This is a genomic window from Streptomyces sp. NPDC087300 (assembly GCF_044744425.1).
Lineage (GTDB): Bacteria > Actinomycetota > Actinomycetes > Streptomycetales > Streptomycetaceae > Streptomyces.
Genome location: NZ_JBIUYI010000021.1, coordinates 1 through 57,671 on the forward strand (window position 1 = coordinate 1; position 57,671 = coordinate 57,671).

Consider the following 57,671-nt stretch of genomic DNA (forward strand, 5'->3'; position numbering starts at 1 on the left):
ACATTCCGAACCCGGAAGCTAAGCCTCACAGCGCCGATGGTACTGCAGGGGGGACCCTGTGGGAGAGTAGGACGCCGCCGAACTAATTTTGAATGAGAAAACCCCCGCACCATTGGTGCGGGGGTTTTCTGCGTTCCAGGGCCATTTCCAGAACGACATCCGGCCCCCTTCCGGCCCCTTTTCTGTTCTCTAGAGGCGGCCGGCGGCTTTGAGGGACAGGTAGGCGTCCGCCAATGCGGGGGCCAGTTCGTTCGGGGTGGCGTCCACGACGGTTACGCCTCGGCGCGTCAGCTGTTCTGCCGTGCGGTGGCGTTCCGACTGGGCCTGGGCCGCGGCCGCCGCGTCGTACACCGCTTCTGTTGTGCCGCGGGACTTGGCCATCCGCTCGATGTGCGGGTCGGCCACGGATGCGACCAGGACCGTGTGGCGTTTGGTGAGGCGCGGGAGTACGGGGAGCAGGCCCTCTTCCACCGGGGCGGTGTCGAGGCTGGTGAGGAGCACGATCAGGGAGCTGCGGGGGGCCGTGCGCAGGGCCGTGGCCGTCAGGCCTCGGGCGTCCGTCTCGATGAGTTCGGGTTCGAGCGTGGCCAGGGCGTTGACCAGGGAGGGCAGGACTTCTCCTGCGGCTCGGCCCTGGACGAGGGCGCGCACTCGGCGGTCGTACGCGAGGAGGTCCACGCGGTCGCCGGCTCGGGATGCCAGGGCGGCGAGGAGAAGTGCCGCGTCCATGGAGGCGTCGAGGCGCGGGGCGTCGCCGACGCGGCCGGCCGAGGTGCGGCCGGTGTCGAGGACCAGGAGGATGTGCCGGTCGCGTTCCGGGCGCCAGGTGCGGACCGCGACGGTGGACTGGCGGGCGGTGGCGCGCCAGTCGATGGAGCGGGTGTCGTCGCCGGGGACGTAGTCGCGGAGGCTGTCGAACTCGGTGCCCTGGCCGCGGGTCAACACGCTGGTACGGCCGTCGAGTTCGCGCAGCCGGGCCAGTTTGGAGGGCAGGTGCTTCCGGCTGGCGAACGGTGGCAGGACGCGGACGGTCCAGGGGACCTGGTGGCTGCCCTGGCGGGTGAACAGGCCGAGGGGGCCGTACGAGCGGATGGTGACGCGGTCGGCGTGATGGTCGCCGCGGCGGGTGGGGCGCAGGCGTGTGGTGAGGCGGCGGCGTTCGCCGGCCGGGATCGTGGACCGGTGGCGGGACGCGGCGACCTCCGTGCCCGGCTGCCAGCTACTGGGTGGCCAGGCGTCGCGGAGTTCGGCGCGCAGCGGGCGGCCGGACGGGTTGGTGACGGTGAGGTCGACGTCGGCGGCCTCGCCGAGGCGGGCTGATGTGTCGCTGGAGCGGGTCAGGCGCAGTCGGCGTACGGGGGCGGCCAGGGCGAAGTCGCAGGCGCAGGCCAGGGCGATGGGGGCGTTGACGGCGAGCATGCCGGTCCAGCCCGGGGCCCAGATGCCCACGGGGAGGGCTCCGAGTGCCGCCAGGAGAGCGGCGCGTCCGGTGAGGGCCATCAGCGGGGGACCGGGACGTGGGCGAGGATCGCGTTGATGACGGAGTCCGCGGTGACGCCCTCCATCTCGGCCTCGGGGCGCAGTTGGATGCGGTGGCGGAGCGTGGGGAGGGCCAGGGCCTTCACGTCGTCGGGGATGACGTAGTCGCGGCCGGTGAGCCAGGCCCAGGCGCGGGCCGTGGAGAGCAGGGCCGTCGCGCCGCGGGGTGAGACGCCGAGGGTGAGGGACGGGGATTCGCGGGTGGCGCGGCAGATGTCCACTACGTAGGCGGTGATCTCGGGGGAGACGGTCGTCTTCGCGACGGCGGCGCGGGCGGCTTCCAGGTCGGCGGGGCCCGCTACGGGGCGTACGCCCGCGGCGTGCAGGTCGCGGGGGTTGAAGCCCTCGGCGTGGCGGGTGAGGACGTCGATCTCGTCCTGGCGGGAAGGGAGAGGGACCGTCAGTTTGAGGAGGAAACGGTCCAGTTGGGCCTCGGGGAGGGGGTACGTGCCTTCGTACTCCACCGGGTTCTGGGTGGCGGCGACGAGGAACGGTTCGGGAAGGGGGCGCGGGGTGCCGTCGACCGTGACCTGGCGTTCCTCCATCGCTTCGAGGAGCGAGGACTGGGTCTTGGGCGGGGTGCGGTTGATCTCGTCGGCCAGCAGGAGGTTGGTGAAGACCGGTCCTGGCTGGAAGGAGAACTCGGTGGTGCGCGCGTCGTAGACGAGGGAGCCGGTGATGTCGCTCGGCATCAGGTCGGGGGTGAACTGGACGCGCTTGGTGTCGAGTTCGAGGCTCGCGGAGAGTGCGCGGACGAGCAACGTCTTCGCTACCCCGGGGACTCCCTCCAGGAGGACGTGACCGCGGCAAAGGAGCGCGACGACGAGGCCTGTGACGGCGGGGTCCTGGCCGACCACGGCCTTGGAGATCTCGGCGCGCAGGGCTTCGAGGGAAGCGCGTGAGCTGCGGGGATCTCCGGTGGGCCCGGCGTTGTCAGTGGTCGGGTCCATCATGAATGGCGTACCTCTCTTTCGAGGGCGTCGAGTTGGTCGGCGAGGGCGATGAGCGCTGCGTCGTTGCCGGGAGGCGGTCCGAAGAGGAGAGGGAGCAGGTCTCGGTCGGGGGAGGGGAATCGGGTGGAGAGCGCGGGGAGCAGGGTCTCGGGTGCGTGCGCCTGGGCGGGGGATACGCCGACGAGCGGGGCGAGTCGGCCGCGGGTGGCGGTGCGCAGAGCCGTGGCCGCGCGGTCGCGGGCGTTCGCCTTGCGGTAGAGACGGGCGCGGCCTTCGACGGTTTCCGAGGCGCGGATGGCCACGGGGAGGCGTTCGGGTACGAGAGGGCCGAGGCGGCGGGCGCGCCACAGGGCGGCGAGCACGGCGGCGACGGTGAGTTGCAGGGTGGCCCAGCGCCAGCCGGAGGGGATCAGGTCGAAGAAGCCGCGGCGTTCGTCGTCGGTGGCGGCGGAGTCGTCGGAGAGGGAGGGGAGGTACCAGACCAGGTGGGGTCGTGAGCCCAGGAGTTGGAGGGCGAGCGAGGCGTTGCCGTGCTGGTCGAGGCGGTCGTTGTAGAGGATGTCGGGGGCGCCGAGGACGACGGTGTCGCCCTTTCCACGGGGGGTGGGGAGTTGCAGGAGGCTGGGCAGGCCGTCGCTGAGGTAGCAGGCTTCGGCGTCCGGGGCGAGGGCGTCGTAGCGGATGCCGCCCATGTCGGCGTCGCCCGCGCGGCGGGCCGCGGGCAGGGAGCAGCGGGGGGAGAGCGTGGAGTCCGTGCTGGGGACGCCGTCCACGGTGACGCCGGGGGCGAGGGTGCCGATCGAGGGGGTGCCGGGGGTGACGAGGACGGTGCGTCCTTCGGCGTCCTCGGTGGCCGCGTGCAGGCGGGACTGCTGGCTCTTGGTGAGGACGTCCGGGTTGGCGACGAGGAGCGTCGTGTCGGGTCCGGTCGCGGCCCTGGCTTCTTCGACGGTGGTGACCACGCGGGTGGACACGCCCCGGTCGGCGAGGAGTTCGGCGACGGCCCGGCTGCCGTAGGGGTCGGTGGCGCGCGGGTCGAGGCGTCCGTGCTGGGTGTCGGAGCGGACCGCGGCCATGGCGACGGCCGCTGCCAGGAGGACGACCAGGGCCAGGGCGATGCCACGGGTGCGGGTCCAGAGCTGGCGGGGGGTCGCGGAGGTCGACGTCGGTGCCGTGGCGGGGCGGAGGTGCGGGGCGGGCTTTTGTGCGGTGTCCGTGCTGGTGCCGCTGTCGGTGCTGGTCCCGCTGGCGCTGGCGGTGCTGGTGCTGGTGGCGCCAGCGGTGGCGGGCGCGGGCGCGGGGGGCCGCGGCGGCTCGGGGGAGTCGGTGGAGCCGGTCATTCGGCGGCTCCCTGGGAGTTGCTGCTCACCGTGGTGTGGGCGGTGCTGATCAGGACCGGTTTGGTGCGTTCGAGGTCGCGGTCGAGATCGGCGATGCGCAGGTATGCCGGTTCGCCGGCGGTCCGGCCGCCGTATGTCACGTCGTCGAACTCCCGGGCGGCGGTGCGCAGTCGGGTGGCGTGCGAGGGCAGGGGGTGGCCGGCTTCGGCGGCTGCCTCGTCGGCGGTGCGGCCGGGGCGGACGTCCAGCAGGGCGCGCTCCTCCAGGGAGCGGACGACGGCGCGCATGCGTTCCTGGACGGCCTGGTTCCAGTGGCCCTGGGCGGCGTGTGCCTCGGCGGCCGCGCGGTGTTCGGCGGCGCTGCGGGGGCGGTCGTCGAAGAGGGGCGGCGCGGAGGTGGGTGTGCGGTGCGGGGTGCCGAGGCGCCACCACAGGGCGAAGGCCAGGAGTACGACGGCGAGCACGATGACCAGGAGGCCGAACCCGCCGCCCGGGGTGGCCCCCGAGGCGGCGGAGAACAGGTCCTCCACCCAGCCCCAGAAGCGGTTCAGGGCCCGCTGGAAGAGGCCGGGGTCGTTCTCGTGGTACATCGGCTTGGACAGTTCGCGCTCGGCGGCCTCCCGCGCGGGGTCACGCGGGATCGTCACCGGTGGGTCGTCGCCGGTGCGCGGCAGGAGCGGTGACGCTCCGAGCCGGGTGAGAACTGCCCCCGCCGCCGTCACCGCATCAGCTCCCCGGGGTGCCGGGCGTGGTGGGCCCGTGGCCGGGGACGCCCGCGGCGCGGGCGAGTTCGAGGTCGAGGGCCTCGCGGCGGATGCGCTGGTCGATGTAGAGCAGCACGGTGACGCCGGCCGTGATGGGGAACGTGAGCATGGAGCCGATCACCGAGCCGATGCCGGTGATGATCAGGAAGGTCCAGCCCAGGTCGCCCGTGTTCTCGAGGAAGCCCGTGACGCCGTCGCCGCTGAACGCGCCCGCGATGAAGGTGAACGGGATGACGATGATCGACGCCACGACGTTCGCGATGATCGCGGCGAGCAGCTGGATGCCGAAGACCCGCCACCAGGAGCCGCGGACCAGCTTGTCCGAGCGGGCCAGGGACTTCTTGATGCCCTGCTTCTCCAGCATCAGCGCGGGCGAGGCGAGCGAGAGGCGGATGACGACCCAGAGGGCGGCGACGCTGGCTGCCAGACCGCCGAGTACGGCGAGGCTGGTGCCGGCTTCGGAGGGTCCCGCCAGCGCGATCAGTACGCCGGGCAGGATGCCGACGGCGACGATCGCGACGCCGATGAGAGGGATGAGCAGGGTCAGGCCGAAGAGCTTCACCAGCTGGGGCCGGGAGTCCTGCCAGGCTTCCGAGAGGGTGACCGACTTACCGAGCACCGCTCGGCTGGTGACCATCGTGAGCAGGGCCGTCGCGATGATCGTGCCGAGCAGGGTGATCACGAGGACCACTCCGGAGCTGAGCATCGTGTCGCCCATGGCGCGGGTCAGTTCGCCGAGGGTCGCGCTCGGGTCGTTCAGGGCGTCCGTGTCGACGGTGTCGTTCAGGACGAGGCCTTGCAGGAGGACGACGACGACCTCGGTGAGGATGGCGACGGTCAGCGAGATGCCGAGGACCGTGCGCCAGTGGGCGCGCATGGTGGAGACCGCGCCGTCCAGGATCTCGCCGACGCCGAGCGGGCGGAGCGGGATGACGCCGGGCTTGGCGGCGGGCGGCGGGCCCTGCCAGGCGCCCCAGCCTCGGTAGCCGCCTCCTCCGGGACCGCCTGGGCCTCCGGGGCCGCCTGGGCGCTGGCCGCCCCAGCCGCCGTTCTGTGCGGGCGGCGGAGGCGGGGGTGGCGGGGTCTGGCCCGGGCCCGGGGTGCTGGGCGGGGACCACTGGGCGGGCGGCGGCTGCTCCTTGGACCACTTCGAGGACGGGCCGCTCTGGGGGCCGGCGTCCGCGGGGTCGGGGGAGTCCGGCTTGCCGGAGTCCGGTCCGTCGGAGGGGGCAGATCCGGGCGAGGCCCAGCCCGGAGTGTCGTTCATCGTCGCTCCTTCACGGTGCCCGTCCGCGGTTGCGGCGGCAGGTTGCCAGCCATCGTGTCACGGTGCACCGACCGGAGGGCCGGGCGCCGTAGGGGCTGTAGACCTTCAATTGTCCGCTGGGTACGGGGCAGACTGGGCGGATGGCTGATCAGTACGCGCAATCCAGCGAGCACACACGGCCGACCGAGCTCCCGGCGATCCCCGCGATCCGTTGGGACGAACCCCCTGAAGGGCCGGTGCTGGTCCTGCTCGACCAGACCAGGCTGCCGGGCGAGGAGAGCGAGCTGGTGTGCACCGACGCACCGGCTCTGGTGGAGGCGATCCGGACGCTGGCGGTGCGCGGGGCACCGCTGCTCGGCATCGCGGGGGCGTACGGCGTCGCGCTGGCCGCCGTCCGCGGGTTCGACGTGGACGAGGCGGCGGACGCGCTGGCGGGGGCGCGGCCCACCGCGGTCAACCTCGCGTACGGCGTGCGCAGGGCGCAGGCGGCGTACCGCACCGCGATATCCGGAGGTGAGGACGTCGGCCGGGCGGCCGGTGCCGCGCTTGCCGCGGCGAGGGCGCTGCACGCGGAGGACGCGCGGGCCAGCGCGGAGATGGCGGCGCGCGGGCTGGCGCTGCTCGACGAGCTGTTGCCCGGTGGTGGGCACCGGATCCTCACGCACTGCAACACGGGGGCGCTGGTCTCCGGCGGTGAGGGCACGGCGTTCGCGGTGGCGCTCAAGGCGCATCGGGAGGGGAGCCTGCGCAGGCTGTGGGTGGACGAGACGCGGCCGCTGTTGCAGGGGGCCCGGCTCACCGCATATGAGGCGGCGCGGAACGGAATGGCGTACACCTTGCTCACGGACAACGCGGCGGGTTCGCTGTTCGCGGCGGGAGAGGTGGATGCCGTGCTGATCGGTGCCGACCGCATCGCGGCCGACGGTTCGGTGGCGAACAAGGTGGGGAGCTATCCGCTCGCGGTGCTGGCCCGATATCACCATGTGCCGTTCATCGTGGTGGCGCCGGTGACGACCGTGGACCCGGCCACCCCGGACGGGGCGTCCATCGAGGTGGAGCTGCGGGGTGGTCATGAAGTGACGGAGGTCACGACGCCGTACGCGCCGATGGCCGGAAGAGAAGCGGGAGGCGGTATTCCGGTGGCACCCCTGGGGACCCAGGCGTACAACCCCGCATTCGACGTGACGCCGCCGGAGTTGGTCACGGCGATCGTCACGGAAGAGGGCGTTCTGTCACCTGTGACGGCAGAGGGCCTTGTCGAGCTGTGTGCCAGGTCACGCCAGGTAACGATTAGCTAATGGGATGATGTCAGGCATGAAGGGACGAGTCCTTGTCGTCGACGACGACACCGCACTGGCCGAGATGCTCGGGATTGTGCTGCGTGGTGAAGGTTTTGAGCCGTCGTTCGTAGCTGATGGCGACAAGGCGCTGGCTGCTTTCCGGGAGGCCAAGCCGGATCTTGTGCTGCTCGACTTGATGCTTCCCGGTCGGGACGGCATCGAGGTGTGCCGCCTGATCAGGGCGGAGTCCGGGGTGCCGATCGTGATGCTCACCGCCAAGAGCGACACCGTGGATGTGGTGGTCGGTCTGGAGTCGGGGGCGGACGACTACATCGTCAAGCCGTTCAAGCCGAAGGAGCTCGTGGCCCGGATCAGGGCGCGGCTCCGTCGGTCGGAGGAGCCCGCGCCGGAGCAGCTGGCCATCGGTGACCTGGTCATCGACGTGGCGGGGCACTCCGTGAAGCGGGACGGGCAGTCGATCGCGCTGACGCCGCTGGAGTTCGACCTCCTGGTCGCGCTGGCCCGCAAGCCGTGGCAGGTGTTCACGCGTGAGGTGCTGCTCGAGCAGGTCTGGGGCTACCGGCACGCGGCGGACACCCGCCTGGTGAACGTGCACGTCCAGCGGTTGCGCTCGAAGGTGGAGCGGGACCCGGAGCGGCCGGAGATCGTGGTGACCGTCCGTGGTGTCGGTTACAAGGCCGGACCGAGCTGACGTGTCCCGGGACAGTTCCTCCTCGGCGCCCGGGGATCCGGGGGCTCGCCAGGGGCGGACTGGACCGGCGCGGCGCGCGTCCCGGTTCGGGCGGCTCGCCGACGGCGGGCTGCTGTTGCAGGGCGGGGTGCAGGGCAGCCCCGTCCTTCGGCTCTTCGCGCGCTGGGTGCGCCGCCCGCTGCTGCCCGCCCTGCGGCTGTGGCGGCGCAACATCCAGCTCAAGGTCGTCGTCACGACGCTGCTGATGTCGCTCGGCGTGGTCCTCATGCTCGGCTTCGCCGTCATGAGCTCGGTCAACAACGGGCTGCTCAAGGCCAAGGTGAAGGCGTCGCAGAGCCAGGCCGACGGAGGTTTCCGGGCGGCTCAGGACAACGTGAACGCGGCCCGTCAGAGCGGTACGGGCCAGGGGCAGGACGGCAGTACGGCGGACGGGCGCAATGCCGCCCTGTGGATGTCCGACCTCGTCGAGCAGCTGTCCAGCGGCGGGCAGAACGCGTTCGCCGTGGTGACGCTGAGCCCGACCTCCGCGGGTGACGCGGGCAGTGTGCGCGGTTCGCGGGCCTCGGGCGGCGTGGAGCCGATCCTGAGCGTGCCCGAGGAGCTGCGGCGCAGGGTCGACGAGGGCACCGAGGTCTACCAGGCCAATACGCGCATCGTCTACGACGACGGGCGTGGGCCGCAGTCGGGTCTGGTGATCGGCAAGCGGCTCAACGACCTCAACGGCGATCCGTACCAGCTCTACTACCTCTTCCCGCTGACGCAGGAGGAGGAGTCGCTCAACCTCGTCAGGACGACGCTCGCGACGGCGGGGCTGTTCGTCGTGGTGCTGCTCGGCGCGATCGCCTGGCTGGTGGTGCGCCAGGTGGTCACGCCCGTCCGGATGGCCGCGGGCATCGCCGAGCGGCTGTCCGCCGGGCGTCTTCAGGAGCGGATGAAGGTCACCGGCGAGGATGACATCGCGCGGCTCGGTGAGGCCTTCAACAAGATGGCGCAGAACCTCCAGTTGAAGATCCAGCAGCTGGAGGAGCTGTCGCGGATGCAGCGGCGGTTCGTGTCGGACGTCTCGCACGAGCTGCGGACGCCGCTGACGACCGTGCGGATGGCCGCCGACGTCATCCATGAGGCTCGGGTGGACTTCGATCCGGTGACGGCTCGGTCGGCCGAGTTGCTCGCCGATCAGCTGGACCGGTTCGAGTCGCTGCTCGCGGATCTCCTTGAGATCAGCCGGTTCGACGCCGGTGCGGCGGCGCTGGAGGCCGAGGCGATAGACCTCAGGGAGGTCGTACGACGGGTCGTCGGCGGCGCGGAGCCGCTCGCCGAGCGCAAGGGCACGCACATACGGATCGTGGGGGACCAGCAGCCGGTGGTCGCCGAGGCCGATGCCCGGCGGGTGGAGCGGGTGCTGCGCAATCTCGTGGTCAACGCCGTGGAGCACGGCGAGGGCAAGGACGTCGTGGTGCGGCTCGCGGCGGCGGGCGGCGCGGTCGCGGTCGCGGTGCGTGACTACGGAGTGGGGCTCAAGCCGGGCGAGGCGACGCGGGTGTTCAGCCGCTTCTGGCGCGCGGACCCGGCACGCGCGCGTACCACCGGTGGTACGGGTCTCGGCCTGTCCATCGCGCTGGAGGACGCGCGGCTGCACGGCGGCTGGTTGCAGGCGTGGGGCGAGCCGGGTGGCGGTTCGCAGTTCCGGCTCACGTTGCCGCGTACGGCGGACGAGCCGCTGCGCGGTTCGCCGATACCGCTGGAGCCGGACGATTCGCGGCGCCACCGTGGCCTGAACGACGCGGGTCTGCCGCTGGGCGGCGCGAGCAAGCTCGCCACGGTGCCCGCGCAGGCGTCGGCGGAGCGCGTGCCGCCGCCCGTACCGGCGAAGGGTCCGATACCGCCCCGGCTCCTGGCCGCGGCCGTGGACGTGGATCCCACGGCGTTGCCGGGCAGCGGCGCGCGGGTCGTGTCGCGGCGGCCGGTGGACGACGAGGCGCTGGGCGATCCCGAGTTGGACGGGCCGGGTTTCGACGGGCCAGATCTCGATGCGCCAGACCTCGATGGGCCAGATCTCGACGGGCCAGATCTCGACGGGCCGGGCCCGGACGGCTCAGGGGCGGGCTCTGACGGGGGCGGGGACGGGGACGACGAGGCGCGTTCCGGCGCCGGGGTGCCCGAGCAGCCGACGCGGGCGCACGGGGACGGGCGCGAGCCGGGGCCGGGGCCGGGGGGCAAGAGGGCGGCCGGAGAAGAGGATTCGGCCAGGGAAGAGGAGAGCACTCGTGGGCGCTGACCCCGATCGGAGCGGGAGCTGGAGCGGGAGCGGCCGCCGGACGGGCCGCGGGCGGCGTCCGCTGCGTACCGGGCTGCTGCTGACCGGCTGTGTGTCGCTGCTGGCCGGCTGCGCCTCGATGCCCGACAGCGGGAACCTGAAGTCCGTCGACGCCTCGCAGCGTCCGGACTCCCAGTCGCAGGTCCGGGTCTACGCGATGCCGCCGCGCGAGGGCGCGCGGGCCGTGGAGATCGTGCAGGGCTTCCTGGAGGCGCTGACCAGTGACGATCCGCAGTTCGCGATGGCGCGCAAGTATCTGACCGACGAGGCGTCGAAGGGCTGGCACCCCGAGCGGTCCACGACGGTGCTCGCCGACGGGCCGAACACGAGCGCGGCGGGGAACGCGGGCAACGACAGCGAAGGACGGACGTTCTCGCTGACCGGCCGCGAGGTCGCGACGGTGGACGAGCAGCACGCGTACCGCCCCCAGGAGGGGCAGTACAAGCAGACCCTCCACCTCAGCCAGCAGGGCGGCCCCGGCGGCCCCTGGCGCATCGACAGGCTTTCGCCGGGCGTGGTGCTCGGCGAGTCCGACTTCCAGCGCATCTACCGGTCCGTCAACAAGTACTACTACGCCACGCCCGCGTCGGGGATGGGTTCGGGCGGTCAGCGGGCGCTCGTCGCCGACCCCATCTACATACGCCAGCGCATCGATCCGCTGACCGAGACGGTGAAGTCGCTCCTGCACGGGCCCACCAACTGGCTGGATCAGGTGGCGGATTCGAGCTTCCGCAGCGGTACGAAGCTCAAGGACCCCGACAAGTCGCTCTCGCCCGACGACCAGAACAAGCTGACCGTGCAGCTGAACGCGCGCGCCGACCGCACGGGGCAGCGCAGGTGCAGCGAGATGGCGGCCCAACTGCTCTTCACGCTCCAGGACTTGACGTCCTCGGGGGTCGAGGAGGTGCAGTTGCAGCGGTCCAACGGCTCGATGCTCTGCGTGCTGAGCGAGGAGCGCGCCGAGTCGATCGCGCCGCACCGCACCGCGGACCGGCCCGACTTCCAGTACTTCATCGACGACAAGAAGCGGCTCGTGCGGATGCCGGCGGCCGCGGGCAGCACCGCGGAGCCGGAGCCGGTCCTCGGCACCATCGGCAGCGGCGAGCAGCCGCTGCGCTCGGCCGCGGTCTCGCGCGACGAGAAGCGCGCGGCGGGGGTGTCGTACGACGGGCGCTCGCTGTACGTCGGTTCGCTGGACGCGAACGGCGAGCTCCACAAGGCGGAGGTGCGCAGCAAGGCCAAGCTGGAGGAGGACCGCCTCTCCACGCCGAGTTGGGACGGCAGGGGTGACCTGTGGGTGGCCGACCGTGATCCGAAGCGGCCGCGGCTGCTCTGGTTCGGCCAGGGCGCGGGCGCGCCGGTCCAGGTCGACGTCTCCGGTCTCGACGGGCACATCGAGGCGGTGCGGGTCTCCGCCGACGGCGTGCGCATCGCGCTGCTCGTGGAGAAGGGCGACAAGAAGTCGCTGTGGATCGGCCGGGTCGAGCGGGCGGGCGGCGGCGAGGGCGAGAAGCCGGAGATCTCGGTGCTCGAACCCACCCAGGCGGCACCGCAGATGGAGGAGGTCACGGCCATGTCGTGGGCGGGCGGAAGCCGGCTCGTGGTGGTCGGACGCGAGTCCGGCGGGGTGCAGCAGATGCGGTACGTCCAGTGCGACGGGTCGGTACGTCCCGCCACCTCGCTGCCCGGTCTGACCGGCGTGAAGGAGATCGCCGCCTCGGAGGACGAGCGGCAGCCGTTGGTGGCGCACTCGGACGACGGGATCGTGCGGCTGCCCACGGGCGCGCAGTGGCAGACGGTGGTGAAGGAAGGGACGGCTCCGGTCTATCCGGGGTGAGGTCCGCCCGAGGTCAGGTCCCGTCCGCGGTGAGGTCTGTCCGGCGGGTGGAGGGCGGCCGGGGCCTCTCCTCCTGGTGAAGTGCGGCCTGTCGTAGGCACGTTCCGAGCCCCACCCGCCTCGCGGCGCTCGAACGGCCGCACAGCGATGTGGAGTTGTCCACAGGGGGTTATCCACAGGGGTGGCCGCCCGGCCCGCCGGTTGGCACAGTGGTGGACATGCGGGGCTGGTGGCAGGACCTGACCGACCTGGTGCTGCCGGCGGAGTGCGCGGGATGCGGGCGACCGCGTGCGGCGCTCTGCGCCGAGTGCCGTGCCGCCCTGTGCGGGACCGCGTCGCGCCGGGTGCGGCCGGTGCCGGAGCCGCCGGGCCTGCCCGTGGTGCACGCGGCGGCGCCGTACGAGGACGCGGTGCGGGCCGTCCTGCTCGCGCACAAGGAGCGCGGCGCCCTGGGGCTCGCGGGGCCGCTCGGTGAAGCGCTGGCGGAAGCCGTGTGCGGCGTTCTGCGGGTCGAATCCGGGGCGACGGGTGATAGGGGGGCGCAATCCTGGGTAGGCGGCTCACACGGCGGTCCACAGGGGCGCACGGTGCCGTTGTCGCTCGTTCCCGTGCCGTCGTCGCGCGCGTCGGTGCGAGCGCGCGGGCATGACCCGGCGCGGCGGATCGCGCTCGCCGCGGCGGGTGAACTGAGGCGTGCGGGTGTCCCGGCGCGGGTGCTCGCCGTGCTGCGTCAACGGCGCGTGGTGGCCGATCAGTCGGGGCTCGGGTCCCGGCAGCGGCAGGCCAATCTGGCGGGCGCCCTGGAGGTGACCGCCGGAGGCGCCGGGCTGCTGGCTCATGGTGGCCGGGTCGTCCTGGTGGACGACCTGATGACCACCGGTGCCTCTTTGGCCGAGGCCGCGCGAGTGATAAGTGAAGTGCGCACGCAAGAGAACACAGGGACCGAGGCTGCCCGGAAACCCGTTTCCCGGGCCGCGCGAGGCCCGGAAATGGGCAGGGAGAACCGGATCAGTGCTGCGGTTGTCGCCGCTTCACCGGAATCCTTCGAAATAAACCGGAACTGATTGAGAACTTGCGTCGTTGCAGGTGATGAGAGGGTCGATACACCTGAATGGAGGTACGGGGCGGTAGAGGGTGACGACATCCGTCCGGGCGAGATATGTTCGGTTGTGAGGAATGGCTGACGCCGTCCCTCGCATATCGGATTGCCGGTAGCCGGGTTTTTGCAATCACCCGCGCCGGTGGGGTGGAGATCTCGTCCACGGGGGAGGAGGAGGTGGAAGTCACCGAGTCCGAGGCTCCGGGAGTCACCGGAGTCTGGTGCAAAAGGGAGTTGCTCCGCCACAGGAGCGGAGCAATCCGGGAACGGAGTTCTGCGTGGACATCGTCGTCAAGGGCCGCAAGACCGAGGTGCCCGAGCGGTTCCGCAAGCACGTGGCCGAGAAGCTGAAGCTGGACAAGATCCAGAAGCTCGACGGCAAGGTGATCAGCCTCGACGTCGAGGTGTCCAAGGAAACCAACCCGCGTCAGGCCGACCGTTCCGACCGCGTGGAGATCACCGTCCGCGGACGTGGGCCCGTGATTCGCGCGGAGGCCTCGGCAGCCGATCCTTACGCGGCGCTCGACCTGGCCACGGCCAAGCTGGATGCCCGGCTGCGCAAGCAGCACGAAAAGCGCCACAACCGGCGCGGCAACGGCAGGCTCTCCGCCGCCGAAGTCGCCGAGCGCGTCCCGGACGCGGCCTACCTCAACGGGGACGGCTCCGTCGCACGCGACGAAGAGCCGGACGGTGTCCCGGTCAAGAAGATCGGTTCGCTGGAGGTCCAGGGGGACGGCCCCCTCGTGGTCCGCGAGAAGACGCACGTCGCGGCACCCATGACGCTCGACCAGGCGCTCTACGAGATGGAACTGGTCGGACACGACTTCTACTTGTTCGTCGACTCCGAGTCCAAGGAGCCCAGCGTCGTCTACCGACGGCACGCCTACGACTACGGCGTCATCCGTCTCAACACCGACCCGATGGTCACCAGGCCCGAGACGGCCGGTGGCGGCGGAGCCCTCGGCGGCTGACGCTGCCCCGTGACCGCCGTCGTGGTGCCCCTGGGAGCGCGTGTGCGCCCCCAGGGGCACCAGCGTGCGACCACTGCGCGCACCGCACCGGCGCCGGGCATGAAATCATGGGCGGGCCGGCCAACCGGTGTGCTGCCGCCCCGGGTTGGCGCAGCAGAGGTACAACCAGGCCACGGCCTTCATGGGGGAGGAACGATGGCGGACAGCTTCGGACCGATGCGTGATGAGGATGCCGGGGACGGCATCGGCATCGGCACGCAAGCGGGCGCCCCGCGCAAGGAGCCCATCCGGGTCCTTGTGGTGGATGACCACGCCCTCTTCCGCCGGGGCCTGGAGATCGTCCTCGCCGCCGAGGAGGACATCCAGGTCGTCGGTGAGGCCGGCGACGGCGCGGAGGCGGTGGACAAGGCCGCGGACCTGCTGCCCGACATCGTGCTCATGGACGTACGCATGCCGAAGCGCGGTGGCATCGAGGCGTGCACCTCCATCAAGGAGGTGGCGCCGAGCGCCAAGATCATCATGCTGACGATCAGCGACGAGGAGGCCGACCTCTACGACGCGATCAAGGCGGGCGCCACCGGCTACCTCCTCAAGGAGATCTCCACGGACGAGGTCGCCACGGCGATCCGCGCGGTGGCCGACGGGCAGTCGCAGATCAGCCCCTCGATGGCGTCGAAGCTGCTCACCGAGTTCAAGTCGATGATCCAGCGCACCGACGAGCGCAGACTGGTGCCCGCGCCGCGGCTGACCGACCGCGAGCTGGAAGTCCTGAAGCTGGTGGCCACGGGGATGAACAACCGCGACATCGCGAAGGAGTTGTTCATCTCCGAGAACACCGTGAAGAACCACGTGCGCAACATCCTGGAGAAGCTGCAGCTGCACTCCAGGATGGAGGCCGTCGTCTACGCGATGCGGGAGAAGATCCTCGAAATCCGGTAGCCGCCCGGTAGCCACCCGCTGGGGCGGGGTCAGGCGAGGGCGCGGGTCAGCTCCGCCGCCAGCCCGGGGCGGTCCACCCGGCCCACGGCCACGGAGTCGCAGCCGACCCAGGACGCCGCCTCGCGCAGCGCCTGGGCCATCGGGGCGACCGCCTTCGGGGAGTCGAGCGAGACCTGCTTGGCGACCAGGACCTTGCCCTCGCGCGCCGGGTCGACCCGGCCGAGCAGCTTGCCGCCCGCGAGCAGCGGCATCGCGAAGTAGCCGTGGATCCGCTTGGGCTTGGGGACGTACGCCTCCAGGCGGTGGGTGAAGCCGAAGATCCGCTCCGTGCGCGCCCGCTCCCAGATCAGTGAGTCGAAGGGCGAGAGCAGTGTCGTGCGGTGGCGGCCGCGGGGCGTGGTCGCCAGGGCCTCGGGGTCGGCCCAGGCGGGCTTGTCCCAGCCCTGGACCGTCACCGGCACCAGACCCGAGTCCGCGACCACCGCGTCGAACTGCTCGCCCTTGAGGCGGTGGTAGTCGGCGATGTCCGCGCGCGTGCCGACGCCCAGGGACTGCCCGGCGAGCCGGACCAGACGGCGCAGGCACTCCGCGTCGTCCAGGTCGTCGTGGAGCAGCGGGGCGGGGACGGCGCGCTCGGCGAGGTCGTAGACCCGCTTCCAGGAGCGGCGGTCGGTGCACACCACCTCGCCGTACATCAGCGCGCGCTCGACGGCGATCTTCGACTCCGACCAGTCCCACCACTCGCCCTTGTTCTTCGCGCCGCCCAACTCCGTGGCCGTCAGGGGGCCTTCGGCGCGGAGCTGCTTGATCACCTGGTCGTACGCGCCGTCGGGCAGGTCGTGGTGCCAGTGCGGCCGTGCACGGTAGGCGCGGCGGCGGAAGGCGAAGTGCGGCCACTCCTCGACGGGGAGGATGCACGCGGCGTGCGACCAGTACTCGAAGGCGTGCGGCCGGGGGGTGGGGGCGCCCGCGGGGGTGGCGCTCCAGTACGCCGACTCGACGGTGTCGCGGCCGACCGCGCCGAGCCGTGCGTACGGAATCAGCTCGTGGGAGCGGGCCAGGACCGAGATCGTGTCGAGCTGGACCGCGCCGAGGTGACGCAGCACGCCCCGCACGCCGGACTTCCGGTCCGGGGCTCCCAGGAAGCCCTGGGCGCGCAGGGCGATGCGGCGGGCCTCGTCGGCGGAGAGTGCGGTGGCGGGGCGCGGCAGGCTCGTCATGGTCCGAACGATAGGGGGCGGCACTGACAACCGGCACGGACAGCTGGCGCGTGCCGGTGGGCGGCCGGGCGGTCGACGCGGTGTCAGTTCTTGGCGGGCAGGTACGGGAGGTACGAGGGCAGGGCGAGGTCCGAGGGGAGCAGGGCGCCGACCCAGCTGTCGCGGAGCGTGCCCTTGTTCAGCATGCCGCCGCGGAGCGTGCCCTCGACGGTGAAGCCCGCCTTCTCGACGACGGCCCGCGAGCCGGTGTTGCCGACCTCGGCGCGCCACTCCAGGCGCGTGCAGCGCAGGTCGGTGAAGGCCCAGCCGGCCAGGCCGAGCACGACCTCCGCCATGTAGCCGCGGCCGCGGTGCTCCTTGGCCGTCCAGAAGCCGACCTCCCAGGCGCCCGAGCGCGGGTGGTGCAGGCTGGCGGCGGCGAGCAGCGGGCCGCCCGCCAGGGGGCGTACGGCGAAGGTGTACTCGGTGTCGTCCCGCCAGCCGTCCGGGACCATGCGCAGGACGAAGCCCTCGGCGTCCGCGCGTGAGTACGGCGAGGGGATCGTGGTCCAGCGCTGGATGTCGGGGTCCTGACAGGCCGCGTACGCCTCGTCGATGTCGGCGGGCGTGAAGGTGCGCAGGCTCAGGCGCTCGGTGGTGAGGGTGACGGGCTCCATCAAGCGATTCTGCGGGCGGCGCCGCCCCGGTGGCCAGCCCTTTTGGTGGTCGATCGCGATCACCGAACGTACTGTCGCGGTCACAACTCATCAGCACTCGTGGGCACAACCCGGCACCTTCGGCGCTCCTCGCCCGTTGACCTCAGGGCAGACCTCCCGGCGCAGCCGGGTCCTCGCATACGATGGCCGTTGCCCAACGAGTAAAACCGACCATGCCAGGCCCGACCGGCAAGGAGACCAACCCCCGTGTCCGTCCTCTCGAAGATCATGCGTGCAGGCGAAGGCAAGATCCTGCGCAAGCTGCACCGCATCGCGGACCAGGTCAACTCCATCGAAGAGGACTTCGTCAGCCTCTCCGACGCCGAGCTGCGCGCGCTGACCGAGGAATACAAAGAGCGGTACGCCGACGGCGAGACCCTCGACGACCTCCTGCCCGAGGCCTTCGCGACGGTCCGTGAGGCCGCCAAGCGCGTCCTGGGCCAGCGCCACTACGACGTCCAGATGATGGGTGGCGCCGCGCTGCACATGGGCTACGTCGCCGAGATGAAGACCGGCGAGGGCAAGACCCTGGTCGGCACGCTGCCCGCGTACCTGAACGCCCTCTCCGGCAAGGGCGTCCACCTGATCACGGTCAACGACTACCTGGCCGAGCGCGACTCCGAAATGATGGGCCGCGTCCACAAGTTCCTGGGTCTGCAGGTCGGCTGCATCCTGGCGAACATGACGCCCGCCCAGCGTCGCGAGCAGTACAGCTGCGACATCACGTACGGCACGAACAACGAGTTCGGCTTCGACTACCTCCGCGACAACATGGCGTGGTCGCAGGACGAGCTGGTCCAGCGCGGCCACAACTTCGCGATCGTCGACGAGGTCGACTCGATCCTCGTGGACGAGGCGCGTACGCCGCTGATCATCTCCGGCCCCGCCGACCAGGCCACCAAGTGGTACGGCGACTTCGCCAAGCTGGTCACCCGCCTCACCAAGGGCGAGCCGGGCAACCAGATGAAGGGCATCGAGGAGACCGGCGACTACGAGGTCGACGAGAAGAAGCGCACCGTCGCCATCCACGAGTCCGGCGTGAGCAAGGTCGAGGACTGGCTGGGCATCGACAATCTCTACGAGTCGGTGAACACGCCCCTGGTCGGCTACCTGAACAACGCCATCAAGGCCAAGGAACTCTTCAAGAAGGACAAGGACTACGTCGTCATCGACGGCGAAGTCATGATCGTCGACGAGCACACCGGCCGTATCCTCGCCGGCCGCCGCTACAACGAGGGCATGCACCAGGCGATCGAGGCGAAGGAAGGGGTGGACATCAAGGACGAGAACCAGACCCTTGCGACCATCACCCTTCAGAACTTCTTCCGCCTCTACAAGCGCGACGGCTACGACAGCGGCCTGTCCGGCATGACCGGTACGGCGATGACCGAGGCCGCCGAGTTCCACCAGATCTACAAGCTGGGCGTCGTGCCGATCCCGACGAACCGGCCGATGGTCCGTGCCGACCAGTCCGACCTGATCTACCGCACCGAGGTCGCCAAGTTCGCGGCCGTGGTGGACGACATCGCGGAGAAGCACGAGAAGGGCCAGCCGATCCTGGTCGGCACCACCTCGGTCGAGAAGTCCGAGTACCTCTCGCAGCAGCTCTCCAAGCGCGGCGTCCAGCACGAGGTGCTGAACGCGAAGCAGCACGACCGTGAGGCGCCGATCATCGCCCAGGCGGGCCGCAAGGGCGCCGTCACCGTCGCCACGAACATGGCCGGACGAGGCACCGACATCAAGCTCGGCGGCAACCCCGACGACCTCGCGGAGGCGGAGCTGCGCCAGCGCGGCCTGGACCCCGTCGAGCACGTCGAGGAGTGGGCCGCCGCGCTGCCCGCCGCCATGGAGAAGGCCGAGCGGTCCGTCAAGGCGGAGTTCGAAGAGGTCAAGGACCTCGGCGGCCTCTACGTCCTCGGTACCGAGCGGCACGAGTCGCGGCGCATCGACAACCAGCTGCGCGGTCGTTCCGGCCGTCAGGGCGACCCGGGCGAGTCCCGCTTCTACCTGTCGCTCGGCGACGACCTGATGCGGCTGTTCAAGGCGCAGATGGTCGAGCGCGTGATGTCCATGGCGAACGTGCCGGACGACGTGCCGATCGAGAACAAGATGGTCACCCGGGCGATCGCCTCCGCGCAGTCGCAGGTGGAGCAGCAGAACTTCGAGACCCGGAAGAACGTCCTCAAGTACGACGAGGTCCTCAACCGGCAGCGCGAGGTCATCTACGGAGAGCGTCGGCGCGTCCTGGAGGGCGAGGACCTTCAGGACCAGGTCACGCACTTCATGGACGACACCATCGACGCGTACATCGCCGCCGAGACCGCCGAGGGCTTCGCCGAGGAGTGGGACCTGGACCGGCTGTGGGGCGCCTTCAAGCAGCTCTACCCGGTGAAGGTCACCGTCGACGAGCTGGAGGAGACGGCGGGCGACCGCGCGGGCCTCACCGCGGAGTTCATCTCCGACTCCATCAAGGACGACATCCACGAGCAGTACGAGTCGCGTGAGGAGCAGCTCGGCTCCGACATCATGCGGGAGCTGGAGCGGCGCGTCGTCCTCTCGGTGCTCGACCGCAAGTGGCGTGAGCACCTCTACGAGATGGACTACCTCCAGGAGGGCATCGGCCTCCGTGCCATGGCGCAGAAGGACCCGCTGGTCGAGTACCAGCGCGAGGGCTTCGACATGTTCAACGCCATGATGGACGGCATCAAGGAGGAGTCCGTCGGCTACCTGTTCAACCTGGAGGTCCAGGTCGAGCAGCAGGTCGAGGAGGTTCCCGTCGAGGACGCGGCGACGTCGCTGACCAAGGACGGGGCGCAGGACGCGGTTCCGGCGGGGGCGTCGTCCTCCCGTCCGGAGATCCACGCCAAGGGGCTGGAGGCTCCGCAGCGGCCCGACCGCCTGCACTTCCAGGCGCCGAACGCCGAGGGCGGCATCGACGAGGGTGACTTCGCCACGGACGCGGACGGTGTGCGGTCCGAGTCGGACGGGATGACCCGCGCGGAGCGGCGCAAGGCTCAGAAGGGCGGGCGACGCCGCAAGAAGTAGGCGTCGTCGCGCGTGACCGGATCGTTGGTCCGGTCGGCGTGAGCGGTTTGAGGGGCCGGGCCTTTGGGGCCGGCCCCTTTGGCTTGGGTGGGGTTGGGGGGGGGAGAGAGAGCTCGGGTTGGGTGGGCTGGGGCTGGGTGGGTTGGCCTTTCGGTGGGGTCGCTTTTTAGTTGTCTGTTTCTACCGCTGTGCAGCGCCATCTCCTGTCCGCGCCCCTGTGCAGCCTGAACGCCAGCGCCCGGAGCCTCGGGCCCGTCGCGATGCGCGCGAAGACCTCGTACGTCTCGGGGTGCGGCTGGTAGTGGCCGATGCGGTGGATCGTGGGGCGGTGGGCGCCGTCCGTGCCGAGGGGGCGGAGTTCCGCCAGGCGGGCCAGGTCGTCGAAGGCCGTGTTGGCGATGTGGCGGGCCACCCAGTACAGGGGGCGTTGGCCGCTGAGTACGAGGACCAGACGTTCGGCGAAGACCTCCGTGGGGTGTGGGGGCGGCTGGGCCGGGATCGTCGGGGGCGCGGCAGGAACCGGGGTGCGGCCGGGGTTCGCGGGGCGGCCGGAGGGGGTCGGGCCGCGGCTGTCCGTCCGGGTCGGCGGGCGGCTCGTGGAGGGGCGGCCCGTGGGCGGGCGGCGGCGTGGCCTGGTCATCACCTTGCGCATGGGGACTCCTCGGATACCGGTAAGTAACTTTTCCGTTGGGGATCTTGTACGGGGGGTGCGGCCGGCGTCGCAAGGGATCCGGGGGCGTGGGGGAGGGCCCGGAGAGGTTCACCTATCCGGGTGAGCGGGGGTCTCGGAAGTGCGGTGGGCGCTGGGCGGTACCGGGTGAATTCCGGGACGGCCGTCGACGGTTACCGCGGTGGTGGGGGCACTCCGAAGGGGGACTCCCGCACGTATCCTGGGCCTCTCAACGGCCACGATGGCTCTTCTGCGGCCACGGACGAAAGCGGTCAGTCATGCGCGTCTACGTTCCCCTGACACTGCCCCGGCTCGCGGAGGCGCACAAGGCCGGGGAGGTGGCGCCGGGGCCGCTGGTCGCCTACGCCGTGACGCCCGCGCTCCGGGAGTGGTACGTCTCCGACGACATCGAGGAACTGGAGTACGCGGCGCTGAACCGGGCGGCCGCGGCGTCGTTGCGGTTGGTGGCGGGCGATCCGGACGCGGCGCGGCGGCGGGTCGTCCTTGCGGCGGACGTGCCGGACGGGGTCGCGGTGGCCGATCCGGACCGGGGGCTGGATCAGGGGGCGCTCGGAGAGGTGCGGATCGCCGGGGGGCTTTCCTTGGGGAAGGCGGCGGCGGTGCATGTGGACGCGGACGACGCGGAGGGGGACGTGGGGGCGGCGGCTGCGGCGTTGGGGGCGGCGGATCAGGGGGACGATGACGCGCGGTTCGTGGTGGACGGGGCGGAGGATCATGAGCTGTTGTGGTTCGGGGTGCAGGAGATTCCGGGGCTGATTGCCTGAGGGGTCTGGCGGGGGCGCCTTGGGCGGGTTCGGGTCGGGTTCGACTTGGGTTCGTCTGTTGGGTGCGGGCGCTGGCGCGGGCCGGGGCGGGGGTTGTCTGCGGGGCCGGGTGGGCTGGTGCGCAGGGTTCGTCTGTGGGGCGGGGCCGTGGGGGTATGTACGTACTCGCTATCCCGGGGCGGTGCTCACTTGGACTTGCTTCCTTGCCTCGGTGGCCACTTGTGCTCCGTGCGCACATACCCCCACGTCCCCTCGGGACGGTTTCGCGGCCGCGGGCTGTTGGGGCTTCCGCCGCCTGCCACCCTCGTACCGCACGACACGCTCGCGGCTGCGGCCCGGGGGGAGGCTTCCGCCGCCTGCCGCCCCCGTACCGCAGGGCATGCTCGCGGCCGCGGGCCGGTGGGGGGCGATGTGGGCGGGTAGCGTTTGGGTATGGGGAAGTTGTTGAGCGGTGCGCATATCGTGTGGGACTGGAATGGGACCCTCCTGCATGACATAGACACGGTGATCGAGGCCACGAACGCCTCGTTCGCGGAGATCGGGCTCGAGGCCATCACGCTGGAGAGGTATCGCGAGCTGTACTGCGTGCCGATTCCCAGGTTCTACGAGCGGTTGATCGGGCGGCTGCCGACGGATGCCGAGTGGCGGGTCATGGACGCCGTCTTCCACAAGCACTACTGGGCCCGTGCGGAGAGCTGCGGGCTGACCGAGGGGGCCGCGGAGCTGCTGGCCGGGCGGCGGGCCGACGGGCGGACGCAGTCGTTGCTCTCGCTGGCTCCGCACGAGCACCTGGTGCCGATCGTGCGCAAGCACGGCATCGAGCAGCACTTCGTACGGATCGACGGGCGTACCGACGATTCGCACGCGGGGAAGGCCGAGCGGATGGTGCGGCACCTGGAGGCGCTCGGTGAGGCGACCGCGGTGGAGCGGGTCGTCGTCGTGGGGGACGCCGTCGACGACGCCGTCGCCGCCGCGCACGTGGGGGCCCGCGCCGTGCTCTACACCGGCGGGTCGCACAGCCGGCGGAGTCTGGAGGCCGCCGGGGTGCCGGTGGTGGACAGTCTCGCGGAGGCCGTGGTGGTGGCGGAGCGGCTCGCGCTCTGACGGGATCCCGGCGGGTGGTTTCGCGGGACTCCGTATCACGCTCCGCATCGTTCTGCGTACGCTGTGGTGGGATCCTCGGCCGGGTGAGCCTTGCGGGACGACGTGACGGGGGCGGTAGCGCTATGGGTTTCGGCTTCGGGCAGCGGCGGGGCGGGCAACTGCCCGCCGAATTGACCTCGTTCGTCGGTCGGGTGGACGAACTGGCGCAGGTGCGGGCGGCGTTCGACTACGCACGGCTCGTCACGCTGGTCGGTCCTGGCGGGGTGGGCAAGAGCCGCACCGCGCTGCGGGCGGCCGCCGGGCTCGGCGAGCGGTTTCCCGACGGGGTGTGGCTGGCCGAGCTGTCCGCGCTGCGGGACCCGGAGTTGATTCCGGCCACGCTCGCGGCCGTTCTGGAGCTGCCCGAGCAGTCGGGGATGGCGCCGCTGGACGCGGTGGTGGCGCATCTGCAGGGGCGGCGGCTGCTCATCGTGCTCGACACCTGTGAGCATCTGGTCGACGCCTGCGCGATGCTGTCGGACATCCTGCTGCGCGAGGCCGCGGACGTGTGCGTGCTCGCCACCAGTCGGCAGCCGTTGGACGTGCCGGGTGAGCACTGTTGTCCGGTGGCGCCGCTGGCGCCGGAGGATGCCGTGGAGCTGTTCGCGCAGCGGGCCGCCTCGGTGGTGCCCGGCTTCGCGGTGCACGACGGCAATCGCGAGCGGCTGCTCGCGCTGACCCGGCGGCTCGACTGCATTCCGCTCGCCCTCGAACTGGCCGCCGTGCGGCTGCGCGCGGTGTCCATCGAGGAGCTCGTCGCGCGGCTCGACGACCGGTTCCAGGTGCTCACCGGCGGGCGGCGTACGGCGCTTTCGCGCCATCAGACGCTGCGGACGGCCATCGACTGGTCGCATGAACTGTGCACGCCCGCCGAGCAGTTGCTGTGGGCCAGGCTCTCGGTGTTCGCGGGGTCGTTCGAGCTCGCCGCGGCCGAACAGGTCTGCGGGGGCGGCGAGTTGCCCGTGGGCGAGGTGCTTGGACAGCTCATCGGGCTCGTCGACAAGTCCGTGGTGCAGCGGCTCGGGGAGTCCGGGAACCGCTACCGGCTCCTTGACACCCTGCGGGAGTACGGGGCGGAGCGGCTCGGCGCGGCGGAGGGCGACGGGGGCGCGGCGTTGCGGGCCCGGCACTTCGCGTACTACCGGGAGCTCGGCCGGCGGTTCGAGGAAGGTTTCTTCAGCCCCCGGCAGCCGGAGCTGCACCGCGCGGTGCGGGCCGAGATCGCCGATCTGCGGGCCGCCCTGGAGTACGCGTACGCGACCGAGGGGCGGGCGGCGGAGGGGCTCAGGCTCGCCGCCCGCCTCTGGCCGTACTGGCGGGCCTCCGGAGCGCTCTCCGAGGGCGGGTACTGGATGGAGAAGGGCCTGGAGCTCGTCCCCGATGACTGCACGGCGCGGGCCTGGGGGCTGCTCGGGACCGGCGTCTTCGCGGTGTGGACGGCGGATCTGGCGACGGCCGTCGAGCGGATGGCGCTCGCCCTGGAGTGCGCGGTGCGCGCGGGCGACGAGGAGGTGGCGCTCTTCGCCGAGGGGTACGCCAGCGGGCTCGCGGCACTGTGCGGTGACGAGACGGGGCTCGCCGCGCTGGAGGACGTACGACAGCGGATGGCCGGCGGCGATGCCCTGCTCGGTCTGGTGGTGATGGGCTACGAAGGCGCGCTGCTGCGGGCCGTCCTCGGGGACATCGAGGGGGCGCTCGACCTGTGCGCGCAGGGGCTCGCCCGGCTGGAGGGCACCGGCGACCGGCAGATCTACGGGTCCACGCTCATGGCGCAGGGGCTCGTGCAGTGGCTCGCGGGGGAGCGCGAGGCAGGAGTCGCCTCGCTGTGCCGAGGGCTTGAGGCGGCGGGCGAGGTCGACGAGATCCTGGTCGCCGCGATGTGCTGCCACGGTCTGGCGTGGGCGGCCGCGCACCAGGGGCGGCAGGTGCGCGCGGCCTGGCTCCTCGGGTACGCGGAGAACGCGCGGCGGCTCGGCGGGGACCCCATCGGCATGCTGCCCACGCTCCTGGAGCAGCAGGAGACGACGCGTAAGGCGGTGCGGGAGGCGCTGGGCGCCAAGCAGTTCGAGCGCTGGCACGCGGTGGGGGCGCGGCTCTCGGGGCAGCAGGTGCTCGACGCGGTGAAGGCCGACGCGGACACCCCGTGCGGGCCGCCGGAGCAGCGGGCCGGACGGCGGGCCGCGGGCTCCGACGTGCTGACGCGGCGCGAGCGCGAGGTGGCCGTCCTGGTGGCGCAGGGCCTGTCCAACCGGGAGATCGCCGAGCGCCTGGTCATCTCCAAGCGGACCGCCGACGCGCACGTCGAGCACATCCTCGCCAAGCTGGGGGTCGGCTCCCGTACGGAGGTCGCGGGGGCGACGGGGGCGGGATAGGGGGGCGGGGGTGGGTTCTCCTCGGCGCCGGGTCGCCCATGTAGGGGCCCAGGCCGCCGCCGCTTCGCGGCGGATGCGTGCTCACCCGCCCACCCGGACTCCGCGCCGACAGGCCCTGTAGGAGCCACTGCGTCTCGCGCGGAGCCTGCCCTCGCCGACAAGGGCAGGCGGCCGCGTCGAACGGCATGCGGGTGCGGGGTGCATTGCCATGACAGCCGTGGGGGAATGACCAGGCATGTCACACCCCGCCGCCCGTTGCCGCGGCCCCCGGAGGAGCGGCGCACCAGAAGCCTGCCGCCCGCGGGTGCGTCCCGCCATCGGTATGCGCGAGAATCCGCATACCGATGTGGGGGCCGCGGGGGCGACTCCGTATACCTACGTAGTGGAGGATCTCGTTCCGGTGGGGCGGCCCCCTACCGGAAGACCTACGTCACCGGCGCCTTCGCCCGCAGCACCGTCAGGAACTCCCGCATCCACCCCGAGTGGTCCGGCCACGCGCGGGCCGAGACCAGCGTGCCGTCCACCACGGCCTCCGCGTCCTGGAAGGTCGCGCCCGCCGTCTGCATGTCCATCTCCAGGGCCGGGTACGCCGTGACCCTGCGGCCGCTGAGGCCGCCGATCGCCGCTGTCAGGAGCGGGCCGTGGCAGATCTGCGCGACCGGCTTGTCCGCGTCGAAGAACGACTTGAGGATCTTGCGGAGTTCGGGGTCGTTGCGCAGGTACTCCGGGGCCCGGCCGCCGGGGACCACCAGGGCGGCGTACTGGCCGGGATCCACCTCCGAGAAGGCGAGGTCCGCGGGCCAGGTGTAGCCGGGTTTCTCCGTGTAGGTGTCGAAGCCCGGCTCGAAGTCGTGCACCACGAAGCGGAGCGTCTTGCGGGCCGGGGCGGCGATGTGGACGTCGTAGCCCTCCTCGCGCAGCCGCTGGTAGGGGTAGAGGACCTCCAGCGACTCCGCCGCGTCACCGGTCACTATCAGGATCTTGGCTGCCATCGGTGCTCGCTCCCCGGGTCCGTCACGCGTGTCCGTTGCCGTCCTGCTCAACGTGCATCCCCGCGTCCGGTTTGCCAAGGGGGCCCTACCGGCATCGGCGCCCGGCGGGACTGTGCAGACTGTCAAAGTTCACCCCCCGCTTTTGTACACATACGGCTCATGACGGTTCCCCGGTGCGGGGCGATAGCCTTGACCCGTGATCAGCGCGATATCCCGCGGGGGCGCGAGTGCCCCCGCCCTTCGCCCGGGGACCACGGAGGACATCCGTGCCCGGTTCTTCGCTGACGCTTCTTCGCGGTGCGGACGACCCCGCCGAGCAACCCATCCGTCAGCGAAACCGCTGAAGATGGCGGATAACCGCCCGCTCAACTCTCACCGCGGCATAACGTCGATTCCGGCCGGAGACCCCGCGCCGAGGCGTTACGTCACATCACTTCCTTCTACGTCACGCAACGGCGCGCGACAGGAGTCAGAGGACAATGCAGACCAAGCTGGACGAAGCCAAGGCCGAGCTGCTCGCGCGGGCCGCCCGGGTAGCTGAGAACAGCCCGGTAGGAGGGCGCCTACCGAACGGCGCACCGACCGGGCCGAACGGGGCCACGCCGGACCAGGACACGGCCGTCGCGTTCCTCCAGCGCTACTACCTGCACACCGCACCCGAGGACCTGGCCGACCGCGACCCGGTCGACGTCTTCGGAGCCGCCTTCTCCCACTACCGGCTCGCCGAGAACCGCCCCCAGGGGACGGCCAACGTGCGGGTCCACACCCCGACGGTCGAGGAGAACGGCTGGACGTGCAGCCACTCCGTCGTCGAGGTGGTCACCGACGACATGCCCTTCCTCGTCGACTCCGTCACCAACGAGCTGTCGCGCCAGGGCCGTGGCATCCACGTGGTGATCCACCCGCAGATCGTGGTGCGCCGCGACGTCACGGGCAAGCTCCTCGAGGTGCTGACCGACGCCGCCGCCGAGCGCCCGCACGACGCCGTGACCGAGTCGTGGATCCACGTCGAGATGGACCGCGAGACCGACCGCGCCGACCTGAAGCAGATCACCGCCGATCTGCTGCGGATCCTCTCCGACGTGCGCGAGACGGTCGAGGACTGGGAGAAGATGCGCGACTCCGCGCTGCGCATCGCGGACGAGCTGCCCGCCGAGCCCACCGCGGGCGACGTGCCGGACCAGGAGGTCGAGGAGGCCCGCGAGCTGCTGCGCTGGCTCGCCGACAACCACTTCACCTTCCTGGGCTTCCGCGAGTACACGCTCACGGACGACGACTCCCTCGCGGCCGTCCCCGGCACCGGCCTCGGCGTGCTGCGCGCCGACCCGCAGCACGGCGACGACCACCACCCGGTGAGCCCGTCCTTCAACCGGCTGCCCGCCGACGCGCGCGCCAAGGCCCGCGAGCACAAGCTGCTCGTGCTGACCAAGGCCAACAGCAGGGCGACCGTGCACCGCCCGTCCTACCTGGACTACGTCGGCGTGAAGAAGTTCGACGCCGAGGGGAACGTCGTCGGTGAGCGGCGCTTCCTCGGGCTCTTCTCGTCCGCCGCGTACACCGAGTCCGTGCGCCGCGTCCCCGTCATCCGCCGCAAGGTGGCCGAGGTCCTCAAGGGCGCGGGCTTCTCCGCGAACAGCCACGACGGGCGCGACCTGCTCCAGATCCTGGAGACCTACCCGCGCGACGAGCTCTTCCAGACCCCGGCCGACGAGCTGCGGTCCATCGTGACGAGCGTCCTCTACCTCCAGGAGCGCCGCCGCCTGCGGCTCTACCTGCGCAAGGACGAGTACGGGCGCTACTACTCCGCGCTCGTCTACCTGCCGCGCGACCGCTACACCACCGGCGTCCGGCTGCGGATCATCGACATCCTCAAGGAGGAGCTGAACGGCGCCAGCGTCGACTTCACCGCCTGGAACACCGAGTCGATCCTCTCCCGCATCCACTTCGTCGTCCGGGTGCCCAAGGGCGCCGAGGTCCCCGACCTCTCCGACGCCGACATCGAGCGCATCGAGGGCCGGCTCGTCGACGCAGCCCGCTCCTGGGCCGACGGCTTCGCCGAGGCGCTGACCGCCGAGTGCGGCGAGGAGCGCGCCGCCGAGCTGCTGCGCCGCTACTCGGGTGCCTTCCCCGAGGGCTACAAGGCCGACCACACGCCGCGTGCCGCCGTCGCCGACCTGGTCCACCTGGAACAGCTCGTCGAGGGCCACAAGGACTTCGCGCTCAGCCTGTACGAGCCGGTGGGCGCGGCCCCCGGCGAGCGCCGCTTCAAGATCTACCGCTCCGGCGCCCAGGTCTCCCTCTCCGCGGTCCTGCCGGTCCTCCAGCGCCTGGGCGTCGAGGTCACCGACGAGCGCCCGTACGAGCTGCGCTGCACCGACCGTACGCACGCGTGGATCTACGACTTCGGCCTGCGCATGCCCAAGTCCCCCAACGGCAACGGCGACTACCTCGGCGACGACGGCCGCGAGCGCTTCCAGGAGGCGTTCGCCGCCGCCTGGACCGGGGCCGCCGAGGTCGACGGGTTCAACTCGCTGGTCCTGCGCGCCGGGCTCAACTGGCGTCAGGCGATGGTCCTGCGGGCCTACGCGAAGTACCTGCGCCAGGCCGGGGCGACCTTCAGCCAGGACTACATGGAGGACACCCTCCGCAACAACGTCCACACCACGCGGCTGCTCGTCTCGCTCTTCGAGGCGCGCATGTCGCCGGGCCACCAGCGGGCCGGCACCGAGCTGACCGACGGGCTCCTCGAAGAGCTCGACGGCGCCCTGGACCAGGTGGCGTCCCTCGACGAGGACCGGATCCTGCGGTCCTTCCTCACCGTCATCAAGGCGACGCTGCGGACCAACTTCTTCCAGGAGGCGGAGGGCGGCAAGCCGCACAACTACGTCTCCATGAAGTTCGACCCGCAGGCCATCCCCGACCTGCCCGCGCCCCGTCCCGCGTACGAGATCTGGGTGTACTCGCCCCGCGTCGAGGGCGTCCACCTGCGCTTCGGCAAGGTCGCGCGCGGCGGGCTGCGCTGGTCGGACCGTAAGGAGGACTTCCGTACGGAGATCCTCGGCCTGGTCAAGGCGCAGATGGTGAAGAACACCGTCATCGTGCCGGTCGGCGCCAAGGGCGGCTTCGTCGCCAAGCAGCTGCCCGACCCCTCGGTGGACCGTGACGCGTGGCTGGCCGAGGGCGTGGCCTGCTACAAGACGTTCATCTCGGCGCTGCTCGACATCACCGACAACCTGGTGGCCGGCGAGGTCGTGCCGCCCTCCGGCGTGGTGCGCCACGACGAGGACGACACCTATCTGGTGGTCGCGGCCGACAAGGGCACCGCGACGTTCTCGGACATCGCCAACCAGGTCGCCGAGTCCTACGACTTCTGGCTGGGCGACGCCTTCGCCTCCGGCGGCTCGGCCGGTTACGACCACAAGGGCATGGGCATCACCGCCCGCGGCGCCTGGGAGTCCGTCAAGCGGCACTTCAGGGAGCTGGGCACCGACACGCAGACCGAGGACTTCACGGTCGTCGGCGTCGGCGACATGAGCGGTGACGTGTTCGGCAACGGCATGCTGCTCTCCGAGCACATCCGCCTGGTCGCCGCCTTCGACCACCGGCACATCTTCATCGACCCCCGGCCCGACGCCGCCACCTCGTACGCCGAGCGCCGCCGCCTGTTCGAGCTGCCGCGCTCCTCCTGGGCGGACTACGAGAAGGAGCTGCTCTCCGCGGGCGGCGGGATCTTCCCGCGCAGCGCCAAGTCGATCCAGCTCAACGCGCACATCCGCGAGGCGCTCGGCATCGAGACCGGCGTCGCCAAGATGACCCCGGCCGACCTGATGAAGACCATCCTCCAGGCGCCCGTCGACCTGCTGTGGAACGGCGGCATCGGGACGTACGTGAAGTCGTCCGCGGAGTCCAACGCGGACGTCGGCGACAAGGCCAACGACGCGATCCGCGTCAACGGCGCCGACCTGCGCGTCAAGGTCGTCGGCGAGGGCGGCAACCTCGGCCTCACCCAGCTCGGGCGCATCGAGTTCGCGCGCGAGGGCGGCCGCATCAACACGGACGCCATCGACAACAGCGCGGGCGTGGACACCTCCGACCACGAGGTGAACATCAAGATCCTGCTCAACGCGGTCGTCGCGAACGGCGACATGACGGTCAAGCAGCGCAACAAGCTGCTCGCCGAGATGACCGACGAGGTCGGCCACCTGGTCCTGCGCAACAACTACGCGCAGAACACCGCGCTCGCCAACGCGATCTTCCAGTCGTCGTCCCTGCTCCACGCCCACCAGCGCTTCATGCGCAGGCTCGGCAAGCAGGGCCACCTCGACCGCGGCCTGGAGTTCCTGCCCAACGACCGGCAGATCCGCGAACTGCTCAACTCCGGGCGCGGCCTCTCGCAGCCGGAACTCGCGGTCCTCCTCGCGTACACGAAGATCACGGCGGCGGACGAGCTGATCCAGACGACGCTGCCCGACGACCCCTACCTGCGGCGCCTGCTGCACGCCTACTTCCCGCAGGCGCTGCGCGAGCGGTTCCCCGAGCAGGTCGACGGGCACGCGCTGCGCCGCGAGATCGTCACCACCGTCCTGGTCAACGACACGGTGAACAGCGGCGGTTCGACGTTCCTGCACCGGCTGCGCGAGGAGACCGGCGCCTCGCTGGAGGAGATCGTGCGGGCGCAGCTCGCCGCGCGCGAGATCTTCGGGCTCGGCGAGGTGTGGGACGCCGTCGAGGCGCTCGACAACGTCGTCGCCGCCGATGTGCAGACCCGCATCCGGCTGCACTCGCGGCGCCTGGTGGAGCGCGGTGCGCGCTGGCTGCTCAACAACCGGCCGCAGCCGTTGCAGCTCGCCGAGACCATCGGCTTCTTCAGCGAGGGCGTCGGCCAGGTCTGGGCCGAGCTGCCCAACCTGCTCCGCGGCTCCGACCTGGAGTGGTACCAGAGCATCCGGGACGAGCTGACCGGCGTGGGCGTTCCCGACGAACTGGCCCAGCGCGTCGCCGGGTTCTCGTCCGCCTTCCCGGCGCTCGACATCGTCGCGGTCGCCGACCGGATGGGCAAGGAGCCGATGGCCGTCGCCGAGGTCTACTACGACCTCGCCGACCGGCTGCGCATCACCCAGCTGATGGACCGCATCATCGAGCTGCCGCGGGCCGACCGCTGGCAGTCCATGGCGCGCGCCTCCATCCGCGAGGACCTGTACGCGGCGCACGCCGCGCTGACGGCGGACATCCTCGCCGTCGGGAACGGCTCGGCCACGCCGGAGCAGCGCTTCAAGGCGTGGGAGGAGAAGAACGCGCCGATCCTGAGCCGGGCGCGGACGACCCTGGAGGAGATCCAGAGCTCGGACGCGTTCGACCTGGCGAACCTGTCCGTGGCCATGCGGACGATGCGGACGCTGCTGCGCACGCATTCCTAGGCCGCTTCGGCATGTGGGAAGGGGGCGCCCCCGGGTCTTTTGGCTCGGGGGCGCCCCCTTGCCCGTTCGGCCCCCGCTCGCGGGTGATTCCTTGCCCGTTCGGCCCTCCGGGGGCGTGTCCGGGTTCGGTGGATCAGGGACTTTCGGCCTGTCCGGTTCGGGACCTTTGGCGTGCGGCGAAGTTCGTTAAACGGTCATAGACTCGAAAGGAGGTACCTATTCGTAAATCTCCAGACCGCCCTTTACTCCGGCCCCACCTGCCCGAGGAGCTCACTCCGAATGCCACGGATCAGCATTGTCGTCCCTGTCTACAAGGTTCAGGGGTATCTCCGCGAGTGCCTCGACTCGGTGCTTACGCAGAGCTACGGGGACTTCGAGCTGATCGCGGTCGACGACCTGTCCCCGGACGGCTCGGGAGCGATCCTCGACGAGTACGCGGCACGTGACCTGCGCGTCATAGCCGTCCACCAGGAGAAGAACGGCGGCATAGGCAACGCCAGGAACACCGGCGTCGCGCGGGCCAAGGGCGAGTACCTGCTCTTCCTGGACAGCGACGACACCCTGGTGCCGGGCGCCCTGGAGGCGATCGTCGAGCGGATCGACGCGACCGGCCGCCCCGACATGGTCCTCTACGACTACGCGCGCACGTTCTGGTGGAACGGCGAGCGTCGCAACCGCGACGCCGACCTGTTCGCCGAGCCGGGCCCGGACGTCTTCACCATCGCCGAACGCCCCGAGCTGCTCGACCTGTTCACGGTCGTGTGGAACAAGGCGTACCGCAGGGAGTTCTACCTGGAGGGCGGCTTCAGCTTCCCCGAGGGCTTCTACGAGGACGCGGTCGTCGTCTACGAGTCGCTCTTCACGGCCGCCAGCATCTCCCTGCTCGACCGCGTCTGCGTGCACTACCGCCAGCGCCGCCAGGGCAACGCGCTGCGCACCCCGAGCCGTGAGCACTTCGCCGTGTTCGCGACGTACGAGCGTCTTTTCCGCTTCATCGAGGAGCGCCCCGAGCTGCACCGGTGGCGCGCGTTCATGTTCGAGCACATGATCGACCACTACCTCTTCATCCTCAGCCGTCCCGACCGGGTGCCGCCGGGCGCCAGGTCCGAGTTCTTCGGCAAGGCCGCCGCGCACTACCGCCGCTACCTGCCGGCCGGCTTCGAGGCCCCCGAGGGCATCCAGGGTGCCAAGTTCCACGCGGTGGGCCGCGGTTCGTACCGCGCCTTCCAGGGGCTCAAGCTGGTCAACAGCGGCTATGTGAAGAGCCGGGCCAAGGCGCGCAAGACCAAGAACAAGGTCGGCAAGCGCGCCTACGCGACGTACTACCAGTTGCAGCGCCAGCGCCCGATCGACGAGAACCTCGCGGTGTACGCGGCGTACTGGTACCGCCTGCCGTCCTGCAACCCGCTGGCCGTCTACGAGAAGGCCAAGGAGCTCGCCCCGAACGTGCACGGGGTGTGGGTCGTCAAGAAGTCCCTGGAGGACCAGGTCCCCGAGGGCATCGACTACGTGGTCGCCAACACCCCCCGCTACTGGGAGGTGATGGCCCGCGCCAAGTACTTCGTGAACAACGTCAACTTCCCCGACCGCGTGGTCAAGCGCCCCGGCCAGGTCTACCTCCAGACCCACCACGGCACGCCGCTCAAGCGCATGGGCATCGACCAGCAGCGCTACCCCGCGGCCGCCAAGGGCATGAGCTTCCGCAAGCTCCTGGAGCGCGCGGACCGCTGGGACTTCAGCATCTCCTCCAACCAGCACACCACCGAGGAGTGGGAGCGCGTCTACCCCTGCGCCTTCGAGTCGGTCAACGCCGGCTACCCGCGCAACGACGTGTACTACCGGGCCGGCGCCGACGACGTGGCCGCGATCCGCGAGAAGCTCGGCATCGAGCCGGGCAAGACCGCGGTCCTGTACGCGCCGACCGTGCGCGACTACCAGGCGGGCTTCATCCCGCGCCTGGACCTCGCCAAGGTCGCCCAGGAGCTCGGCCCCGACGTCGTGCTGCTGGTGCGCACCCACTACTTCTACGGTGCGGACCCGCAGCTCGCGCGCCTCGCCGAGGAGGGCGCGCTGATCGACGTGTCGGCGTACCCGGTGGTCGAGGAGCTGAACCTGGCCGCCGACGCGCTGATCACGGACTACTCGTCGATCATGTTCGACTACGCCAACCTCGACCGGCCGATCATCACCTACGCCGACGACTGGGACGTCTACGTGAAGTCCCGCGGCGTCACCTTCGACCTGCTCTCCGGCAAGCCGGGCGAGACGCCGGGCGTCATCGCGACGAACGACGACGAGCTCATCGAGGTCTTCCGCAGCGGCAGTTGGCGCGGCGCCGAGGCCACCGCCCTGCGGGCCGCCTTCCGCGAGCGGTTCTGCCAGTGGGACGACGGGAACGCCGCCGAGCGCGTCGTACGCCGGGTCCTGCTCGGCAAGGAGATGGCGCCCGACTCCGTGCCGCTCACCGAGCGCGTGCCCGCCCCGGCGCCGGGCGAGGAGGCCGCGGCAGGGCTGCGTCTGGTGTCGGGCGACGACCAGGGGAAGCTGCTCGCGGGCTGAGCGGGGTTACTTCTTGCCGCCGGTGAAGTCCTCGTACGCCGCGAGGACCTCACCGGTGGGGCCGTCCATCCGCAGCTCGCCGCGCTCCAGCCAGAGCACGCGGTCGCAGGTGTCGCGGATGGACTTGTTGTTGTGGCTGACCAGGAAGACCGTGCCCGCGCGCTTGCGCAGTTCGCGGATGCGGGCCTCGGAGCGCTTCTGGAAGGAGCGGTCGCCGGTCGCCAGGGCCTCGTCGATGAGCAGCACGTCGTGGTCCTTGGCGGAGCCGATGGAGAAGCGCAGCCGCGCCGACATGCCCGAGGAGTAGGTGCGCATCGGCAGCGTGATGAAGTCGCCCTTCTCGTTGATGCCGGAGAAGTCGACGATCTCCTGGTAGCGCTCCTGGACCTGCTCGCGGGACATGCCCATCGCGAGGCCGCCGAGCCGCACGTTGCGCTCGCCCGTCAGGTCGTTCATCAGCGCCGCGTTCACGCCGAGCAGCGAGGGCTGGCCGTCCGTGAAGATCCGGCCGTTCTCCACGGGGAGCAGCCCCGCGACGGCCTTGAGCAGGGTGGACTTGCCCGAGCCGTTGGTGCCGATCAGGCCGATGGCCTCGCCCTTGTAGGCGGTGAACGACACCTTCTTGACGGCGTGCACCTTGCGCACGCCGGGGGATTCGCCCTTGCCGCGCTTGAGGATGCGGCCGAGCGCGGCGGTCGCGCTGCCGCGGCCCGCGGTGGCGCCCGCGCCGTGCACGCGGTAGACGATGTCGACCTGGTCGACGATGACGGTGGGGGCCTCGGCCCGGGAGTCAGCCACGTCCGTACGTCTCCTCTGCCTTCCAGAAGTAGATGAACCCGCCGATGCCGGCGAGCACCGCCCAGCCCAGCGCCCAGGCCCACACGTGGTGCGGCAGCTGGTCGTGGTGGAAGGTGTCGATCAGCGCGAAGCGCATCAGGTCGATGTAGACGGCCGCCGGGTTGCACTCCAGGAGCACGGTCACCACGTGCGGCAGGTCGCGGCCCTTGAGCACGGCGTCGAGGCTCCACATCACCCCGGACGCGTACATCCAGGTGCGCAGCACGAACGGCATCAGCTGCGCGATGTCCGGCGTCCTGCTGCCGATCCTGGCCATCACCAGGGCGAGGCCGGTGTTGAACGTGAACTGGAGGGCGAGCGCCGGGAGGACGAGGAGCCAGGCGGGCGTGGGCGGGACGCCGAAGCAGAGCAGGATCACGAGCAGCGCGCACATCGAGAACAGCAGCTGCTGGAGCTGTTGCAGGCAGTACGAGACGGGCAGCGCGGCGCGCGGGAAGTGCAGGGCGCGCACCAGGCCGAGGCTGCCGGAGATGGCGCGGGTGCCCGCGAGCACGGACTGCTGGGTGAAGGTGAAGACGAAGACGCCGGTGACCAGGAACGGGACGTAGTCCTCGACGTCCCGCTTGGTGTTCATCAGGACGCCGAAGATGAAGTAGTAGACCGCCGCGTTGAGCAGCGGCGTCATGATCTGCCAGAGCTGGCCGAGCTTCGCCTGGCTGTACTGGGCGGTGAGCTTGGCGGTGGCGAAGGCGGTGATGAAGTGGCGGCGCTGCCACAGCTGCCGGACGTAGGCGGGCAGGGTGGGGCGGGCGCCGCTGACGGTCAGGCCGTACTTGGCGGCCAGCTCGGCGGGGGAGGGGGCGTCGGCCTGCGCGGCCGCCGTGCCGGATGGTGCGTCGAGGACCTGACTCACGTCCGCTGCTTTCACTCGGGAGCCATGGGGCGCGTACGCAGGGCACGTCCGTGCCGTCGGGCACGCGCACGGGAGGCGCGTGCCGATGACGTCGGGACGGGTCCGTATCGTCGCAACGTCGAGAGTAGGGCGCCGTTACGTCGGAACGCAACCGTATCGTCGTGACGCTTTATGCTGTTCGCATGACGACGAGCAGGCCATCAGGTGAACAGCCGCGCCGCAGGGCCCCCGCCGGGGCCGCCGTGCTCCGCGAGGACGTGACCGAGGCCATCCGGGCCGCCGTCTTCGAGGAACTCGCGGCCGTCGGCTACGCGCGCATGTCCATCGAGGGCATCGCGCGCCGCGCCGGGGTCGGCAAGACCGCCGTCTACCGGCGCTGGCGCTCCAAGCTGCACCTCGTGCTCGACCTCGTCTCCGCGATAGCGGTGCAGGGCCTGCCCGCGCCCGACACGGGCTCCCTGGAGGGCGATCTGCGGCTCCTGTACGAGGTGACGTCACGGGCGCTGCGGCACCCCGTCGCCTCGCAGATCATCCCGGACCTCCAGGCCGAGGCCGCGCGCAATCCGGAGATCGCCGAGGCGATGCAGAAGGCGCTGCGCGAGGGGCAGCACGGGGTCGCGAGCGGCATCGTGCGGGCCGCCGTCGAGCGGGGCGAGATGCGCGAGGGCGCCGACGAGGACCTGGCGCTCGACCTGATGTCGGGGCCGATCTACTGGCGGTCGGTGGTGGTGCGGGCGAAGCTGCCCAAGGGCTATCTGGGCAGTCTCGCCACGGCCACGGCGGCGGCGCTGCGGGCGCTCTGAGACGCGACGCGCCCCCGTAGGGGCGCGGGGAACTGCGCGACCAGCCCCCACCGGCCCGCGGATACACGGCCGCACATCCAGTGAAGCGCTCACGCATCGCGGCGACGCGTCAGGAACAACCCCACCCCCGTGCCAAGTGCGACGACCCCCGTGCCGGCGCTGATCAGGACCTGCCGCACCCCGTCGAAGGCGAAGCTGGTCGAGACGTTGACGACGAGTGCGGCCGCGAGGACGAGCCAGAGCAGGGCCTTCATGGGGTGGTTCCTTCCGGGCTCGGCGGCCGGCGCCCGGTGCGGCGGCCCGGGATCAACTCTGCGGTGCGCGCCGCGCGGAGACGATGGGGCGCTCTCCCCGGCCCGTGGTGGAGCGCACTCCACCACGGGCCGGGGAGTCCGCCCGCTCTCGCCCGCGCGCCCCGTGACCTAGCCTGACGCGTATGACCGGCATGAAGGGGACGCCGCGGCGGGCGGGGCTCGCCCTGGCCCAGCTGGGCAAGGGGGCGGGGCTCGCGCTCGGCTCGTACCTCTTCATGGGGCTGCTGCTCTTCACCGCCTTCGTCACGCTGCTGGTGGTCGGCGCGGCCGTGCTGCCCGAGACCGTGCAACTCCTGCGCAGGACCGCCGGGTTCAAGCGGCGCCTGGTCGGCACCTGGACGGGCCGGCCGGTCCCCGAGGCGTACGCCCCGCTCGCCGGCGACGTCCGCGAGCGGGTGACCGTGGCCCTCAAGGACCCCGGCACCTGGCGCGATCTGCGCTGGCTCGGCGCGCACTTCGTCTACGGCCTGGTCCTGCTGTACGTCGCGCTGCCCCTGTTCCTCCTCGGCTCGCTGGTCGACGGGGTGTGGTGCGGGCTGCTGCGGCAGCGGGCCGTCCTGCTGCCGCTCGTCGGGCGCCTCGCCGACCTGGACGCCCGGTGGTCGCGCGCCCTGCTCACCCCCTCGCCCGAGGCGCGGCGCACCGCCGAACTCGCCGAGCGCGTCGAGGAGTTGACGCTCACCCGGGCGGGCGCGGTGGCCGCGCACGGCGCCGAACTGCGGCGCATCGAACGGGACCTGCACGACGGCACCCAGGCGCGGCTCGTCTCCCTCTCGATGCGGGTGGGCCTCGCGCGCCGCGCGTTCGACAAGGACCCGGCCGCCGCGCGGGGGCTCCTGGACGACGCCCAGGACCAGGCCGAGGAGGCCCTCACCGAACTGCGCCACGTGGTCCGCGGCATCCACCCGCCGATCCTCACCGACCGGGGCCTCGTCGGCGCGGTACGGGCGCTCGCCGCGGGCAGCGGCCTTGAGGTGACCGTCGGCGCGGAGGGCGTCGAGGACGGGGCGGGCGAGGCCGTGCGCGCGCCCGCCGCGGTGGAGGCCGCCGCCTACTTCGTGGTCGCCGAGGCGCTGACCAACGCCGCCAAGCACAGCGGGTCGCGGCGGGCCTTCGTGGATCTGTCACGGGCGGCCGGGGTGCTGCGGATCGTGGTGCGCGACGAAGGGCGCGGCGGCGCGGACGACGGGGGCGGCAGCGGGCTGCTCGGCATGCGGCGCAGGGTCGCCGCGCTGGACGGGACACTTGAGCTGACGAGCCCCGCAGGGGGGCCGACCGTGATCGAAGTGGAGCTGCCGTGCGCGTGGTGATCGCCGAGGACAACGCCCTGTTGCGGGAGGGGCTCGTGCTGCTGCTCACCTCCGCGGGGCACGAGGTGGCGGCGGTCGCCTCCACCGGGCCCGAGGTGCTGCCCGCGCTCCTCGCCCACCGCCCCGACGTGGCGGTCCTGGACGTGCGGATGCCGCCCGGTTTCCGCGACGAGGGACTGCGGGCGGCGCTCGCGGCCCGCGCGGAGATCCCCGGGCTCCCGGTGCTCGTCCTGTCCCAGTACGTGGAGGAGACGTACGCCGCCGAACTCCTCGGCGGCGGCGCCAGCGGCGTCGGCTATCTCCTGAAGGACCGGGTGGGGCGCGTCGACGAGTTCCTGGACGCGCTGGAGCGGGTGGCGGGCGGCGGCACCGCGCTCGACCCCGAGGTGGTCACGGAACTCCTGAACCGGCGCCGCGACGATCCGCTGGACTCGCTGACGCCGCGCGAGCGCGAGGTGCTCCAGCTGATGGCCGAGGGCCGGGACAACACGACGATCGCCGAGCTGCTCGTGGTCTCGGACCGCGCGGTCAGCAAGCACATCGGCAACGTCTTCGCGAAGCTGGGCCTGCCGCCGAGCGACAGCGGGCACCGGCGGGTGCTCGCCGTCCTCGCGCACTTGGACAAGGGCGCGTGAGGCGTACTAGGAGACGCGCCTGTCGCGGGTGAGGTACAGCGTGATGCCCGCCGCGAGCGCCGTGAGGCCGGTCGCCACGCTGACGGCCGCCTGCGGCGCGCCGTCGAACACGAAGCTGCTGGAGATGTTCACGGCGAGGGCCACGAGGAGCACGAGCCAGAGCAGGACCTTCACGGGTTTCCTTTGCGGTGGGACACGGCGGGGTGGTCAAGTCTCTCAGGACGGGTCCGGCCGCCCGGCCGACGGGTAGCGGCCGCGCAGCGCGGCGCCCCCCTGGTCGGAGGTGGAGCCTGCTACACCGCCGGCCCGCGCGCGGCCCTCAGCCGCGCGCCGCCTCCGGGTGTCCGCGCAGCCAGCCCGCCCAGGCCGAGGCGACCATGTCGCGTACGTCGTGCTTGGCCGACCAGCCCAGTTCCGCGGCGACGCGGTCGGCGGCGGCGACCACGCGGGCCGGGTCGCCGGGGCGGCGCGCGGTGACCTCGGCGGCGGTGGTGTGGCCGGTGACCTCGTTGATGAGGTCGGTCATCTCGCGCACGGAGACGCCCTCGCCGCGGCCGATGTTGAGCGTGAGGTCGGTGCCGCGCGGCGATGCGGCCAGCTTGCGCGCGGTGGCCACGTGGGCCTCCGCCAGGTCGACGACGTGGATGTAGTCCCGTACGCACGTGCCGTCGGGGGTGGCGTAGTCCGCGCCGAAGATGCGCGGGGCCGCGCCGTCCGTGAGCTTCTCGAAGACCATCGGGACGAGGTTGAAGACCCCGGTGTCGGTGAGGTCGGGGGCGGCGGCGCCCGCCACGTTGAAGTAGCGCAGCGACGCCGTCGTCAGGCCGTGGGCGCGGCCCGCGGCGCGGACCAGCCACTCGCCCGCAAGCTTCGTCTCGCCGTACGGGTTCATCGGCAGGCAGGGCGTGTCCTCGGTCACCAGGCCGTTCTCGGTGGCGGGCATGCCGTAGACCGAGGCGGAGGAGGAGAAGACGAGGTGGGTGACGTCCGCGGTGACCATGGCGTCCAGGAGTGACCGCAGGCCCTCCACGTTCTCCCGGTAGTAGTGCAGCGGCCGCTCCATGGACTCGCCGACCCGCTTCTTGCCCGCCAGGTGCACCACGCCGGTGACCGCGTGCTCCTCGAAGGCGCGCACGAGGAGCTCGCCGTCGAGGACCGAGCCGACGACCAGCGGCACCCCGTCGGGCACCCGCTCCGCGTCGCCGGTCGACAGGTCGTCGAGGACCACGGCCCGCTCGCCCGCCGCCGTCATGGCGCGGACGACGTGCGCCCCGATGTATCCGGCGCCGCCGGTGATCAGCCAGGTCATGCTCGCCCTGTCTCCTTCTCGTCCTCGTCCTTCGGGCCCGCAGCGGGCGTCCGGTTCCTGGAGGTGCAGTGTCGCAGAGGCCGCGTACGGGACCCGTCAGCGGCCGCCGATGCGGTGGGCCACCCGGGACAGGCGCCGCCTCGCGACGTCGGCGACGCCCCGCAGCCCCGGGGCCACCCGCACCGCGAGATGGCCGGCCTGGGTGGCGTACGGCTGCACGAGCAGTACGCCGTGCCGCCCGCCGGGCACCACCGAGCGGCGCAGCAGGCCGGGCCCGGCGAGCGCGTGCGCGGTGCTGTCGCGCGAGGTGCCGTCGGCGAAGCGGAGCCGCAGCCGCAGGTCCCACACCCCGGTGCCGAGCGAGGTCAGGTCGAGCAGGGCCTCGGCGGTCCAGGTCGCCCCTGACGTCTCGGTGTCGGGCGTCTCCTGGCCGGCGGCCGGGCCGAACGCGGCGGTGCGGCGCAGTTCGGTGCGGCCGCTCTCCCGGTGGACGATCTCCACGTCGACCGTGGCGGGCCCCGCGTCCGCCACCCGCCCGTACAGCTCGTGCAGCCGGAGCCTGAGCCGTGCCCCGCCCGCGCGCGGGCGCAGTTCGGCGTCGACGGCCAGCGGCAGCAGCCGGATCGGGCGTACGAGGAGGTGTTCCAGGGTGACCTCGGGCAGGTCGGCCGACCAGAGCGGGGTGCCGTCGGCGGCCTGCGGATACGGCGGCGCGAGCCGGGCGGGACGGGCCGCCACCTGCCGCAGGCGGCTGAGGTCGCGCGGTTCGTCGTGGGCGAGGACCACGCGGGCGATGACGCGGCCGGGCGCGGGTGCCGCGTCCAGGTCGGCGGCGTCGAACGTCTGAAGGTAGGCACGGGTGAGGGCCCACCACTCGCGCCGGTACTCCGGGCCGCGCGAGGTCAGCTCGCGCGTGTACATCCGCAGGCCGTGGTCGATGAACTTGGCGCGGGCGGCGCGCGCGAGGCGCTTGCCGCCGGTGCCGCGCGCGTCCCGCAGGATCTCCACGGACTGGCGGTGCGCCTCCATGCGGGCCTGCCAGTTGGCTATGCCCGCGCGGTCCAGGGATATCGACAGCTTCGCGGCGGAGCGGCGCACGTGCCAGACGTAGACGGTGTCGGGCACCAGGGCGACGCGCGGCGCGGCGGCCAGCACGCGCGCGGTGAAGACGAAGTCCTCGTAGATGAAGCGGCCTTCGGGGAAGCGGATGGCGTGCTCGCGCAGGAAGGCGGTGCGGTAGAGCTTGTTGACGCAGAGCGTGTCGTGCACCAGGCGCGGCCGCAGCTCGGGGCTGCCGATCAGCTGCGCCTTGCGGTAGAGCTCGGGCTGCCAGGGCACCTCGCGCCCCGAGGGCAGTTCGCGGCGCACGCAGAGTCCGGAGGCGACCTGCGCGCCGTGCCGCTTCGCCGCGGCGAGCAGGGCGTCGGCCGCGCCGGCCGGGAGCACGTCGTCGCTGTCGAGGAACATCACGTACGCGGAGGTGGCGGCGTCGATCCCGTCGTTGCGGGGCGAGCCGCAGCCGCCGCTGTTGGTGGTGCGCAGGATCGGCCGCACCCGCCGGTCGTGGGCCGCGAGCGCGGTGAGGACCTCGCCGCTGTGGTCCGTGGAACAGTCGTCGACGGCGATCACCTCGCGGACCGCGGGTCCCTGGGCGAGCGCGGAGCGCACGGCGTCGGCGACGAGGTCCGCGTCGTTGTAGCCGATCACGACGACGGAGACGCCGTCGGCCGGGGCGGTTGGGGCGGAAGAGTCGTTCTGAGGCAGGGTGCGGTCCACTCTGGAAATTTTAGTGGTTGCAGGTAATTATCCGATTAGCGGGCCATTTGAGGGATAGGTAAGGGGTGTCAATCCCCGCCGAAAGCGGGCTAATAGCACAAGCTCGGCTGCATGCAGGCCACGCCGCTCCCCGCTCCGCAGAGCAGCACTTCTCGCAGCTCGGCTCCTCCCGTACCGCCACTCGCCGCACCGCCCCCGCACGCCGCGCCGACCCCCGCGCTCGCCCCCTTCACCGCCGCACTCCTGCCCGCCCTCGTGATGCTCACCCTCGGCCTGTGGGGCCTGGACCGGGGCACCGTGTGGCGCGACGAAGGGGCCACCCTCCAGGTCGCCCGGCGCTCGTTCCCGGAGATCTGGCACCTGCTGCACCAGGTCGACGTGGTGCACGGCCTCTACTACGTCCTCATGCACGCCGTGCTCCCCGCCGACCCCGGCGAGGTCGTGCTGCGGCTGCCCTCGGTGTTCGCCGCGGCCGCCACCGCCGCGCTCGTCGCCGCCATCGGCACCCGGCTCGCGCGGCCGCGCGTCGGCCTGTGGGCGGGGCTCCTGTACGCGGTGACGCCGATCGTGGGCCACTACGCGCAGGAGGGCCGTTCGTACGCGCTCGTCGCCGCCGGAGCCGCCCTGAGCACGCTGCTCCTGCTCCGGGCGGTCGAGCGCTCCGGGGGCGGCGCGGCCCGGAGCGCCTGGTGCGCCTACGCGGCCGCCGTCACCGGCACCGCGCTGCTGCACGAACTCGCCGCGCTGCTGCTCCTGGCCCACGCGGCGACCCTGCTCCTCGCCCGGGTGCCGCGCCCCGCACGGCGCGGCTGGGCGGCCGCCGCCTGCGCCACCTGCGTCCTGCTGCTCCCGCTGCTCGCCGTCTCCAGCGGCCAGTCCGCCCAGGTGGCGTGGCTGGTGGCGCCGGACGGGGCGGCCGCGGACCAGCTGGTCCACGCCTTCGCGGGGCCGACCAGGCTCGTCCTCATCGGCCAGTTGCTGCTCGCCGTGGTCGCGCTGCGCCCGCCGTGGTCCCGCGCGGGGCGGGGCGCACGGGGCACGCGGGGCGCGCCCACGCCGTCGCTGCCCGCGGTGGCGCTGCCGCTCCTGGTGCTGCCGCCCGCCGTGCTCTTCGCCGTCTCGCAGTGGTGGCCGCTCTACCACCAGCGCTATGTGCTGTTCGCGCTCGCGGGCCTGCCGCTGCTGGTGGCGGCCGGTGCGGACCGGGTCGTGCGAGGGCTCGGCGCCGCGCTGCGCAGGCGCCGGGCGGACGCCTCGGACCCGCGGCCGTGGATCTCGCGCGGGCGCACGGTCGTCGCCGCCGTCGGCGCCCTCGCCGTCGGGGCGGGCCTGTGGTGGCAGCTGCCGCTGCACCGGCACGACAGGGCCGTCGGGCACGGCCGTGAGGACCCGGCGGGCGCCGCCGCCTTCGTCGCCCGTGAGGTGCGCCCCGGTGAGCCGGTCCTGTTCCTGCCGCTGTTGGCCCGGCGGGTCACGCTGGCCTACCCGGACGGCTTCCGTGGCGTCCGCGACCTCGCCCTCGCCGTCTCGCCCGGCACCTCGGGCACGCTCTACGGAGTGGAGGCCGACCCCGCCGAAGTGCGCCGCAGGCTCGCCGCCGTGGACCGCCTCTGGGTACTCGCCGAGCCGCCCGCGCTGCACCGCACACTGCGCGACCCGGCCCCGGCCCTGGCCGCGGAACGCGCCGCGGAGAAGGCCAAACTCACCGTACTGAGGCGGGAGTTCACCCTCCGTGCCACTTTCGCGGTGCCGGGTGTGACCCTGCGTCTCTACGTGCGGCGCTGACTCGCCGGGCCGTGGGCCCGGCGCCGTTCACCCGAGCGAGGGCCTCGCCGGTGTGCGGGCCTCAGTCTGCGAGGGTCAAATTCGCCGTACTTGCAAGGGAGTTCACCGCGAGCGCCGCCCTTCGCGGCACCCGGTGTGACCCTGCGTCTCTACGTGCGGCGCTGACTCACCGGGCCGTGCCCCCGCCGCCGTTCACCCGCGCGAGGACCTCGCCGGTGTGCGGGCCCCAGTCCACCACCACGGCCTCGCCCGGCACCTTCTGTTCGGGTGAGAGCAGCAGCCAGCGCACGTGGTAGCGGCGGACGATCGCGGTGCGTTCGGCGCGGGTGGAGTCGGGGGAGAGGTAGGCGCGCACGTCGCGCAGTCTGCGTTCGCGGACGCGCTCGTCGAGTGAGGGGTCGGGCCAGGCGGGGGCGACCAGGTTGACGCCGTAGCCGGGGACCGAGCGGGTGGGGCGGTAGCCGTCGGTCAGGACGACGTCGCCCTCGCGCATGGGGGCGGTCGCCCACGCGTAGTCGGGCCAGCGCGGCGGCTGGTCGAAGCCGACCGGGTCCAGGGCGCGCGGCACGACGGCGCCCGCCTGGATCTGGCAGAAGCCGACGCAGGCGCCGAGCGCGGTGGCCCCGGCGAGCGCGCCGCGCCGCCAGCCCCACGGCCGGGGCGCCGCGAGCTCGATCGCGAGGGCGAACTGGAGGGGGACCAGGGTGAGTCCGAGGATGCGGCCGTACGTGTAGTGGCCGCTGAGCCAGCCGTAGGCGACGACCGCGCAGTCCAGCGCGAACATGAGGACCAGCGGGTCCCTGCGGTCCCTGCGGAAGCGCAGCCACAGCGCGGGCAGGCCGAGTGCGGCGAGCCAGAAGCGCTGCGGCATCTCGGTGTAGAGCTGCCGGTGGATCCAGTCCACCGACGCGTCGCCGACCAGCGCGAAGACGCTGTAGTACGGCCAGCAGGCGGCGAGGGCGACGGCGGTCACCGCGGTCGTCGCCCAGATCCACAGCCTGCGCCCGGACGCCGCGAACGCGACGACGCCGATCACCGCGGCCACCGACGAGATCGGGTGGATGAGGAGGATCAGCCCGCACAGGGCGCCGAGCCCCGCGTAGGGCCAGGGGCCGCGCCGCGGGCCCCTGGCGAGCGCGCCCGCGCAGGCCCACGCCCAGAACGCCAGGCCGATCGCGAACGTCGACGGATAGCCGAGGTTCCCCGTCATCGACATCAGGCCCAGATAGCCGCTCCACCACGCCATCCGCGTGCCCCAGAGCAGCACCATCGCGAACAGGGCGAGCACCGGCGCCCATTGACGGTCCGTCAGGCCGCGGACGAAGCGGCCGATGCCGGTCAGCAGGACGACGAGGTTGAGCGGCCCGGAGAGCTTCACGACCTCCCAGCCCGCGAGGCCCGTCACCTTGGCGAAGAGTCCCTGCGCCACCGCGTACGGCGAGTAGTAGGGGCTGCCCTCGCCCGGCAGGTCGGCCATCGGGTGCGCGGGGTGGAGGAGGTTCTCCTTCAGGCGCTCGACGACCGCCGCGTGCTGGCCGAAGTCGCAGCACATCGGGACCCGCCAGAAGGCGAGCGACATCACCAGCCAGAAGAGGCCGCCGAAGACGAGGTAGGGCGAGGGCCGCCACCCGCGCCCGCCGCGCAGCGCCGTCGCACCGTGCGCGACCCTGCGGGTGAGGAGCCCACCGCCCGCCGCACCGCCGCCCGCCGCACCGCCCCTCACCGCACCGCCGCCCACCGCACCCCCGCTCACCGCATCAGCCTCTCCGCCACGCGGGCCGCCGCCCGGCCGTCGTCCAGGTCGCAGTAGGCCTCGCGGAACGCCGCGTACGCCTCGGCGTGCCGGGCCGCGATGGCCTCCAGGTCGCGCAGCGCCTCGACGACCTCGCCGGTGGAGGCGAGCAGCGGCCCGGGGGCGCTGGTCTCGAAGTCGAGGTAGAAGCCGCGCACGGTGTCGCGGTAGTGCTCCAGGTCGTACGCGTGGAAGAGCATCGGGCGCCCGGTGTGCGCGAAGTCGAACATCAGCGAGGAGTAGTCCGTCACCAGCACGTCGGCGATCAGCAGGAGTTCGGCGGTGCGGGGGTGCCCGGACACGTCGCGTACGAAGGGGGCGCGGGCGCCCGTCAGGCGGCCCGTGGTCAGCGGGTGCTTGCGCACCAGCAGGACGTGGTCGTCGCCGAGCACGGACTCGGCGGAGCCGAAGTCGAGCGCCGGTTCGTAGCGGAACCGGCCGGGGGCGCAGGCGAGATGGTCCCGGTAGGTCGGCGCGTACAGCACGACCCGCTTGCCGGGGTCGATGCCGAGCTCGCGGCGCACCCGCTCGGCGACCTTGCCCCGGTCCTCCGCGAACAGCATGTCGTTGCGGGGCGAGCCGGCCTCCAGGACCTCGCCCTCGTAGGCGAGCGCACGCCCCAGGTGCGGGGTGGAGAAACGGTTCGGTGAGACCAGGACGTCCCACTGCCTGGCGAGCGCGGGCAGCGCGTCGAGGTGTCCGTGGTCGGCGTAGAGCGTGCCGGTCAGATCGGTGCCGATGCGCTTGAGGGGCGCGCCGTGCCAGGTCTGGACGACGGTCTGGCCCGCGCGCCGCTCGAAGAACTCCGGCAGGTGCCCCGCCGTCACGATGCGGCGGCAGCGGGCGAGCGCCTCGTACCAGGCGGCGCTGTGCCGCTCGACGCCGCGGGCGCCCGCGGGCACCCGGGTCTGCTGGTCGTCCGTCACCCACAGGTGCTCGACGCCGGCCCCGCGCCGCACCAGCTCCTCGTGGACGGCGCGCGGCGAGTCCCCGTCGAAGTAGAGGACGGCGTCGGTCAGCGGCTTGGCGCGGTGGGCCGGGTAGTGGCCGGTGCGTAGCCGGTGCTGCCGGTAGGCGCCGCGTTCGGCGCGGTCGAGGACCGAGCCCGACTCGACGAGCAGCCGGTCGCCGAACCGCCGGTCGACGGTGAACTCCCGCCCCTGGACGGTCCGGTGGAGCGGGAAGGCGGCCGACACGGACGCCAGGAGCCGCACCGGCATGCCGTCCTCGGCACGCGGCGCCGCGGCCCCTGCCGCGCCGGGCGGAGCCGCCGTCTCGCGCAGGAACGCGTACCAGCGGCCCTCGCGCAGCGCCCCGCCGCCGGGCGCGAGCACCGCCCTGAAGCGGTCGCCGTGCCGCTGGGCGGGCGTGCTCAGCTCCTCGTCGCGGCCGCTGTGCCGCAGCACGAGTTCGGCCGCGCCCCAACTGGCGGACGCCACCTCGCCCTCGACGGTGAGCGTGCCGTCGGCGCCCCAGACGACCCGGTCGGCGATCGGCTGGCGGGTCAGCTCGACCACCAGCTGGCCCTGGTCGTTGGCGGTGGCGCACAGTTCGCGTCCGGGCCGCGCCGCGTACCGGCCGGGGGGCAGGTCGAGCGCGGCGGCCAGGGACTTGAGCTTGCCGTCGGGCAGCACCAGGTTGGCCTGCCAACGGTCGCCGTGCGGGGGCTCCACCTCCTTGGGCGCCAGGTGCGGGGTGGCCGCCACGCCCTCCAGGTCGGCGAGGCGCACCCGGACCTCGAAGCGGTCGTCGGCGAGCGCGACCGGATAGTCGAACGCCGTCCCGGTGTGCTTGTGGGTGAGCCGCAGCGCCGTGGGCCGGGTGCGGCCGGGCAGGTGCCCGCTCAGGACGACGTCGCCGCCGTCGCGCCGGTGGGCGTCCACCCGTGCCGCGTACTCCTGCACGCGCAGGACGAGCCGGCTCTTGCTGAAGCCGAGGGTGAGCCGGAGTCCGTCGTCCAGTTCGCGGACCACGGACTGCGCGGCCGCCCCGTCGGCGGCGCGCACGGCCGCGCGGCGCACCGTGCCGTGGCCCGCGACGACCACGCCGAGCAGCCAGTTGCCCGGCCGCCAGCGCCCGCCGGTCTTCAGCCGTTCGGGGTCGACGGTCATCTCGAAGCCGGACAGGTCGTAGCAGTGCAGCCGCTGCCGGGACTGCTCGGTGGCCCCCGGCGCGGCGACCGTCCTCGTCGGCACCCGCCTGAACTGCCCCTTGCTGTGCGCCGACTTGAGCAGCCCGGTCTTCACGGAGTGGCCAGGCCGGGTCGCCGCCAGGTTGCGTACGTACGCGTAGCCGATGATCCGCAGCTTCCCGTCGGCGCCCCAGCGGGCCTCGCTCACCCGTGCCGTCATGGGCAGTTCGCGCCGCCCGAGCCGCGCGAGCTTGTCGGGGATCCTGCCGACGCCCGGGTAGGCGGCGCTGCGCCGCACCGTGCCGCGCACCTGGAAGGCGGAGCCGTTGGCGCGCTCGAAGGAGAGCAGCTCGACGAGTTCGGCGGTGCGCCCCTCGCGGACGAGCTGCCACTTGACGCGCAGGTCGACGGGGAGCCCGGCGACGACCGCCGGGTCGGCGCGGTGCAGGAAGGCCGCCGTGTCCCGCATGAACGCCGCGCGGTACTCGGGGCCGCCCATCGGCAGCCCTTCCAGGAAGTACACGAAGTCGTCGCGCAGACAGGAGGTGTCGTACGTCTTCTTCATCTCGGGCGCGTGCTCGGCGAGGAAGGCGCTGACGTGCGCGCAGGCCGCGATGCGGTCGCGCACGCCCTTGACGTCGGTGCGGCGCCGGGTGATGGAGCCCTCGCGCACGCGCCAGTAGTAGACGTGGTCGCTGAGCACGTCCACGGAACCGGCGAGGAAGTGCGCCGGGATCATCACGGGGGTGTCCTCGTAGAGCTTGCCCTCGGGGAAGGCGAACTTGTGGCGGTCCCAGAAGGACCTGCGGAACACCTTGTTCCAGGCGACCCGGTCGGAGAGCAGGTCCAGGTCGCGGGCGATGTGCGTACGGGTGCGTGGCGCGGTGAGCCACTTGTACTGCCAGGCCTGGGAGCGGCCGCGCTCGTTGAGCCGCCAGACGTTGCCGCTGGCGAAGTCGGACCCGGTGGCGTCCAGGCTGGCGACCATCCGCTCGTAGGCGTCGTGCGGCACGACGTCGTCGCTGTCCACGAAGGTCAGGAACTCGGCGGTGGGGGAGGCCTTGCGCACGCCGGTGTTGCGGGCCGCGCTCAGTCCGGCGTTGCGCTGGCGGACGTAGACGAAGCGCGGGTCCCTGGCGGCGAACTCGCGGGCGATGCGGGGGCTGGCGTCGGTGGACCCGTCGTCGACGAGGACGCACTCCAGGCCGCCGGATCCGCCGGGACCGTCGATCGTCTGTCCGGCGATCGACTCCAGGCACTCCTCCAGGAACTCCTCGACGTTGTAGATGGGTACGACGACGCTGAGACGGGGCTGCACGGCGGCCGACCTTTCGGACGTGATACGGGTGTATTCATCCCCTTTGCCCGCTTCCGCGTCCCAAGCGTCAACTTCTTTGCTCTTGATCACCCCAACGAGTGATGGAGGGTCTTCGACAGGCGGTGCCCGGCTGACTACGGTCGGTTGACATGTCGCGCTTCTCGGTTGTCGTCCCCGCCCATCGCGTCCAGGGCTACCTGCGGGAATGCCTGGACTCGGTGCTCACCCAGTCCTTCGGCGACCTCGAACTGATCGTCGTCGACGACGCGTCCCCCGACGCCTGCGCCGCGATCGCCGGGGAGTATGCGGAGCGCGACGAGCGCGCGCAACTCGTCAGGATCCCCGCACGGGCGGGCGCGGGACCCGCCCGCGCCGTCGGCGCCGACCGGGCCACCGGCGCGTACCTCCTGTTCCTCGACGGCGACGACCTGCTGCTGCCCGGCGCGCTCGAAGCGCTCGACGCGGCCCTGCGCGCCCACGACGACCCGGACGTGCTGCTCTTCGCGCACGAGCGGACCGACTGGTGGGAGAACGTCCGCGCGGGCGGCGACGACCTCACGGGCGACCCCCTCGCGGCCACCGTGGCCGTCTGGAACCGCGTCTTCCGCCGCCCCTTCTGGCACGAGCGCCGACTGGGCTTCCCGCAGGGCGCCTACGAGGACGTGGTCCCCGTCCAGCGCGCCACCCTGGACGCGGGGGAGCGCATCGCGGTCCTCGACCGGGCGTGCGTGCGCTGGCGCGAGCGGCGGGCCGCCGGCTTCTCCAAGACCCCGGGCCGCGCGCACTTCGCCCTCGTCGCGCGCTACGAGGAACTCCTCGCCGCCGCGGACCCGGCCGAGCGGACCCGGCTCTTCCCGCCCGCGATCACGCATCTGCTCGCCGTCCTGGAGGACCCGGGGCGGATCAGGGCGGGAGACCGGCGGGAGTTCTTCCGCGAGGCGGCCCGGGTCCACCGCGGCTACGCGCCGCCCGGCCTCGCGCCCCGCACCCCCGAGGAGAAGGCCCTCGCCGGTGCCTCCTGGGGCGCCTACGAAGGGCTGCGCAGGGCCGAGACCCGGCGCCGGGGCGTCGCCCGCAGGCTCAGCGGCCAGAAGAAGAAGCTCCGCGCCCGCGCCATGAAGGCTGCCTACCGCGCCGACCTGCGCCGCGGCCTGGACCCGGGGCTCGCGGTCTACGGCGCCTACTGGAACCGCGGCGTCTCCTGCAACCCGGCCGCGATCCACGCCAAGGCCCGCGAACTCGCCCCGCACATCAGGGGCGTGTGGGTGGTCTCGAGCCGCAACAGGCACAAGGTGCCCGCGGGCGTCGAGTACGTCATCGAGGGCTCGCGGCGCTACTGGCGGACGATGGCGCGGGCGACCTACCTGATCAACAACTCCAGCTTCCCCGGCGGCTTCACCAAGCGCCCGGGGCAGGTCTACCTCCAGACACACCACGGCACGCCGCTCAAGAAGATGGGCCTTGACCAGCGCCGCTACCCGGCGGGCACGCACGGCATCAGCTTCCAGAAGGTCCTCGACCACACCGACCAGTGGGACTTCAGCCTCTCCTCCAACCCGCACTCCACGGAGATCTGGGAGCGGGTCTATCCGTCGGCGTCCTACCAGGCCCTGGAGGCCGGATACCCGCGCAACGACGTGTACTTCGGGGTCACCGACGCCGAAGTCGCGCGCATCCGGGGCGAGTTGGGCGTGGCCGACGGGCGCACGGTGCTGCTCTACGCGCCGACCCACCGCGACTACCAGAAGGGCTTCCTGCCCCGCGTCGACCTGTGCCGCTTCGTGGAGCGGCTCGGGCCCTCCTACGTCGTCCTGGTGCGCGCCCACTATTTCTACGGCGCCGACGCCGGACTCGCCGGTCCCGCCGCCCACCCGCAGCTCGTCGACGTCACCGGGCACGCGCGCGTGGAGGACCTGTGCCTGGCCTCCGACGCGCTGATCACGGACTACTCGTCGCTGATGTTCGACTACGCCTGCCTGGACCGCCCGATCGTGACGTACGCGCCCGACTGGCAGGCCTACCGGCTGGCCAGGGGCACCTACTTCGACCTGCTCTCGGGGCGTCCCGGCGAGACACCGGGAGCCGTCGCCACCAGCGAGGACGAGCTGGCCGCGCTGTTCACCGAAGGCGGCTGGAACGCGCCGGACGCGGCACGGCTGCGGTCCGCGTTCCGTGACCGGTTCTGCCCCTACGACGACGGAGGAGCCGCCGAACGCGTGGTCCGGCGGCTCTTCCTCGGCGGCGCCCCCGAGGGCGCCCCTCAGGCCTCGTAGGGCGAGCGCACCGGGAAGTACGCGTGCAGGAACGAGCGGATGGCGAGCGCCATCTCCTCGTCCGCGACCGGGCTCCCGGGCGACTCCCCGATGCAGAACGCCGTCCTGTCCCGGCTCTGGAGCAGCCGCCCGAGCCGGGCGTGGTCGTGCCGGTCGCCGATGTCCACGAAGTCGTACGAGATCCCGCCGGGCACGGCGCGCCCGGTGAGGTACGCGTAGTGGTGGTGCAGCGAGGAGACCAGGGACAGGTCGTCGTTCGAGCGGAAGCGGCCGCGGGCGGTGGCCGCGAGCTCCGCGGGGAAGCGCTCCTTGATCTCCCGCAGGACGTCGCGGCGCAGCGCGTAGGGCACGTGGAAGAAGCTGTGCGTCGTGGTGCGGCCGAACGTCTCGCGCAGCAGCTCCCTGTTGTTCTTCGCCGCCGCCAGATAGCCCTCGTCCGCGGGGGAGACGGGCAGCGCGGGCACGGACGCCGACGACCAGAAGAAGCGGGCGACGCCGTTGCTGAGGAAGAAGGTCTCCGGGGTGGTGGGGCGGCCCAGGAACATGTCGTCGTTGAAGTAGAGGAAGTGCTCCGACAGGCCCTCGATGCGGTGCAGTTGGCTCTCGATGGCGTGCGAGTTGAAGGTCGGCAGACAGTCCTGCGGGTCCTCGAAGAGGTCGCGGTGGTCGACGACCGTCAGGCCCGGGTGTTCGGCGGCGAGCCAGTCGGGGGTCTGGCCCGCGGTGACCAGGTAGACGTGCCGGATCCAGGGGGCGTACATCGCCAGCGAGCGCAGGCTGAAGCGGAGTTCGTCGCGGTTGCGGAAGCGCACGGCCCCGTTGTCGGCGGAGGCGGGGCCCGCGCCGCCGAGCGCCGCGTCGCGCTCGGCGCGCCACTCGGGGTCGCTGTCGTCGACCCAGGTGTAGACGGCGTCGACGGGGAAGTCCACGTCCCGCACGAGGAGTTCGGCGAACACGTCCAGGCTCGGATAGGAGCGGCCTGCCACGCGCAGCGTCGTGGTGGCGGTGAGCGAGGGGAGCTCCGTGCCCGCGAGCGTGGTGCCGAAGGGCGCGCGGAACCCGGCCGGGTCCCGGTTCCAGAACGCCACCGTGCACGCCTGGCCCGCGCCGTGCCGCAGCGACAGGGTCGTCGTGGTCACCGGCTTGAACAGCTTGACGCCCGCCAACTCGCCGATGCCGTCCAGGCGTTCGGCCAGCACGGACCCGGGTGCCGCGTCCCGCGGATTGACCAGCTCGGCGTAGACCGGCTGCCCGCGCAGCGCGCCCGCGAGGGCCTTGAGCGCGCGGTCCCTGTCGTCGGCGTCCACCGCCAGGGTGTGCGCGGTGGCACCCGGGGTGCGCACCAGGACGTACGGCACGTCCCGCGCGGCCAGCGCCGAAGCGGCCAGCTCCAGGTTCCAGTCGGCCATCCGGGGCGCCGGGACGTCGTCACGGCGCTCGGCGAGCCTGCCCACCGAGCGGATGATCCGGCCCTGGGTGTCGGCCTTCAGGATCTCGTCCTCGCGGGCGTGCTCGTCCGTGCGGGCCGCCGCGTCGTAGGTGTGCGGCGTGGTGGGCCGGAAGCCGCAGCCGCCGGACGCCACCCCGAGCGCCACCCGGTCCGCGCGCCCGCCGAGCCGCTCGGGCCGGTCCCGCGCCGCCACCAGGCGCGTGTACAGCTCCTCCCAGCGCGCGGTGACGTCCGCGGAGGAGAAGCGGGCGTAGACGCCTTCGCGGGCGGCCCGCGCATAGCCGCGCCTGGTCTCGTCGTCGCCCATCAACTCGTCCATCGCCACGGCCAGTTCACCGATCTCGCCGGGCGGCACGAGCAGTCCGTCCACGCGGTGGCGGACGATCTCGGCGGGCCCGGTCAGCACGTCGTACGCGATGACGGGCACCCCGGCCGCGAGCGCTTCGAGCAGGACCAGCGGGAACGCCTCGTTGTGGCCCGCCGTCAGCAGGCTCAGCCCCGCCTTGGCCCACTCGGCCGCCATGTCCTGGCAGGGGCCGAGCAGTTCGACCCGGTCCTGAAGGCCGAAGCCGTCCACCAGGCGCCGCAGCTGCCGCTCGCGGTGGCCGCCGCCGAAGATCCGCAGCGACCATCCGGGGTGCGCGTCGGCGATCCGCGCGAACGCCTGCACGGCGTGGTCGACGCGCTTCTCGCCGGTGAGCCGCGCCGCCATCACGATGACCTTGCTCTCGCCGTCCGCGCGCGGCCGGAAGCCGTCCGGCACGGCGTTCGGGATCACGGCGAGCTCGGGCGCGGTCGCGCCGAGGGACTCCGCGATCCAGTCCCTGGTCCGCCCGGTGAGCGTGACCAGCGCGTCCAGGCGCGGCGCGTGCAGCAGCAGCGGCTCCCCCGACGGGCCGCGCCGCTGGGTGGGGCGGTGCTCCTGGTGGACGGTGACGACCCGCGCGGGCGCGAGCGCCACGGCGGCGGCGAGCAGCGCGGGCGTGGTGGTGACCAGGACGTCCGTCTCCAGACTGCCGAGCGCCGCGGTCAGCTCGACGTCGGAGAGCCGGTCGAAGGCGTCCTCCCAGGCGGGCCTGATCAGCTCGCTGGGCAGCGCGGCGAGCGTCCGGCAGGCGGCGTCGTCCAACTCCGTCGCCCGCACCGGGCGTTCGGGGGTCGTGGCCCGGTCCACGAGGTAGCGGACGGGGAGCCCACGCGCCTCGGGGAAGAACGGCTCGGCGCGGGTCCTGAACACGGAGAGCACCTCGACGTCGTGCCGCTCGGCGAGGTGCTGCGCCTGGGTGTACGTGGCGAGCTCGGTGCCGCCCATCTCGTCGCCCCAGCCGAGCAGATAGGTGATCTTCATGGGGTCTCCTTCGCGGGCTCCCGCGTGAGGTCGGTGATGTCGAGGCAGGTCACCGCGAACGCGCCGGACGGGGTGAAGTGCGCGTGCGCCCGGGTGAGCCCGCCGTCCGGCAGGGCGAAGACGCGGAAGGGTGTGGGGCGGGAGGCGGCGTGGTCGCGCACGTCGGACAGCCAGCGGCCCAGCGGCAGTTCGCCCACGCGGAGGTCCCACACCCACTGGCCGGGACCCGCCCCCGTCATCCGGTCGAGCGGCACCCGCAGCGTGAACTCCTCGGCGCGCCAGTCCACTTCGACGGGTACGACGACGCCGTCCCTGCGCCGTACGGCCCGGCCCTGCGCCCCCGCCTGCCCCGCGGCGCCCGCGACGAGCCGCCCGTGCACGGTGATCCCGTGCCCGCTCGGCACGAACCGCACCAGCTCCGCGCGCGGCAGCGACCGCGTCGCCTGGAGCACGGCCCGTCCGCCACGGGACCTGACGATCCGCACGAGCGTCCCGGTCCGGGGATCGGGGGCGTGCGGCACGGTCGGGGTGGGCGGCGGCGCGGGGTCACCCTCGATGCCGAGCCCGTGCCGCCCGGCCCGGCCGCGGGCGTCCCGCGTCTCCACGGTGAGCCGCCAGACACCGTCGCTCAACGGCACTCCGGGCCGCCCGCCGTCGCGCGCGTCGCGCAGCGTGACGGTGGCCGTGAGCAGCGGATCCCCGTGCGTCCGCGGCTCCAGGGCGAGCGGCACGGCGTATCTGCGGTGCCCCCGGGTGATCAGCAGCCGGCCCCCTACCGCGTCCTGCCGTGCGGCGACGGCGACGTTGAGCGTGCGGCTGTCGCGCAGCGAGAGGTGCACCGGCGCGGGGAGCGTGCCGCCCCCTCGCCCGGCGGCGGCCCGCTCGACGCGGAACCGGGTGGTGCGTGCGGTGGCGAGCAGCCGCCGTACGACGGCCGGCGGGGGCGGGGTCATGAGGCGCCGCCCGTGCGGCGGCCGGACGCGGCGGGCCAGGACCGGGGGTGTGACGTGAACCCAATGTGGTGCATTGGGCTACTTTGCCCGGTCGGCCGCCCGCACGGGGTCAGCGGCGCGCCCTGCGCACCGCCCGCGTGACCACGGGCGGGAGCAGGTCGACGACGATCCTGCGGGTCCTCGACGGCCTGCGCTTCGGCACCTGCACCACCTGCGCACGCGGCGCGGGCACCGCACCTGCCTCCGCGACGGGCTCCGGGGCCGCCGGGTGCCGGGACGTGACCAGCTCCGGCGCGGGGATCTTCGCCCGCGAGGCCCGGATCACGTCGAGGCCCGCGATGTGCTGGATCTCCGGGGCGCAGTGCGGCACCCCGCGCAACTCCGCCATCAGCGCGTCCCGCAGCGGCGCCGGGTCGCCCCAGGTGCCGTACAGCTTGTTGGAGGAGAGCATCACCGGCTTCAGGCCGTGCCGGAACACGGCCTCCCAGGTGGCGGCGGCGACCCCGGGGGTGTGCTCGGTGCGGTAGTCGTCGAGGACGAGGACGCCGCCCTCGCGCAGCGCGCTCCTCGCCGCGAGGATGTCGGCGGCCACGTCGTCGTACATGTGCGAGGCGTCGATGTGCACGAACCGGCACGAGCCCTCGGCGATCATCCCGGGCAGCACGTCGGTGCGGCCCTCCACCAGCTCGGGCAGGGTGTCGTGGAACGCCCCGTAGTTGGCCTCGAACGCCTGCCTGGTCAGGGACTTCTGGTAGAAGGCCTTGGTGGCCTCCTTGGTGTAGCCGTCGTCCGAGCCGAACAGGTCGCAGACGGTCATCTTCTCGCCGGTACGCAGGAACTCGCCCATGACGATGGTGCTCTTGCCGAGGTAACAGCCCATCTCCAGGAGGTCGCCGGGCGGCGTGTCCGCGGCGCCCGCGCCCAGGAACCAGGCGAACAGGCGCTGGTCCAGGGGCCAGAACCAGCCCGGCACGTCCTCCAGGGCGGCCGGACGGGGCAGTTCGGCACCGGCGCCCGCGCCGGGGGTGGTCTCGCTGCTGGTCGTGGTCATGGCGGGGGTCTCCATCAGGTTCGGTGCTGCGGCCGATCGGTTGGCCGGCCGGTCCGGCGGTCGTGCGGATCCATCGGTGTGTCAGTGGGGTGCCGCGACGGGTCTGGCGGATACGGGTGAGGCAGTGGATGCAGTGGATGCGCCGGACGCGGCCGATTCCGCGCCCGCACCCGGCCGCAGCACACCGCCGCACCGCCCCCGCCCGTTCTCGTACGCGTCCGGCACCGCCCGCGCCGCCCACGCGCGCAGCGCCGGCAGCCGCTCCGGGTGTCCGACGGCGTCGGCACGCACCCAGTCGCCGCCGCCGTCCGCCGTGCGGTAGAGCGGCAGGTAGCCCTCGGCGGTCAGCCGGGGCGCCTTCATGCCGCTCTTGCGCGCCCAGACGCCGACCGCGTGCACGAACGTGGGCCGCAGCTCCTGGAAGGCGTACCCGCGCAGCCGTTCGGAGTCGCCCGCCGCGAGCGCGTCGGCGATCCGCGGCTCGGTGAGGCCCGCGAGGTCGTACACCTTCAGGTCGCTGGTGAGCAGGGTGCCGCCGAGGCTCGGCAGCAGGACGGACGCGTCGCGGATGCCGAGCCGGTCCGCGTACTCGTTGAACATCACCCCGTCGCGGTGGACGACGAGGCACATCGGCAGGGTCGGCTCGGCGCGGAACGCGGCGGCCCGGTCGCGCTGCGCCGACCAGGACAGGAGCAGCGTCGCGCTCAGTGCGACCGCGACGAAGGCGCGCGGCCGCGGCCCGCCGCGCTCGGCGAGTCCCACCGCGGCGAGCCCGAGGGCCAGAACTCCCAGCGGCCACACGGGAGTCGCGAACCGGTACATGCCCATCCAGTCCGGTTCGAGGATGCCGAACGCGCCCAGCGTCAGCGCCAGCGGCAGGACCACGGCGCCGAGGGCCGCGCGCGGCATGCCGTGCCGGGTGAGCGCGATGCCGGTCAGCGCGGCGGCCACGAGCACCAGCGGCCAGCCCGCGAAGGTCAGCAGGTCCCCGACGGTCCTGCCGAACAGCTCGGCGTCCGGCAGCTCCTGGGCCTTGGCCACCGCCGTGTTGGGCACGAGCCGCCCGAAGACGGCGTAGCGCCAGGCGATGAACAGCGCGTACGGCACGGCGAAGGCGGCGATGCCGAGACCCGCAGCGCGCGCCCGGGGCCACAGCCGGCCGCGCCGCAGCGTCAGCAGGAGCAGCAGCGGATAGACGCCCGCGAGCACCGCCCCGTCCGGCCTGGTCAGCGCCGCGACCAGGGCGAGCAGACCGGAGGCCACCGCGGGCCCCTTGCCGGTGAGGTTGCCGGTGGTGACGGCCCGGACGAGCGTCGCGGCGAGGACGGTGGCGACACAGGCGTAGAGCGGATTCTCCAGGCCGGAGAACGTCCAGGCGACGAACGAGACGTTGGCGCCGAGCAGCACCCCGGCCAGGCCCGTGACCAGCCAGGAGCGCCGCACCAGGCGCCGTGCCGCGCAGGCGGTCGCGAGGAGCACCCCGAGCGCGCACAGCAGTCCGAGCGCCTTGGGGTAGAGGATCAGGTCGGGCACCCCGGCCACGGCCCGGTGGTCGAAGAGGCCGAGCCGCCTGCCGACGACGAGCAGCCCGAGCCAGGCGGGGTTGGAGTACCCCTCGACCGGCGCGGCGCCCGCCTGCTGGACGGGCCCGAGCCCCTCGTCGATGCTGCGCGCGTACGCGAAGGTGATGGCCGCGTCGTCGACCACCCAGCGGCCGAGCAGCGAGCCGTGCAGCGCGACGAGGGCGCCGCCCGCCACGACGGCCGCCCCGTCGGCCCACCAACTGGAGCGCTTGG

At 72.4% G+C, this 57,671-nt stretch carries 39 protein-coding genes and 1 rRNA gene (1 of these 40 running past the window's edge); 19 read left to right on the forward strand and 21 right to left on the reverse strand.

The genetic code is table 11. The features are described from left to right. Window positions 1-83, forward strand: a 5S ribosomal RNA gene (gene rrf / locus ACIO9J_RS42315); the annotation flags it as partial. Between the two features lie 106 nt (window positions 84-189). On the opposite strand, the gene ACIO9J_RS42320 is transcribed toward rrf, so the two are convergent. The 5 genes from ACIO9J_RS42320 to ACIO9J_RS42340 are packed head-to-tail and all read right to left on the reverse strand — an operon-like array spanning window position 190 to window position 5,863. Further along, window positions 190-1,500, reverse strand: a complete 1,311-nt coding sequence (locus tag ACIO9J_RS42320; protein ID WP_402010959.1) for a DUF58 domain-containing protein — start codon at window positions 1,498-1,500, stop codon at window positions 190-192. After that, window positions 1,500-2,489, reverse strand: coding sequence for an AAA family ATPase (locus ACIO9J_RS42325; protein WP_402010961.1), 990 nt, complete (start codon window positions 2,487-2,489; stop codon window positions 1,500-1,502). The genes ACIO9J_RS42320 and ACIO9J_RS42325 overlap by 1 nt, the downstream gene beginning before the upstream one ends. Beyond that, window positions 2,489-3,832 carry a DUF4350 domain-containing protein gene (locus ACIO9J_RS42330; protein WP_402010963.1) on the reverse strand — a complete coding sequence of 448 codons (1,344 nt, stop codon included), beginning with the start codon at window positions 3,830-3,832 and terminating at the stop codon, window positions 2,489-2,491. Before ACIO9J_RS42330 ends, ACIO9J_RS42325 begins: the two co-directional genes overlap by 1 nt. Beyond that, on the reverse strand, window positions 3,829-4,554 hold the full coding sequence (locus ACIO9J_RS42335) for a DUF4129 domain-containing protein (protein WP_402010964.1): 726 nt from the start codon (window positions 4,552-4,554) through the stop codon (window positions 3,829-3,831). Before ACIO9J_RS42335 ends, ACIO9J_RS42330 begins: the two co-directional genes overlap by 4 nt. A gap of 4 nt (window positions 4,555-4,558) precedes the next feature. After that, the gene (locus ACIO9J_RS42340) at window positions 4,559-5,863 is read right to left on the reverse strand and encodes a hypothetical protein (RefSeq protein ID WP_402010966.1); all 1,305 of its coding nucleotides are present in this window, start codon (window positions 5,861-5,863) and stop codon (window positions 4,559-4,561) included. A 140-nt stretch (window positions 5,864-6,003) separates the two neighbouring features. Here ACIO9J_RS42340 and mtnA point away from each other — a divergent pair, with 140 nt between their 5' ends. The 7 genes from mtnA to ACIO9J_RS42375 all read left to right on the forward strand — a co-directional run bounded on the left by mtnA (window position 6,004) and on the right by ACIO9J_RS42375 (window position 15,018). After that, entirely contained in the window at window positions 6,004-7,161 is a 1,158-nt protein-coding gene (mtnA, locus tag ACIO9J_RS42345; RefSeq protein WP_402010968.1) for an S-methyl-5-thioribose-1-phosphate isomerase, read from the forward strand. 4 nt (window positions 7,162-7,165) lie between these two features. Further along, window positions 7,166-7,855 carry a two-component system response regulator MtrA gene (mtrA, locus tag ACIO9J_RS42350; protein WP_189176211.1) on the forward strand — a complete coding sequence of 230 codons (690 nt, stop codon included), beginning with the start codon at window positions 7,166-7,168 and terminating at the stop codon, window positions 7,853-7,855. A gap of 1 nt (window position 7,856) precedes the next feature. Then, window positions 7,857-10,133 carry an MtrAB system histidine kinase MtrB gene (mtrB, locus tag ACIO9J_RS42355; RefSeq protein WP_402010970.1) on the forward strand — a complete coding sequence of 759 codons (2,277 nt, stop codon included), beginning with the start codon at window positions 7,857-7,859 and terminating at the stop codon, window positions 10,131-10,133. A gap of 118 nt (window positions 10,134-10,251) precedes the next feature. Further along, complete coding sequence (locus tag ACIO9J_RS42360) at window positions 10,252-12,009, forward strand: LpqB family beta-propeller domain-containing protein (RefSeq protein ID WP_402011036.1); 1,758 nt, start codon at window positions 10,252-10,254, stop codon at window positions 12,007-12,009. A 218-nt stretch (window positions 12,010-12,227) separates the two neighbouring features. After that, the gene (locus ACIO9J_RS42365; RefSeq protein WP_402010972.1) at window positions 12,228-13,073 is read left to right on the forward strand and encodes a ComF family protein; all 846 of its coding nucleotides are present in this window, start codon (window positions 12,228-12,230) and stop codon (window positions 13,071-13,073) included. 313 nt (window positions 13,074-13,386) lie between these two features. Then, the gene (hpf, locus tag ACIO9J_RS42370) at window positions 13,387-14,079 is read left to right on the forward strand and encodes a ribosome hibernation-promoting factor, HPF/YfiA family (protein ID WP_402010974.1); all 693 of its coding nucleotides are present in this window, start codon (window positions 13,387-13,389) and stop codon (window positions 14,077-14,079) included. A 195-nt stretch (window positions 14,080-14,274) separates the two neighbouring features. Next, entirely contained in the window at window positions 14,275-15,018 is a 744-nt protein-coding gene (locus ACIO9J_RS42375; RefSeq protein ID WP_055543608.1) for a response regulator transcription factor, read from the forward strand. 29 nt (window positions 15,019-15,047) lie between these two features. Here the strand turns inward: ACIO9J_RS42375 and ACIO9J_RS42380 are convergent, their stop codons facing one another. Further along, a complete protein-coding gene (locus tag ACIO9J_RS42380) occupies window positions 15,048-16,238 on the reverse strand; it encodes a winged helix-turn-helix domain-containing protein (protein WP_402010976.1) in 1,191 nt (396 codons plus the stop codon). A gap of 83 nt (window positions 16,239-16,321) precedes the next feature. Next, entirely contained in the window at window positions 16,322-16,894 is a 573-nt protein-coding gene (locus ACIO9J_RS42385; protein ID WP_402010977.1) for a GNAT family N-acetyltransferase, read from the reverse strand. 246 nt (window positions 16,895-17,140) lie between these two features. On the opposite strand from ACIO9J_RS42385, the gene secA reads away from it, so the two are divergent. Continuing rightward, on the forward strand, window positions 17,141-19,978 hold the full coding sequence (secA, locus tag ACIO9J_RS42390; RefSeq protein ID WP_402010979.1) for a preprotein translocase subunit SecA: 2,838 nt from the start codon (window positions 17,141-17,143) through the stop codon (window positions 19,976-19,978). 166 nt (window positions 19,979-20,144) lie between these two features. Here the strand turns inward: secA and ACIO9J_RS42395 are convergent, their stop codons facing one another. After that, window positions 20,145-20,630, reverse strand: coding sequence for an Rv3235 family protein (locus ACIO9J_RS42395; RefSeq protein ID WP_402010981.1), 486 nt, complete (start codon window positions 20,628-20,630; stop codon window positions 20,145-20,147). 296 nt (window positions 20,631-20,926) lie between these two features. Between ACIO9J_RS42395 and ACIO9J_RS42400 the strand changes: the two genes are divergently transcribed. The 3 genes from ACIO9J_RS42400 to ACIO9J_RS42410 all read left to right on the forward strand — a co-directional run bounded on the left by ACIO9J_RS42400 (window position 20,927) and on the right by ACIO9J_RS42410 (window position 24,948). Further along, the gene (locus ACIO9J_RS42400; protein WP_402010983.1) at window positions 20,927-21,433 is read left to right on the forward strand and encodes a DUF6912 family protein; all 507 of its coding nucleotides are present in this window, start codon (window positions 20,927-20,929) and stop codon (window positions 21,431-21,433) included. Window positions 21,434-21,865: 432 nt separating this feature from the next. Next, window positions 21,866-22,537, forward strand: coding sequence for an HAD family hydrolase (locus ACIO9J_RS42405; RefSeq protein WP_402010985.1), 672 nt, complete (start codon window positions 21,866-21,868; stop codon window positions 22,535-22,537). Between the two features lie 122 nt (window positions 22,538-22,659). After that, window positions 22,660-24,948 (forward strand): ATP-binding protein, encoded by a 2,289-nt coding sequence (locus tag ACIO9J_RS42410; protein WP_402010987.1) that lies wholly within the window; start codon window positions 22,660-22,662, stop codon window positions 24,946-24,948. Between the two features lie 425 nt (window positions 24,949-25,373). Here the strand turns inward: ACIO9J_RS42410 and ACIO9J_RS42415 are convergent, their stop codons facing one another. After that, window positions 25,374-25,940, reverse strand: coding sequence for a DJ-1/PfpI family protein (locus tag ACIO9J_RS42415; protein WP_402010989.1), 567 nt, complete (start codon window positions 25,938-25,940; stop codon window positions 25,374-25,376). A gap of 479 nt (window positions 25,941-26,419) precedes the next feature. Here ACIO9J_RS42415 and ACIO9J_RS42420 point away from each other — a divergent pair, with 479 nt between their 5' ends. Together ACIO9J_RS42420 and ACIO9J_RS42425 are read left to right on the forward strand one after the other, a co-directional pair. Further along, window positions 26,420-31,357 carry an NAD-glutamate dehydrogenase gene (locus tag ACIO9J_RS42420; protein WP_402010991.1) on the forward strand — a complete coding sequence of 1,646 codons (4,938 nt, stop codon included), beginning with the start codon at window positions 26,420-26,422 and terminating at the stop codon, window positions 31,355-31,357. Between the two features lie 279 nt (window positions 31,358-31,636). Next, window positions 31,637-33,916 (forward strand): CDP-glycerol glycerophosphotransferase family protein, encoded by a 2,280-nt coding sequence (locus tag ACIO9J_RS42425; protein WP_402010993.1) that lies wholly within the window; start codon window positions 31,637-31,639, stop codon window positions 33,914-33,916. Between the two features lie 6 nt (window positions 33,917-33,922). Here ACIO9J_RS42425 and ACIO9J_RS42430 read toward each other — a convergent pair whose 3' ends face one another. After that, entirely contained in the window at window positions 33,923-34,714 is a 792-nt protein-coding gene (locus tag ACIO9J_RS42430) for an ABC transporter ATP-binding protein (RefSeq protein WP_402010994.1), read from the reverse strand. Next, a complete protein-coding gene (locus ACIO9J_RS42435) occupies window positions 34,707-35,627 on the reverse strand; it encodes an ABC transporter permease (RefSeq protein ID WP_402010996.1) in 921 nt (306 codons plus the stop codon). Before ACIO9J_RS42435 ends, ACIO9J_RS42430 begins: the two co-directional genes overlap by 8 nt. A gap of 182 nt (window positions 35,628-35,809) precedes the next feature. Here ACIO9J_RS42435 and ACIO9J_RS42440 point away from each other — a divergent pair, with 182 nt between their 5' ends. Further along, window positions 35,810-36,430: a TetR/AcrR family transcriptional regulator gene (locus tag ACIO9J_RS42440; protein ID WP_402010998.1), complete on the forward strand. Its 621-nt coding sequence runs from the start codon at window positions 35,810-35,812 to the stop codon at window positions 36,428-36,430. A gap of 89 nt (window positions 36,431-36,519) precedes the next feature. Here the strand turns inward: ACIO9J_RS42440 and ACIO9J_RS42445 are convergent, their stop codons facing one another. Continuing rightward, window positions 36,520-36,684: a hypothetical protein gene (locus ACIO9J_RS42445; RefSeq protein WP_402011000.1), complete on the reverse strand. Its 165-nt coding sequence runs from the start codon at window positions 36,682-36,684 to the stop codon at window positions 36,520-36,522. 191 nt (window positions 36,685-36,875) lie between these two features. On the opposite strand from ACIO9J_RS42445, the gene ACIO9J_RS42450 reads away from it, so the two are divergent. Both ACIO9J_RS42450 and ACIO9J_RS42455 read left to right on the forward strand, forming a co-directional pair. Then, window positions 36,876-38,054 carry a histidine kinase gene (locus tag ACIO9J_RS42450; RefSeq protein ID WP_402011038.1) on the forward strand — a complete coding sequence of 393 codons (1,179 nt, stop codon included), beginning with the start codon at window positions 36,876-36,878 and terminating at the stop codon, window positions 38,052-38,054. Then, entirely contained in the window at window positions 38,042-38,689 is a 648-nt protein-coding gene (locus ACIO9J_RS42455) for a LuxR C-terminal-related transcriptional regulator (RefSeq protein WP_402011002.1), read from the forward strand. The genes ACIO9J_RS42450 and ACIO9J_RS42455 overlap by 13 nt, the downstream gene beginning before the upstream one ends. A gap of 6 nt (window positions 38,690-38,695) precedes the next feature. Here ACIO9J_RS42455 and ACIO9J_RS42460 read toward each other — a convergent pair whose 3' ends face one another. The 3 genes from ACIO9J_RS42460 to ACIO9J_RS42470 all read right to left on the reverse strand — a co-directional run bounded on the left by ACIO9J_RS42460 (window position 38,696) and on the right by ACIO9J_RS42470 (window position 41,774). Continuing rightward, window positions 38,696-38,863: a hypothetical protein gene (locus ACIO9J_RS42460; protein ID WP_402011004.1), complete on the reverse strand. Its 168-nt coding sequence runs from the start codon at window positions 38,861-38,863 to the stop codon at window positions 38,696-38,698. Window positions 38,864-39,008: 145 nt separating this feature from the next. Continuing rightward, entirely contained in the window at window positions 39,009-39,998 is a 990-nt protein-coding gene (gene galE / locus ACIO9J_RS42465) for a UDP-glucose 4-epimerase GalE (protein ID WP_402011005.1), read from the reverse strand. 96 nt (window positions 39,999-40,094) lie between these two features. Next, window positions 40,095-41,774 carry a glycosyltransferase gene (locus ACIO9J_RS42470; protein WP_402011007.1) on the reverse strand — a complete coding sequence of 560 codons (1,680 nt, stop codon included), beginning with the start codon at window positions 41,772-41,774 and terminating at the stop codon, window positions 40,095-40,097. A gap of 111 nt (window positions 41,775-41,885) precedes the next feature. On the opposite strand from ACIO9J_RS42470, the gene ACIO9J_RS42475 reads away from it, so the two are divergent. Further along, window positions 41,886-43,559: a glycosyltransferase family 39 protein gene (locus ACIO9J_RS42475; RefSeq protein WP_402011009.1), complete on the forward strand. Its 1,674-nt coding sequence runs from the start codon at window positions 41,886-41,888 to the stop codon at window positions 43,557-43,559. 166 nt (window positions 43,560-43,725) lie between these two features. Here the strand turns inward: ACIO9J_RS42475 and ACIO9J_RS42480 are convergent, their stop codons facing one another. Both ACIO9J_RS42480 and ACIO9J_RS42485 read right to left on the reverse strand, forming a co-directional pair. Beyond that, window positions 43,726-45,282: a hypothetical protein gene (locus ACIO9J_RS42480; RefSeq protein WP_402011039.1), complete on the reverse strand. Its 1,557-nt coding sequence runs from the start codon at window positions 45,280-45,282 to the stop codon at window positions 43,726-43,728. Between the two features lie 26 nt (window positions 45,283-45,308). After that, window positions 45,309-48,800 carry a CDP-glycerol glycerophosphotransferase family protein gene (locus ACIO9J_RS42485; protein ID WP_402011011.1) on the reverse strand — a complete coding sequence of 1,164 codons (3,492 nt, stop codon included), beginning with the start codon at window positions 48,798-48,800 and terminating at the stop codon, window positions 45,309-45,311. Between the two features lie 149 nt (window positions 48,801-48,949). On the opposite strand from ACIO9J_RS42485, the gene ACIO9J_RS42490 reads away from it, so the two are divergent. Next, window positions 48,950-51,073 carry a CDP-glycerol glycerophosphotransferase family protein gene (locus tag ACIO9J_RS42490; protein WP_402011013.1) on the forward strand — a complete coding sequence of 708 codons (2,124 nt, stop codon included), beginning with the start codon at window positions 48,950-48,952 and terminating at the stop codon, window positions 51,071-51,073. On the opposite strand, the gene ACIO9J_RS42495 is transcribed toward ACIO9J_RS42490, so the two are convergent. From ACIO9J_RS42495 to ACIO9J_RS42510, 4 genes are all read right to left on the reverse strand, one after another. Next, window positions 51,061-53,871 carry a stealth conserved region 3 domain-containing protein gene (locus ACIO9J_RS42495; RefSeq protein WP_402011015.1) on the reverse strand — a complete coding sequence of 937 codons (2,811 nt, stop codon included), beginning with the start codon at window positions 53,869-53,871 and terminating at the stop codon, window positions 51,061-51,063. The genes ACIO9J_RS42490 and ACIO9J_RS42495 overlap by 13 nt on opposite strands. Continuing rightward, window positions 53,868-54,824: a hypothetical protein gene (locus ACIO9J_RS42500; protein WP_402011017.1), complete on the reverse strand. Its 957-nt coding sequence runs from the start codon at window positions 54,822-54,824 to the stop codon at window positions 53,868-53,870. Before ACIO9J_RS42500 ends, ACIO9J_RS42495 begins: the two co-directional genes overlap by 4 nt. 109 nt (window positions 54,825-54,933) lie before the next feature. After that, window positions 54,934-55,875, reverse strand: a complete 942-nt coding sequence (locus tag ACIO9J_RS42505) for a class I SAM-dependent methyltransferase (RefSeq protein WP_402011019.1) — start codon at window positions 55,873-55,875, stop codon at window positions 54,934-54,936. Window positions 55,876-55,956: 81 nt separating this feature from the next. After that, window positions 55,957-57,671, reverse strand: the 3' portion of a protein-coding gene (locus tag ACIO9J_RS42510; protein ID WP_402011020.1) for a hypothetical protein. 91 nt of this gene lie beyond the right edge of the window; only the last 1,715 of its 1,806 coding nucleotides appear in the window; the start codon falls outside the window, past its right edge; it ends in the stop codon at window positions 55,957-55,959.

Coding starts and splice junctions, on each gene's coding strand:
- ACIO9J_RS42385 (WP_402010977.1), bottom strand. CDS start 16,894: ATGGAGCCCGTCACCCTCACCACCGAGCGCCTGAGCCTGCGCACCTTC.
- mtrA (WP_189176211.1), top strand. CDS start 7,166: ATGATGTCAGGCATGAAGGGACGAGTCCTTGTCGTCGACGACGACACC.
- ACIO9J_RS42415 (WP_402010989.1), bottom strand. CDS start 25,940: ATGGCAGCCAAGATCCTGATAGTGACCGGTGACGCGGCGGAGTCGCTG.
- mtnA (WP_402010968.1), top strand. CDS start 6,004: ATGGCTGATCAGTACGCGCAATCCAGCGAGCACACACGGCCGACCGAG.
- ACIO9J_RS42410 (WP_402010987.1), top strand. CDS start 22,660: ATGGGTTTCGGCTTCGGGCAGCGGCGGGGCGGGCAACTGCCCGCCGAA.
- ACIO9J_RS42420 (WP_402010991.1), top strand. CDS start 26,420: ATGCAGACCAAGCTGGACGAAGCCAAGGCCGAGCTGCTCGCGCGGGCC.
- ACIO9J_RS42340 (WP_402010966.1), bottom strand. CDS start 5,863: ATGAACGACACTCCGGGCTGGGCCTCGCCCGGATCTGCCCCCTCCGAC.
- ACIO9J_RS42440 (WP_402010998.1), top strand. CDS start 35,810: ATGACGACGAGCAGGCCATCAGGTGAACAGCCGCGCCGCAGGGCCCCC.
- ACIO9J_RS42395 (WP_402010981.1), bottom strand. CDS start 20,630: ATGCGCAAGGTGATGACCAGGCCACGCCGCCGCCCGCCCACGGGCCGC.
- ACIO9J_RS42365 (WP_402010972.1), top strand. CDS start 12,228: ATGCGGGGCTGGTGGCAGGACCTGACCGACCTGGTGCTGCCGGCGGAG.
- ACIO9J_RS42320 (WP_402010959.1), bottom strand. CDS start 1,500: ATGGCCCTCACCGGACGCGCCGCTCTCCTGGCGGCACTCGGAGCCCTC.
- ACIO9J_RS42500 (WP_402011017.1), bottom strand. CDS start 54,824: ATGACCCCGCCCCCGCCGGCCGTCGTACGGCGGCTGCTCGCCACCGCA.
- ACIO9J_RS42495 (WP_402011015.1), bottom strand. CDS start 53,871: ATGAAGATCACCTATCTGCTCGGCTGGGGCGACGAGATGGGCGGCACC.
- ACIO9J_RS42375 (WP_055543608.1), top strand. CDS start 14,275: ATGGCGGACAGCTTCGGACCGATGCGTGATGAGGATGCCGGGGACGGC.
- ACIO9J_RS42380 (WP_402010976.1), bottom strand. CDS start 16,238: ATGACGAGCCTGCCGCGCCCCGCCACCGCACTCTCCGCCGACGAGGCC.
- ACIO9J_RS42400 (WP_402010983.1), top strand. CDS start 20,927: ATGCGCGTCTACGTTCCCCTGACACTGCCCCGGCTCGCGGAGGCGCAC.
- ACIO9J_RS42360 (WP_402011036.1), top strand. CDS start 10,252: ATGCCCGACAGCGGGAACCTGAAGTCCGTCGACGCCTCGCAGCGTCCG.
- ACIO9J_RS42405 (WP_402010985.1), top strand. CDS start 21,866: ATGGGGAAGTTGTTGAGCGGTGCGCATATCGTGTGGGACTGGAATGGG.
- galE (WP_402011005.1), bottom strand. CDS start 39,998: ATGACCTGGCTGATCACCGGCGGCGCCGGATACATCGGGGCGCACGTC.
- ACIO9J_RS42505 (WP_402011019.1), bottom strand. CDS start 55,875: ATGACCACGACCAGCAGCGAGACCACCCCCGGCGCGGGCGCCGGTGCC.
- ACIO9J_RS42445 (WP_402011000.1), bottom strand. CDS start 36,684: ATGAAGGCCCTGCTCTGGCTCGTCCTCGCGGCCGCACTCGTCGTCAAC.
- ACIO9J_RS42325 (WP_402010961.1), bottom strand. CDS start 2,489: ATGGACCCGACCACTGACAACGCCGGGCCCACCGGAGATCCCCGCAGC.
- ACIO9J_RS42490 (WP_402011013.1), top strand. CDS start 48,950: ATGTCGCGCTTCTCGGTTGTCGTCCCCGCCCATCGCGTCCAGGGCTAC.
- ACIO9J_RS42450 (WP_402011038.1), top strand. CDS start 36,876: ATGAAGGGGACGCCGCGGCGGGCGGGGCTCGCCCTGGCCCAGCTGGGC.
- ACIO9J_RS42425 (WP_402010993.1), top strand. CDS start 31,637: ATGCCACGGATCAGCATTGTCGTCCCTGTCTACAAGGTTCAGGGGTAT.
- ACIO9J_RS42475 (WP_402011009.1), top strand. CDS start 41,886: ATGCAGGCCACGCCGCTCCCCGCTCCGCAGAGCAGCACTTCTCGCAGC.
- ACIO9J_RS42330 (WP_402010963.1), bottom strand. CDS start 3,832: ATGACCGGCTCCACCGACTCCCCCGAGCCGCCGCGGCCCCCCGCGCCC.